General features: G+C 36.9%; 52 protein-coding genes, 1 riboswitch and 1 other annotated feature (1 of these 54 cut by a window edge). Of the genes, 43 read left to right on the forward strand and 9 right to left on the reverse strand.

What is annotated here, in order from left to right:
- The 4 genes in view from spoVAD to T323_RS0110185 are tightly spaced (at most 25 nt apart) and all read left to right on the forward strand, a layout consistent with a single transcriptional unit that may run on beyond the window.
- Positions 1-536, forward strand: the 3' portion of a protein-coding gene (gene spoVAD / locus T323_RS0110170; protein ID WP_026673185.1) for a stage V sporulation protein AD. The gene continues 478 nt to the left of window position 1, outside the view; the window shows 536 of its 1,014 coding nt (coding positions 479-1,014); its start codon lies beyond the left edge, outside the window; its stop codon occupies positions 534-536.
- On the forward strand, positions 536-886 hold the full coding sequence (spoVAE, locus tag T323_RS0110175; RefSeq protein WP_026673186.1) for a stage V sporulation protein AE: 351 nt from the start codon (positions 536-538) through the stop codon (positions 884-886). Before spoVAD ends, spoVAE begins: the two co-directional genes overlap by 1 nt.
- Positions 887-897: 11 nt before the next feature.
- Positions 898-1,104 carry a DUF1657 domain-containing protein gene (locus T323_RS0110180; RefSeq protein ID WP_026673187.1) on the forward strand — a complete coding sequence of 69 codons (207 nt, stop codon included), beginning with the start codon at positions 898-900 and terminating at the stop codon, positions 1,102-1,104.
- Positions 1,105-1,129: 25 nt separating this feature from the next.
- Positions 1,130-1,987, forward strand: a complete 858-nt coding sequence (locus T323_RS0110185) for a DUF421 domain-containing protein (RefSeq protein ID WP_026673188.1) — start codon at positions 1,130-1,132, stop codon at positions 1,985-1,987.
- A gap of 256 nt (positions 1,988-2,243) precedes the next feature.
- Here T323_RS0110185 and T323_RS0110190 read toward each other — a convergent pair whose 3' ends face one another.
- Complete coding sequence (locus T323_RS0110190; RefSeq protein WP_026673189.1) at positions 2,244-2,969, reverse strand: DUF421 domain-containing protein; 726 nt, start codon at positions 2,967-2,969, stop codon at positions 2,244-2,246.
- A gap of 125 nt (positions 2,970-3,094) precedes the next feature.
- Between T323_RS0110190 and T323_RS0110195 the strand changes: the two genes are divergently transcribed.
- The 25 genes from T323_RS0110195 to T323_RS27940 all read left to right on the forward strand — a co-directional run bounded on the left by T323_RS0110195 (position 3,095) and on the right by T323_RS27940 (position 28,182).
- Positions 3,095-4,261, forward strand: coding sequence for a D-alanyl-D-alanine carboxypeptidase family protein (locus T323_RS0110195; RefSeq protein WP_026673190.1), 1,167 nt, complete (start codon positions 3,095-3,097; stop codon positions 4,259-4,261).
- Positions 4,254-4,847 carry a nucleoside recognition domain-containing protein gene (locus T323_RS0110200; RefSeq protein WP_026673191.1) on the forward strand — a complete coding sequence of 198 codons (594 nt, stop codon included), beginning with the start codon at positions 4,254-4,256 and terminating at the stop codon, positions 4,845-4,847. Before T323_RS0110195 ends, T323_RS0110200 begins: the two co-directional genes overlap by 8 nt.
- A 1-nt stretch (position 4,848) precedes the next feature.
- Positions 4,849-5,379, forward strand: coding sequence for a spore maturation protein (locus T323_RS0110205; protein ID WP_026673192.1), 531 nt, complete (start codon positions 4,849-4,851; stop codon positions 5,377-5,379).
- A 113-nt stretch (positions 5,380-5,492) separates the two neighbouring features.
- Entirely contained in the window at positions 5,493-6,212 is a 720-nt protein-coding gene (locus T323_RS0110210) for a pseudouridine synthase (RefSeq protein WP_026673193.1), read from the forward strand.
- 92 nt (positions 6,213-6,304) lie between these two features.
- Positions 6,305-6,832 carry a thiol-disulfide oxidoreductase ResA gene (gene resA / locus T323_RS0110215; RefSeq protein ID WP_026673194.1) on the forward strand — a complete coding sequence of 176 codons (528 nt, stop codon included), beginning with the start codon at positions 6,305-6,307 and terminating at the stop codon, positions 6,830-6,832.
- 12 nt (positions 6,833-6,844) lie between these two features.
- Positions 6,845-8,488, forward strand: a complete 1,644-nt coding sequence (gene resB / locus T323_RS0110220; RefSeq protein ID WP_026673195.1) for a cytochrome c biogenesis protein ResB — start codon at positions 6,845-6,847, stop codon at positions 8,486-8,488.
- Positions 8,488-9,672 (forward strand): c-type cytochrome biogenesis protein CcsB, encoded by a 1,185-nt coding sequence (gene ccsB, locus T323_RS0110225; RefSeq protein ID WP_026673196.1) that lies wholly within the window; start codon positions 8,488-8,490, stop codon positions 9,670-9,672. The genes resB and ccsB overlap by 1 nt, the downstream gene beginning before the upstream one ends.
- A 69-nt stretch (positions 9,673-9,741) precedes the next feature.
- Positions 9,742-10,458 carry a response regulator transcription factor gene (locus tag T323_RS0110230; RefSeq protein ID WP_026673197.1) on the forward strand — a complete coding sequence of 239 codons (717 nt, stop codon included), beginning with the start codon at positions 9,742-9,744 and terminating at the stop codon, positions 10,456-10,458.
- Entirely contained in the window at positions 10,458-12,260 is a 1,803-nt protein-coding gene (locus tag T323_RS0110235) for an ATP-binding protein (protein ID WP_026673198.1), read from the forward strand. The genes T323_RS0110230 and T323_RS0110235 overlap by 1 nt, the downstream gene beginning before the upstream one ends.
- Positions 12,261-12,417: 157 nt before the next feature.
- On the forward strand, positions 12,418-12,882 hold the full coding sequence (locus T323_RS0110240) for a flavodoxin (RefSeq protein WP_026673199.1): 465 nt from the start codon (positions 12,418-12,420) through the stop codon (positions 12,880-12,882).
- 54 nt (positions 12,883-12,936) lie between these two features.
- A riboswitch (cobalamin riboswitch) is annotated at positions 12,937-13,118 on the forward strand.
- 159 nt (positions 13,119-13,277) lie between these two features.
- Positions 13,278-14,189: an ABC transporter substrate-binding protein gene (locus T323_RS0110245; protein WP_026673200.1), complete on the forward strand. Its 912-nt coding sequence runs from the start codon at positions 13,278-13,280 to the stop codon at positions 14,187-14,189.
- Positions 14,155-15,210 carry a FecCD family ABC transporter permease gene (locus T323_RS0110250; RefSeq protein ID WP_026673201.1) on the forward strand — a complete coding sequence of 352 codons (1,056 nt, stop codon included), beginning with the start codon at positions 14,155-14,157 and terminating at the stop codon, positions 15,208-15,210. The genes T323_RS0110245 and T323_RS0110250 overlap by 35 nt, the downstream gene beginning before the upstream one ends.
- Before the next feature lie 10 nt (positions 15,211-15,220).
- Positions 15,221-16,681 carry a heme ABC transporter ATP-binding protein gene (locus T323_RS0110255; RefSeq protein WP_026673202.1) on the forward strand — a complete coding sequence of 487 codons (1,461 nt, stop codon included), beginning with the start codon at positions 15,221-15,223 and terminating at the stop codon, positions 16,679-16,681.
- On the forward strand, positions 16,678-17,646 hold the full coding sequence (cbiB, locus tag T323_RS0110260) for an adenosylcobinamide-phosphate synthase CbiB (RefSeq protein WP_026673203.1): 969 nt from the start codon (positions 16,678-16,680) through the stop codon (positions 17,644-17,646). The genes T323_RS0110255 and cbiB overlap by 4 nt, the downstream gene beginning before the upstream one ends.
- Positions 17,621-18,703, forward strand: coding sequence for a threonine-phosphate decarboxylase CobD (cobD, locus tag T323_RS0110265; RefSeq protein ID WP_026673204.1), 1,083 nt, complete (start codon positions 17,621-17,623; stop codon positions 18,701-18,703). The genes cbiB and cobD overlap by 26 nt, the downstream gene beginning before the upstream one ends.
- Entirely contained in the window at positions 18,697-19,257 is a 561-nt protein-coding gene (locus tag T323_RS0110270; RefSeq protein WP_026673205.1) for a bifunctional adenosylcobinamide kinase/adenosylcobinamide-phosphate guanylyltransferase, read from the forward strand. Before cobD ends, T323_RS0110270 begins: the two co-directional genes overlap by 7 nt.
- Positions 19,254-20,750: a cobyric acid synthase gene (locus T323_RS0110275; protein ID WP_026673206.1), complete on the forward strand. Its 1,497-nt coding sequence runs from the start codon at positions 19,254-19,256 to the stop codon at positions 20,748-20,750. The genes T323_RS0110270 and T323_RS0110275 overlap by 4 nt, the downstream gene beginning before the upstream one ends.
- 4 nt (positions 20,751-20,754) lie before the next feature.
- The gene (gene cobS / locus T323_RS0110280; RefSeq protein WP_026673207.1) at positions 20,755-21,552 is read left to right on the forward strand and encodes an adenosylcobinamide-GDP ribazoletransferase; all 798 of its coding nucleotides are present in this window, start codon (positions 20,755-20,757) and stop codon (positions 21,550-21,552) included.
- Positions 21,510-22,157 carry a histidine phosphatase family protein gene (locus T323_RS0110285; RefSeq protein ID WP_026673208.1) on the forward strand — a complete coding sequence of 216 codons (648 nt, stop codon included), beginning with the start codon at positions 21,510-21,512 and terminating at the stop codon, positions 22,155-22,157. Before cobS ends, T323_RS0110285 begins: the two co-directional genes overlap by 43 nt.
- Positions 22,091-22,519, forward strand: coding sequence for a bifunctional adenosylcobinamide kinase/adenosylcobinamide-phosphate guanylyltransferase (locus T323_RS0110290; RefSeq protein ID WP_026673209.1), 429 nt, complete (start codon positions 22,091-22,093; stop codon positions 22,517-22,519). Before T323_RS0110285 ends, T323_RS0110290 begins: the two co-directional genes overlap by 67 nt.
- An 11-nt stretch (positions 22,520-22,530) precedes the next feature.
- A complete protein-coding gene (locus tag T323_RS0110295; RefSeq protein ID WP_026673210.1) occupies positions 22,531-23,124 on the forward strand; it encodes a cob(I)yrinic acid a,c-diamide adenosyltransferase in 594 nt (197 codons plus the stop codon).
- 275 nt (positions 23,125-23,399) lie between these two features.
- Positions 23,400-24,350 (forward strand): VanW family protein, encoded by a 951-nt coding sequence (locus tag T323_RS0110300; protein WP_035178386.1) that lies wholly within the window; start codon positions 23,400-23,402, stop codon positions 24,348-24,350.
- A 135-nt stretch (positions 24,351-24,485) separates the two neighbouring features.
- Positions 24,486-25,982, forward strand: a complete 1,497-nt coding sequence (locus T323_RS0110305) for a spore germination protein (RefSeq protein ID WP_026673212.1) — start codon at positions 24,486-24,488, stop codon at positions 25,980-25,982.
- An 18-nt stretch (positions 25,983-26,000) separates the two neighbouring features.
- Entirely contained in the window at positions 26,001-27,110 is a 1,110-nt protein-coding gene (locus T323_RS0110310; protein ID WP_026673213.1) for a GerAB/ArcD/ProY family transporter, read from the forward strand.
- Entirely contained in the window at positions 27,088-28,182 is a 1,095-nt protein-coding gene (locus T323_RS27940; protein ID WP_051556474.1) for a Ger(x)C family spore germination protein, read from the forward strand. The genes T323_RS0110310 and T323_RS27940 overlap by 23 nt, the downstream gene beginning before the upstream one ends.
- Before the next feature lie 249 nt (positions 28,183-28,431).
- On the opposite strand, the gene serA is transcribed toward T323_RS27940, so the two are convergent.
- Positions 28,432-30,054 (reverse strand): phosphoglycerate dehydrogenase, encoded by a 1,623-nt coding sequence (gene serA, locus T323_RS0110325; RefSeq protein ID WP_180320845.1) that lies wholly within the window; start codon positions 30,052-30,054, stop codon positions 28,432-28,434.
- 163 nt (positions 30,055-30,217) lie between these two features.
- Positions 30,218-30,448, reverse strand: a binding site (T-box leader).
- Between the two features lie 112 nt (positions 30,449-30,560).
- Between serA and T323_RS0110330 the strand changes: the two genes are divergently transcribed.
- Positions 30,561-31,625 (forward strand): M14 family metallopeptidase, encoded by a 1,065-nt coding sequence (locus T323_RS0110330; RefSeq protein ID WP_026673215.1) that lies wholly within the window; start codon positions 30,561-30,563, stop codon positions 31,623-31,625.
- A gap of 42 nt (positions 31,626-31,667) precedes the next feature.
- Here the strand turns inward: T323_RS0110330 and T323_RS0110335 are convergent, their stop codons facing one another.
- Positions 31,668-31,916: a ferredoxin gene (locus tag T323_RS0110335; protein ID WP_026673216.1), complete on the reverse strand. Its 249-nt coding sequence runs from the start codon at positions 31,914-31,916 to the stop codon at positions 31,668-31,670.
- A gap of 299 nt (positions 31,917-32,215) precedes the next feature.
- Here T323_RS0110335 and T323_RS0110340 point away from each other — a divergent pair, with 299 nt between their 5' ends.
- The 5 genes from T323_RS0110340 to T323_RS0110360 all read left to right on the forward strand — a co-directional run bounded on the left by T323_RS0110340 (position 32,216) and on the right by T323_RS0110360 (position 36,313).
- Positions 32,216-33,271, forward strand: a complete 1,056-nt coding sequence (locus tag T323_RS0110340) for a YpbB family protein (protein WP_026673217.1) — start codon at positions 32,216-32,218, stop codon at positions 33,269-33,271.
- Positions 33,268-34,776: a RecQ family ATP-dependent DNA helicase gene (locus T323_RS0110345; protein ID WP_156942430.1), complete on the forward strand. Its 1,509-nt coding sequence runs from the start codon at positions 33,268-33,270 to the stop codon at positions 34,774-34,776. The genes T323_RS0110340 and T323_RS0110345 overlap by 4 nt, the downstream gene beginning before the upstream one ends.
- A 9-nt stretch (positions 34,777-34,785) precedes the next feature.
- Positions 34,786-35,364 (forward strand): CPBP family intramembrane glutamic endopeptidase, encoded by a 579-nt coding sequence (locus tag T323_RS0110350; protein WP_026673219.1) that lies wholly within the window; start codon positions 34,786-34,788, stop codon positions 35,362-35,364.
- A gap of 43 nt (positions 35,365-35,407) precedes the next feature.
- A complete protein-coding gene (locus T323_RS0110355) occupies positions 35,408-35,656 on the forward strand; it encodes a hypothetical protein (protein WP_026673220.1) in 249 nt (82 codons plus the stop codon).
- A 210-nt stretch (positions 35,657-35,866) separates the two neighbouring features.
- Positions 35,867-36,313, forward strand: coding sequence for a DUF2663 family protein (locus tag T323_RS0110360; RefSeq protein WP_026673221.1), 447 nt, complete (start codon positions 35,867-35,869; stop codon positions 36,311-36,313).
- Positions 36,314-36,338: 25 nt separating this feature from the next.
- On the opposite strand, the gene T323_RS0110365 is transcribed toward T323_RS0110360, so the two are convergent.
- Together T323_RS0110365 and T323_RS0110370 are read right to left on the reverse strand one after the other, a co-directional pair.
- Positions 36,339-36,557, reverse strand: a complete 219-nt coding sequence (locus tag T323_RS0110365) for a hypothetical protein (RefSeq protein ID WP_035178388.1) — start codon at positions 36,555-36,557, stop codon at positions 36,339-36,341.
- Positions 36,558-36,716: 159 nt separating this feature from the next.
- Positions 36,717-37,433, reverse strand: a complete 717-nt coding sequence (locus tag T323_RS0110370; protein WP_026673223.1) for a 5-formyltetrahydrofolate cyclo-ligase — start codon at positions 37,431-37,433, stop codon at positions 36,717-36,719.
- A gap of 495 nt (positions 37,434-37,928) precedes the next feature.
- On the opposite strand from T323_RS0110370, the gene T323_RS0110375 reads away from it, so the two are divergent.
- Complete coding sequence (locus tag T323_RS0110375; RefSeq protein WP_026673224.1) at positions 37,929-40,319, forward strand: S8 family serine peptidase; 2,391 nt, start codon at positions 37,929-37,931, stop codon at positions 40,317-40,319.
- Positions 40,320-40,847: 528 nt separating this feature from the next.
- Here the strand turns inward: T323_RS0110375 and T323_RS0110385 are convergent.
- A complete protein-coding gene (locus tag T323_RS0110385) occupies positions 40,848-42,128 on the reverse strand; it encodes an MFS transporter (protein ID WP_026673225.1) in 1,281 nt (426 codons plus the stop codon).
- 234 nt (positions 42,129-42,362) lie between these two features.
- On the opposite strand from T323_RS0110385, the gene yhfH reads away from it, so the two are divergent.
- Entirely contained in the window at positions 42,363-42,491 is a 129-nt protein-coding gene (gene yhfH / locus T323_RS28380; protein WP_084309235.1) for a protein YhfH, read from the forward strand.
- A 66-nt stretch (positions 42,492-42,557) separates the two neighbouring features.
- On the opposite strand, the gene T323_RS0110395 is transcribed toward yhfH, so the two are convergent.
- Genes T323_RS0110395 through T323_RS0110405 form a run of 3 tightly spaced genes read right to left on the reverse strand, consistent with a single transcriptional unit; the run spans position 42,558 to position 45,529 of the window.
- Entirely contained in the window at positions 42,558-43,442 is an 885-nt protein-coding gene (locus T323_RS0110395) for a glycine betaine ABC transporter substrate-binding protein (protein WP_026673226.1), read from the reverse strand.
- Positions 43,443-43,500: 58 nt separating this feature from the next.
- On the reverse strand, positions 43,501-44,343 hold the full coding sequence (locus T323_RS0110400) for an ABC transporter permease (protein ID WP_026673227.1): 843 nt from the start codon (positions 44,341-44,343) through the stop codon (positions 43,501-43,503).
- Positions 44,312-45,529 (reverse strand): quaternary amine ABC transporter ATP-binding protein, encoded by a 1,218-nt coding sequence (locus T323_RS0110405; protein ID WP_026673228.1) that lies wholly within the window; start codon positions 45,527-45,529, stop codon positions 44,312-44,314. The genes T323_RS0110400 and T323_RS0110405 overlap by 32 nt, the downstream gene beginning before the upstream one ends.
- 254 nt (positions 45,530-45,783) lie before the next feature.
- Between T323_RS0110405 and T323_RS0110415 the strand changes: the two genes are divergently transcribed.
- The 6 genes from T323_RS0110415 (at position 45,784) to T323_RS0110440 (ending at position 50,570) form a co-directional block, all read left to right on the forward strand.
- Positions 45,784-46,323 (forward strand): GbsR/MarR family transcriptional regulator, encoded by a 540-nt coding sequence (locus T323_RS0110415; RefSeq protein ID WP_026673229.1) that lies wholly within the window; start codon positions 45,784-45,786, stop codon positions 46,321-46,323.
- A gap of 21 nt (positions 46,324-46,344) precedes the next feature.
- Positions 46,345-47,226, forward strand: a complete 882-nt coding sequence (locus T323_RS0110420) for a 50S ribosomal protein L11 methyltransferase (RefSeq protein ID WP_026673230.1) — start codon at positions 46,345-46,347, stop codon at positions 47,224-47,226.
- A gap of 381 nt (positions 47,227-47,607) precedes the next feature.
- Positions 47,608-48,378, forward strand: a complete 771-nt coding sequence (pxpB, locus tag T323_RS26500) for a 5-oxoprolinase subunit PxpB (protein WP_245613711.1) — start codon at positions 47,608-47,610, stop codon at positions 48,376-48,378.
- Positions 48,350-49,120 carry a 5-oxoprolinase subunit PxpA gene (locus T323_RS0110430; protein WP_026673231.1) on the forward strand — a complete coding sequence of 257 codons (771 nt, stop codon included), beginning with the start codon at positions 48,350-48,352 and terminating at the stop codon, positions 49,118-49,120. Before pxpB ends, T323_RS0110430 begins: the two co-directional genes overlap by 29 nt.
- Positions 49,117-50,067, forward strand: a complete 951-nt coding sequence (locus tag T323_RS0110435) for a 5-oxoprolinase subunit C family protein (RefSeq protein WP_035178391.1) — start codon at positions 49,117-49,119, stop codon at positions 50,065-50,067. The genes T323_RS0110430 and T323_RS0110435 overlap by 4 nt, the downstream gene beginning before the upstream one ends.
- A 23-nt stretch (positions 50,068-50,090) precedes the next feature.
- On the forward strand, positions 50,091-50,570 hold the full coding sequence (locus T323_RS0110440) for a GNAT family N-acetyltransferase (RefSeq protein ID WP_281175735.1): 480 nt from the start codon (positions 50,091-50,093) through the stop codon (positions 50,568-50,570).
- Positions 50,571-50,822 lie beyond the last annotated feature (252 nt).

Genomic DNA, 50,822 nt, shown 5'->3' on the forward strand with positions numbered 1-50,822 from the left:
CACAGTGGACTGTAACGGCAGCCGGTGTGGGTATTCTAGCACAACAAGGGGAAGGACCAGTCATTACTTCTGCTACGATTGGTCGAGTGGTGGATATGGGCTTAAGTGACCCATTTAATATGGGGGCGGCTATGGCTCCAGCAGCTGTAGATACAATTGAAGCCCATTTTCGTGATTTACAAATTGATCCTTCTCATTATGATTTAATTGCTACGGGAGACTTAGGTAAAATTGGGCATTCTATTGCCGAAGATTTATTTGAAAAGCATGGGCTCACCTTTGAAAAAGGACAATTTGATGATTGTGGCTTAATGATTTATAAAGATGACCAGCCGGTAATGTCTGGAGCTAGTGGTTCAGGTTGCTCCGCGGCTGTTACGTATGGTCATCTCATTAATCGAATGAAAAAAGGTGAAATTAAACGAATGCTTATTGTGGCAACAGGAGCTCTTCTTTCTCCTTTATCGTTTCAACAAAAAGAATCGATACCTTGTATTGCGCATGCTGTATCGATTGAAGCGGGAGGGATTCATTGATGATTTTCTTTTGGGCGTTTGTTGTTGGAGGACTAATATGTGTAATTGGTCAAATTCTTATGGATGTTGTGAAATTAACGCCTGCACATACAATGAGTACACTTGTTGTGTCTGGTGCAGTATTAGACGGGATTGGGGTGTATGAACCACTAATTGATTTCGCCGGTGCTGGGGCGACTGTACCGATTACTAGTTTCGGGAATGCCCTTGTTCATGGGGCGCTAGCAGAAGCAGAGCGCAACGGGATTGTTGGTGTCATTACAGGGATTTTCGAAGTAACGAGTGCAGGGATTTCAGCAGCGATTATATTCGGATTTATTGCTGCGCTAATTTTTAAACCAAAAGGGTAGGAGGTGAAACAATGACAGTTGCATCTCAAGTGAAGCAATGTTTATCCACGTTAAAAGGAATTGAATCACAACTAAATACATTTTCAATAAAAGCACAAGACGAGGAATCAAGACAGGCGTTTCATGAATCTTGTTTAATCACAAGAAAAGTCATTGTCGACATCGAAAACCGTGTAGGTGAACTAGAGCGGGAAGAGCCACAGTATAAAGGGTTTTAGTTTGCCTTAGAAAGGAGTGTTACGTATGCCAGGCTGGTTAGAGGTTGCCTTGCGCGCAACAATTGGACTATTTTTCGTTTTGTTTGCCTCGAAATTGTTTGTACGCAAGCCTGTTGCCCATTTAACCTATTTTGAATGGATTGCGATGGCCGCCGTTGCGATTATTGTTGCGGTCGGTTCGATCGGACTTGCTATTCCTCCAATGTATGTCATTATTGCTTTGTTTATATGGACATTTGTGCCGTATCTTCTCGGTCTTTTGTCAATGAAAAGTAAAACTGTAAGAAATGTAGTTGGAGGAAAAGGAATTCCTTTTATTAAAGACGGGAAAGTATTAGAAGATAATTTAAAAAAACAGCGCTATTCTACCGATGAATTATTAACTCAATTACGTTCAAAGCAAGTATTTAAGGTGGCAGATGTTGAATTTGCCGTGCTTGAGCCAACAGGAGATTTAAATGTCCTGTTAAAGAAAGAATATCAACCTTTAACGGCAAATGATATGAAAATGCCTGTTGCTCCAATCAAACAACCTGAAACGGTTATTATGGACGGAAAAATATTAGATGAACCTTTATCGACACTCGGGTTTAATCGAAAATGGCTAGAAATAGAACTTGATAAAATCGGTGTTGCGATTGAAAATGTGTATGTTGGTCAGGTGGATTCATATGGAGAATTAACGGTAGATTTATTTGATGATAAGCTTCAAGTACCTAAACCACAAGAAAAGCCATTATTGTTAGCCTCTATTAAAAAATGCCAAGCCGACCTCGAAGCCTTTGCACTGCAAACTGAATCACAACAAGCGAAGAAAATGTATGAAAACAGCTCAAAAGATATGGAGCGAGTGTTAACGCAAATGAAAAAGTATTTGAAATAAATACGTATGAACCGCACTGTTTTTATCTATTACAGTGCGGTTTTTATTAACGGACATTTTTTCCACTATTTAAAGGAAAAGGTAGGTTTGTTGAGGGCTATCGGACCGCTGTTCCGCTAAAGCTGAAAATTGTGCTGCTTTCTTCCTTTAAAATGGGTGAATAGCGGAACGTATGTCCATTAAAAAAGTGTAAAACTCGGCTTTTTGATGGAATAGCGGAATAGATGTCCGAAAGATAAAGGTATGGGGTGAATTCCTAGTGAAACAACATCGAATTATCTTCGGTGTTTTCTTTTGTTCGTAAAGAAATATGTACATCTTTCTCTTTTGAGATGGAAGCGAAAAAAACATCATGAATATTTTGAACGCCATGTTGATGTAACTGCTCATCAACCCACACATGATCGAGTTGAAACTTGGAAAGAACGCCTTCATACACTTGACCTTCGATAATAAATGGAAAAGCAATTCCGCTTTTCTTTTTTTGTAAGCGTAAATCTTCAAGTGTAACTTCAGACTTGTTGTTTGTCTTCACAACGCTTAGTTGTCCGTTTGCTTCAATAATCGCTAATTCAACATCTTCAAGCGAGAAAATATTTTTTTCCCTTAACATTTGTAATACATTATCAATGGAATATTGAATTCGTTGTAAGTTTTGAACTTGAAACACACCATGGCTAATTACAATCGTAGGTTCGAATGTGAGCCACTTTCCTATTTTTCTATGTTTAATAATGAGAGTGGCCACTCCTTTTTGCAATAGGCTAATCATGACAATCGCAAATGCAGTATAAATATGGCTGACATTTGGATCTGCGATATCTGCGCCTGCCACTGATGCTAACGTGACAATGACTAAAAAATCAAAAATCGGAAGTTGTCCAATTGAGCGCTTCCCCATATATAAAGCAAGGATGAGCAGGAGAGGGAAAATGGTGATTATTCTACCGAGCACGGTTAATAATTCAAAAAACGTTTGCATGTGATCACCTTTTATTCGCTATATTCGTTTATTTAGCTTTCCGCAAATTCTTTTCTTAATTCATACATATGAGACAAGGATGAGCATACACTTGTACAAATAAAAAAAATTGGGACGGGGATAGTATGACCAAAAAGGCTAACAAATCTATTATTATTTCAATAATCTTTGTTTTACTATTTAGTACGTTAACTGTATCAGGGAATCGAGCAAAGGCTGTTGGAGGGGTTTCTGCTCAAGCCGCCATTTTAATTGAACAATCGTCTGGGCGAGTGTTATATGCAAAAGATGAACATGCGCAATTACGAATTGCTAGTATTACTAAAATTATGACGGCGATTTTGGCTATTGAATCAGGAATGTTAGAGGAAACTGTGACAGTGTCAAATAATGCTGCTGGAACAGAAGGGTCTTCGCTGTATTTAAAACCAGGGGAAAAAATTAAATTAAAAGATTTAGTATATGGGTTAATGCTTCGATCTGGTAATGATTCTGCAGTGGCGATAGCCGAACATGTAGGTGGAAGTTTAGATGGGTTTATTTATATGATGAATGAAAAAGCGAGAGAAATTGGAATGACTCGTACCGTGTTTAATAACCCACACGGCTTAGATGATCATGAAGAGCATTATTCTACGGCCTATGACATGGCTTTGTTAACAAAATACGCGATGGAAAATGAAACATACCGTGAAGTTTCTTCAACAAAATCATATCGTGCTCCTCAAGAAGGAGAAAAATGGGACCGAATCTGGCAAAATAAAAATAGGTTGTTAACGCAACTCTATAAATATAGCACTGGGGGGAAAACGGGATATACGAAAAGAGCAAATCGTACATTGGTGTCAACCGCTACAAAAGACGATTTGGATTTAATTGCCGTTACATTAAACGCACCTAGTGATTGGCATGACCATATGAATATGTTTAATTGGGCTTTTGATTCTTATGAACTTCAACTTTTAGTGAAAGAAGGATTTGTGAAAGGAATTGAGGAGGAGTTTTATAAAGACAGAGTGTATGCTCCTTTCACATTTACATATCCTTTAACGAAAAAAGAGCAAAAAGGGATGAAAAAGAAAGTGACGTTATACAACCCACCAACGGACAATAAGTGGGAAGAAGGACATATTACAGAACCCGTCGGGAAAATTATGCTAACGATAAAAGACGAAACAATTGGGGAAGTTCCTCTCTATTATGAAGCACCAGAAATTGAAGAAAAACAAAGCTTCTGGTCTAAAGTGAAGGAAATGTTTTTTATTACAATTGGAGTGAAACCATATGATTAATTACATATGGGTAGGCATGATTGTAATTGGAATTGTGTTTGCTGCAATCAATGGGACAATGGAAGAATTAAATGAAGCGATTTTTGCTGGTGCAAAAGATGCGGTTACGATTTGTTTTGGTTTAATTAGTATTCTCGTTTTTTGGTTAGGTATGATGAGAATTGCTCAAAACTCAGGTTTGCTAGATGGATTAGCAAAATTAATGAGTCCAATTGCGAAGAGAATTTTTCCAGAGGTCCCACCAAACCATCCTGCTATGGGATATATTCTTTCAAACATGTCTGCTAATATGTTTGGATTAGGAAATGCCGCAACGCCAATGGGGATAAAGGCGATGCAAGAATTAAAGCAGTTGAATGGGGATTCTGACCAAGCGAGTCGTTCTATGATTACACTATTGGCGATAAATACAGCGAGTATAACATTAATTCCAACAACAGTTATCTCAATTCGTATGAGCTATGATTCGGTGGCGCCAACAGAAATTGTAGGAACAACGATTATGGCGACGGCTTGCTCAACATTAGGAGCTTTACTAATTGACCGCTTTTTTTATTATCGACGAATAAGAAAAGGGAGGAAATAGCATGAGTTGGATAACTGTCATCTCCATGTGGATGATTCCGATGCTCATCGGTTTTATCCTTCTCTATGGAACATATAAAAAAGTGCCTACATATGAGACATTTGTAGATGGTGCAAAAGAAGGTTTCTCGATGGCTGTTTCCATAATCCCTTACTTAGTTGGTATGATGGTCGGCATTTCTGTTTTTCGGGCTTCAGGCGCAATGGATTTTTTTATTGGTCTTTTTCAGCCTGTGTTGCAAGCGATTGGTGTTCCGAGTGAAATCGTGCCACTAGCATTAATTAGGCCGATTTCTGGGACAGGGGCACTCGGGATGACATCTGATTTAATTGCCACATATGGACCAGATTCATTTATTGGTAGACTAGCCTCGACAATGCAAGGAAGTACAGATACAACATTATATGTTCTTACCGTTTATTTTGGAGCAGTCGGAATAAAGAAAATGGGGGATGCTCTAAAAGTTGGATTACTAGCAGACATTGTTGGAATTATTGCAGCAATTGTGATTGTTACATTAGTTTTTGGATAAACTAGGAAAAGAGGAAGCCATACATAGGCTTCTTCTTTTTTTCATAAAAGCGAAAATTGTCATTACTTGAGTATTACTTGTGACAGAGGTATGATGAAATGTGAGGTGAAATGATGGAACGTTTACAAAAAGTAATTGCACATGCAGGTGTAGCTTCAAGGCGAAAAGCAGAAGAATTAATATTAGAAGGAAAAGTAAAAGTAAATGGAGTTGTCGTTAAGGAACTTGGGATGAAAGTAACTCCTAGAAAAGATGAAATTGAAGTGAATGGTGTCCCAATAGATAAAGAAGAACCAGTGTATTTTTTATTGTATAAACCAACTGGTGTCATATCAGCGGTTAAAGATGATAGAGGGAGAAAAGTCGTTACGGATTTCTTAGAAGTTGAACAGCGTGTTTTTCCTGTAGGTCGACTTGATTATGATACGTCAGGAGCCCTATTGTTAACGAATGACGGTGAACTGACTAATATACTCACTCATCCGAAACATAAAGTCGATAAAACATATATTGCGAAAGTAAAAGGGTATCCAACAAAAGAAGTTATTGAGAAGCTTAGAAGAGGGATTATGTTGGAAGATGGAAAAACAGCGCCCGCTCGTGTCAAAATTGTGTCTGGAGATAAGAAAAAAGGAACGTCAATTATTGAAATGACGATCCATGAAGGAAGAAACCGTCAAGTAAGACGGATGTTTGATGCGGTTGGACACCCCGTGTTGAAGTTAAAAAGAGAGCGATTTGCCTTTTTAGAAGTAGGAAGTATGACCCCAGGAGAAACAAGGCCACTTAAGCCGTTTGAAGTAAAGCAGTTAAAAGAAATAGCTGTCACATAAACGTCAAAAACAATTCACGTATTTGTTTCATTTCAAATGTATAATAGGGTGAATGAAACAGAGATAAGATCAAAGTTCAAGGGGAGAGCGGTATGATACGGAAAAGATTGCTACTACGGACTTCGATACTTGTCGTGATTACGATAGCATTAGTATACACGTTTTATACTAATTTTTTTGCTGATAAAGCAAGTGTCCGTGTAGGTGAAGAGCCTATTAATTTCGTGTTAACAACATTAGAAGGAGAGCGAATTGAATTAGCTGACTATAAAGGTCAGGGTGTCTTTTTAAACTTTTGGGGAACGTATTGTAAACCATGTGAAGAAGAAATGCCAATTATGGACGATTTCTATCAAATTTACAAAGACCAAGGGGTAGAGATTATCGCTGTTAATGTAAATGAAGCTGACCTTCGAGTCCAACGCTTTGTTGAACGGTATAACCTCTCATTTCCTGTTGCGATTGATAAAGGAATGTTAGTCAGTGACGCATATGGCATTCGCCCATTGCCAATTACGTTTCTCATTAATGAACATGGAATAGTAGAAAAAATTCATACAGGAATGATGGACGAGGCACTAGTTGAAGAATTTATGGAATTAATCAAACCGAAAACGTAATGGGGTGTTGTTATGGATAAAGTGAAGTGTGAATGTGGTCACGCCAATCCATATGGCACTGTCATATGTGAGTCATGTGGGAAGCCGTTAGAGGGAGATTCAACGGGGCTCCTGAATATGCGCTATGAAGGTGTCGCAAGACGATCACAAACTTATAATCGAACGATTATTGATAAAATATGGAACTTTTTTTCGTCGGTAAAAGTAGGCGTTTGGATTATTATTCTTACATTAGTTGCATCATCATTAGGAACAATATTTCCACAGCAAATGTATATTCCACCTACAGCAAATCCGGCAGTGTACTATCAGGAAACACATGGGTTCCTTGGGCAAATGTATTACCAGTTAGGCTTTCATAACTTATATAGCTCATGGTGGTACATGATTTTAATTGCTTCATTAGGGATTTCATTATTAATTGCTAGTATTGATAGAGTCGTTCCGTTGTATCGTGCGTTGAAAAAACAACGTGTGACACGTCATGAGTCTTTTATGAAACGTCAGCGCTTATATGGTGTTTCTGATGTCCAAAATGAAGAAGAAACAATGGAAAAAGCAAAGCAATTATTAAAAGAAAAAAAATATAATGTTTCCGAAGAAAATGGAAACGTAGTAGCGGAAAAAGGTAGATTTTCAAGGTGGGGGCCTTATGTCAATCATCTTGGCTTAATTATTTTTCTCATCGGCTGTATGTTGCGGTTTTTCCCTGGTATGTACGTGGATGAATTTGTGTGGGTTCGCGAAGGAGACACGGTTGTCATCCCAGGTACGGATGGACAATATTTTATTGAAAATGAAGAATTCATTCTCGAAGTGTATGATGAAGAGGATGAAGTATTTGGAGAAGCTCTTCAACGTTCTGGGGTACCTGTTGCACAAACATTTAAAACTCGGGCTGTCGTCTATGAACGTATGGAACCAACCGTTGTTGGGGAAGAAGCAGAGTTAAAAGAAATAGCAAGACATAATATCATTGTAAATGACCCGATGAAGTTTTCTGATTTTGCTCTATATCAAGTTGATTTTAAATTAAATGAATTAAATCAAATGGCATTTACATTAGATCATAAAGAGTCTGGAGACACATTTGGGCAATTTACAGTTGATTTGTATAATCCATTAGATGAATATGATTTAGGTGATGGGTATAAAGTGCGTGTTCTTGATTATTTCCAAGACTATTTCTTTGATGACGCAGGAAATCCGGCGACTCGTTCTAAAATCCCAAATAATCCAGCTTTTATTTTTGAAATGATTACACCTGATAAACCTGACGGGGAAATAAGTTTTATCGCGATTCAAAGAAATCTGGAACCTTTTGGTGAAAATGATTACCGTATATCATTTGCTGGTATTGATACAAAAAATGTCACGGCCCTAACTGTTCGGAAAGATCACACACTTGGATTTTTAATGGTAGGTGGAGCTATCTTTATGATTGGACTAGTCCAAGGTTCTTATTGGTCACATCGAAGAATTTGGATTCAACAAGTGAACGGTCAAATCATGATGGCAGGACATGCGAATAAAATGTGGGCGTCGTTAAAAAAAGACATAGAAGCTGTTGTGGAGCAAACAGATTTAACTATGCCAATTGACCAAGTAGAAGAAAAGGAAAAAGAAGAAACAGCTCCTAAGGAGGAAACAATGTAATGTTAGCTTTAAGTAGCAATTTATTACTTACTGCCTTTTTCTTATATTTAGCTGCTACAATTACGTTTACTGTTTCGATTACAGGGAAGAAGTGGCGAAATAAAAAAGGTGTAGAAGGAAATCGGTGGGGAACGTTTGGGTTTATCATCTCGATTTTTGCATTTTTGTTTGCAATGGGTTATTTTATTACACGCTGGACGGTTTCAGGACATGCTCCAGTTAGTAACATGTTTGAATATACAACATTTTTAGGAATTATGATCGGTTTCGCGTTTATCATTTTATATGCGATTTACCGTTCGAATATATTAGGTCTATTTACGATGCCAATTGTCATGCTTATTATTTCGTATGCATCATTGTTCCCGCGTGAAGTTGCGCCATTAATTCCAGCTTTACAAAGTAATTGGTTAAAAATTCACGTTATTACTGTAGCCTTAGCTCAAGGGGTATTAGCGATTGGGTTTGTTGCTGGATTAATATATTTAATTCGAACTCTTGATTTTACAACAAAAAATAAAAAAGCGCGCTGGCTTGAATTTATTTTATATGTGTTATTGTGTATGGTAGGGTACAATATTTTAGGTACTGGGTTTAATCTTGTGGGTTATGAATCAACATTCTCATATGTGAATGAAAATGGTGAGGAAGCTCAAATGCAATACAATCTTCCTGCCATTGTAGGTCCGAATGAAGGAACATTGCTAACCGAAGGAAGAATGGATGCTTTGTTTCATGTTCCAGCAAACATTATCGCGAATGATTTAAACTCAGTAATATGGGCGTTTACGATTGGAATCGCGATTTATTGGTTGCTGCGATTAGTATTACGAAAACCAATCGGTGGAGCGATTCAACCATTGTTGAAAAATATTAGTCCACAATCGGTTGATGAATTAAGCTATCGAGCCATTGCGATTGGATTCCCATTATTTGCATTAGGCGGCTTGATTTTTGCGATGATTTGGGCACAAATTGCATGGACAAGATTTTGGGGCTGGGATCCAAAAGAAGTGTGGGCCCTTATTACGTTCTTATTTTATGCGGCGTATTTGCATTTGCGACTTTCAAGAGGCTGGCATGGTGAACGTTCAGCATGGCTATGTGTAATAGGGTTTGCTATTATTATGTTTAATCTGATTTTTGTTAACTTAGTTATTGCAGGGCTTCATTCCTATGCATAATATAAAAGCACGATCCTAATTGGGCAGTGCAAAAAAATATAGTGGTGTTTAGTACGAGGAGGGTTATCGATGGAACAAGAAGGAAAAATTTTAGTAGTTGATGATGAAGAGCGCATTCGCCGCTTATTAAAGATGTATTTAGAAAGAGAAGATTATATTGTAGAAGATGCTGAAAATGGAGAAGTCGCTTTAGAAATGGCTCTTGAAAATGACTATGACCTTATCCTTCTTGATATCATGATGCCTGGTATTGATGGAATCGAAGTATGTCAAGAGCTTAGAAAAACAAAAGCAACTCCGATCATCATGTTAACAGCAAAAGGGGAAGAAGCAAATCGTGTACAAGGGTTTGAAGTCGGTACAGACGATTACATTGTAAAACCATTTAGCCCAAGAGAAGTCGTTTTGCGTGTTAAAGCACTTTTACGTCGTTCATCTAGTACACGTTTTCTTCAAACAGAAACAGCAGCAAAAGATGTTCTTGTCTTTTCTCATTTAACGATTGATAATGATGCACATCGAGTAACAGTAGATGGGAATGAAATCAGTTTAACTCCTAAAGAATATGAACTTCTCTATTATTTAGCGCAAACTCCTGATAAAGTTTTTTCAAGAGAACAACTGTTAAAAGATGTGTGGAATTATGACTTTTTTGGAGATTTGCGTACTGTTGATACTCATATTAAACGATTACGCGAAAAATTAAATCGAATTTCACCAGAGGCAGCTAGCATGATATCTACCGTATGGGGTGTCGGATATAAATTTGAGGCTGTGAAAGAGTAATGTTTTGGCGAAGTGTTGTTGGAAAACTATGGTTTACGATTTTATTACTCGTGTCCGTAGTTTTATCCATTTTAATGGCACTCATGCTCCAATTTTTTGAACGGTTTCATGTTAGTGAGGCCGAGTCACAATTGATGAATCATGCAGATATGATTGCGACCATTTTAGAAGTGTATGATGACAAAGAGATGGCGTTAGTAACGATATCTAAAATTGCAGAAACTTACGATATAAAAGCAGTAATTTTGGATAATGAAGAGCATTGGTATTCTTCTAATCCAAGTGAAACTGTAAACTTACCGATCTCGATTTTTTATGAAGATCCGGTTTTGTCGAAAGTGTTTCAAGGAGACGAATCAGTTGTCAGTCAAGGTGATTTTCCCTTTGTAGAAGATGGGGTTGAGGTTCATACGGAAATAATGGTCGTTGGACGTCCAGTTGAATTGAATGATATTCAAAGTGCGGTTTTCCTTTATCAGTCCCTTCTAGCGATAGAACAAACAACAGCACAAACAAAAAGAATCATCATATTCTCTGCTGGAATCGCGATTGTATTAACAACGATTTTTGCATTTTTCTTGTCAACGAGAATTACAGCTCCATTACGAAAAATGCGGCAAGCAGCAGTTGAAGTCGCAGAAGGAAACTTTGATACGAAAATTCCGATTCTTACGATTGATGAGATTGGGAAGCTCGCTATTGCTTTTAATCGAATGGGACGAGAATTAAATCGAAATATTACCGCGTTAAATCAAGAAAAAGAACAACTTTCTCGAATACTAAGTAGTATGGCTGATGGAGTCATTACGCTTGATCGTAAAGGCCGGATTGTTGTTACGAATCCTCTTGCCGAACGATTCATTCAAGCTTGGTATTATGAACAAGGCTTGAATATTGATGCTGTGGAAGATCTACCTAATGCAGTTAAAAAGCTGTTTCATCAAGTTGTTGTTTTAGAAAGTGAACAATTTGACGAAATTGACATCCAAGGTCGTAGTTGGTTTATCTTAATGACACCGTTATATGACCAAAAATTCGTCCGTGGTGCTGTAGCAGTTATTCGAGATGTGACCGAGGAACGAAGGCACGATAAACTACGAAAAGATTTCATTGCCAATGTATCTCATGAGTTAAGAACACCGATTTCCATGTTACAAGGGTATAGTGAAGCGATAGTAGATGATATTGCTCAAACGGACGAAGAGAAAAAAGAAATTGCCCAAATCATTTATGAAGAATCGCTTCGCATGGGTAGGCTCGTCAATGAACTTCTTGATTTAGCAAGAATGGAATCAGGCCATATTGAATTAAATATGGAAGAAGTGAATATAAAAGACTTTACAGACCGAATTATTCGTAAATTCCAAGGATTAGCGAAAGAACAAGGCATTCACCTAATGTGTGACGTCAAAAACAATGAAAATATCATTTTTTTTGACTCAGACCGAATTGAGCAAGTATTAACAAATTTAATTCATAATGCGATTCGACATACACATGAAGGTGGAAAAGTTCGTCTTTTGGTCCAATCGACAACCGTAGAGGCTCGTTTTGATGTTGTTGATACAGGTTCCGGCATACCAGAGGAAGATTTTCCGTTTGTGTTTGAACGGTTTTATAAAGCGGATAAAGCACGAACAAGAGGGACTGCTGGTACGGGACTTGGACTAGCGATTGCGAAGAATATTGTCGAAGCACATACAGGACACATTTCCGTGCATAGTAAAGTTAATGAAGGAACAACATTTAGTTTTTCGATTCCTCGAAAAAACGAAGAAAATAGAGAAAATGAGCGAAAATAATTGTTTCATGAGAAACACTGTTCGTATACGGTAAAAAGATTGCTGAATGAAAAGATTCAGTAGTCTTTTTTTTATACGTTGACAATGATTATCATTCTTAGTATGATTTATTGAGAATGATAATCATTAATGTTGCCATATAAAGGAGAGAGTTCAGATGGAAAATGTTTTATTGTTGTTTTGCAGTATGTCGGGCAATACAGAAGCGATTGCTGATGTTTTAGAAGAAGGTTTAGCTGCTGAGGGTGTTGTGGTAACAAAAAAAGACGTGTTAGATGTTGATGCTAGCATTCTATTAGAATATGATGCGGTTGTCATTGGAGCGTATACATGGGGGGATGGAGAACTTCCTGATGAGTTTTTAGATTTTTATGAGGAAATGGAAAACATGGATTTATCGGATAAAACGTTCGGTGTTTTTGGATCGGGTGATACAGCTTATGAAATTTTTTGTGGGGCTGTAGATATCATTGAAGAGCGGATTAAAGAGCAAGGAGGACAAATTGTTGTAGATGGATTGAAAATTGAGTATGAGCCAATTGGCGAAGATATCGACTTATGCAAAGAGTTTGCAAAGGAATTTGTAGTAGAAAGCAAAAATAAAAATACAATAACGAAGTGAAAAACATGTCAAACAAATAAATATTGTGTATAATAAGGTCGTACATCATAGAAGCAAATAATAAAATGATAAGGTCACTTATAATCATAAGTGTGAAAAGGGAAGTTGGTGAAATTCCAATACGGTCCCGCCACTGTAATAGTATCAAGTCCTTTTACATAGCCACTGTGCAAACGGGAAGGCAAAAGGAATAAGGATACTTAAGTCAGGAGACCTGCCTTATCGTTGTATGTGGATGCCTTCGAGGAAAGGTGAAGCAGTATTATTAGTAGCGACCTTACTATAATATTGTCTACTTTTGCTCTCCATCGACAGGGGAGCTTTTTGTTTGTCTACATAAAAGCACCTATGACGTACATCATAATGACAAATATTATAAAAGGGGATGTCAAAACATGAAAAAATGGCTAAGCCAACTTATGTTCGTTTTGCTTGCAATTGGATTATTAGCAGGTTGCGGAGCGGATACGCAACAAGAAGATGCTGTCAATGTAACAGATGCAGTCGACAATGAAATTGTGCTAGAAGAAGAACCAGAACGGATTGTTTCGCTGATTCCAAGCAATACAGAAATTTTATATGCGCTTGGAGCAGGTGATAAATTAGTCGGTCGAAGTGACCACGACAATTATCCTCCGGAAGTAGTAGATGTGGAGCCGATTGGCGGTTTTGAATTTGATGTTGAAAAAATCATTTCGTTACAACCAGACATTGTGCTTGCTCATGGTTCAAATGCAACAGCAGAAGGGTTAGACCAAATAAGAGGAGCAGATATCCAAGTTGCCGTTGTAAACGATGCGAACAGTTTTGAAGATATGTATCGTGCGATTAACTTTATTGCTGAAATTACAAACACACAAGAACAAGCAGAGCAATTGATTTCTGATATGGAAGCTCGTTTTGCTGAATTGCGTGAGCAAGCAGCAGCGATTCCAGAAGAAGAAAGACAAACAGTATGGATTGAAATTTCAAATGATTTATATACAACTGGAAAAGATACGTTTATGCACGAAATGTTAGAAACGATTCATGCTGAAAATGCAGCAGGAGACACAAGCGGTTGGCCGCAATTTTCAGAAGAACAAGTCATTGCTGAAAACCCAGACGTTATAATTGGAACATACAGTAGCTGGGTTCCTGATATGGTTGAACAAATTTTAAATCGTCCAGGTTGGCAAGATGTAACAGCGGTACAAGAAGAAAGAGTACATGCTATTGATGAAGATATCGTGTCTCGACCAGGACCGCGCGTTGTTGAAGGAGTCGAACAACTTGCAAAGTATATCTATCCAGAGGTTTTTAACTAAACATAAATTTATCGCCTATATGATAGCTAGTTTATTTTTGTGCTTTAGCTTATTACTTGGTATTTCAAAAGGGAGTCTTTCGATTCCCTTTTCTACTATCATTGCAGTGCTTTTAACGGAGTGGTTACGACTCCCTTTACATATTGATATTGATCCGATGTACACAAATATAATTATGAGCATTCGCTTTCCAAGAGTTGTGTTAGCTATGCTTGTTGGAGCTTGTTTATCATTAGCTGGAGCTGCCTTTCAAGGATTACTAAAAAACCCTTTAGCAGACCCTTATACACTCGGTGTGTCCTCAGGCGCTGCGGTTGGAGCTGTCTTTGTATTATTTTTAGGCATTAGTCTTCCTATTGTAGGGGCGTTTACTTTACCTTTTATTAGTATATTATGTGGTTTTTTAACGCTTTTTCTAGTTATCGGATTTGCTCGGGCATTACATAAATCAATGGCAGCGGAAACCATTATTTTAGTTGGGATTATTACAAGCTCTTTTTTAGGGTCGCTTATTTCATTGATGATCGCATTGACCGGTGATGAGCTGCGGCAAATAATTAGTTGGTTATTAGGCAGTGTAGCAATGAGAGGCTGGAATTACGTTTATTTGATTTTACCTTTTTTTCTTATTGGCTTTCTCCTTTTAATGTGTAACACGAGGGAATTAAATGCACTTGCTTTCGGAGAAGAAACAGCAAAAAATTTAGGTGTTAATATTCAAAAGAGAAAATTGATGATTTTACTTGGGGCTTCACTTGTTACAGGAGCAGCAGTCGCTGTTTCTGGAACGATAGGATTTGTTGGGTTGGTTGTCCCTCATATTACAAGATTATTATGGGGACCTGATCATCGTCATTTATTACCGCTTTCCATGATTATGGGTGGTGGATTTTTAGTCTTAACAGATTTAATTGCAAGAACAATAATTGCACCAACCGAATTACCGATAGGAGTTATTACAGCCTTAATTGGTGGCCCAGTGTTTGCAATTATATTAATTCGTCAACGTCATCGGTTATAGGAGGTTTCACATGTTACATGTATATGGTGTGTCAGGAGGATATAACGACAAACCCATCATAAAAAATGTTTCCTTTGAAGTAGAAAAAGGAGAAATATTTGGGGTGATTGGACCAAATGGGAGTGGGAAAACAACATTATTAAAAATGTTGACAGGAACAGTTCCGATGACAAAAGGAGAAATCTCGTTACACGAAAAACCAATAGAGTCCTATTCCACAAAAGAAAAAGCTAAAATTATTGCGGTTTTGCCCCAAGACACAACAACTTCTTTTTCCTATACGGTGGAGGAAGTTGTACGTTTAGGGAGATATCCTTATCAAAAAGGGTTATTCCAGATGACAACGAAAGTGGATGACCAAATTGTTGTCGAATCACTAAAACAAACTGATGTCTATCAGTTTAAAGACAAAACATTGCTTTCTTTAAGTGGAGGAGAGCGTCAGCGTGTGATGTTAGCCAGAGCTTTAGCTCAACAACCAGATTTATTATTACTTGATGAGCCGACAAATCATTTAGATATTTCTCACCAATTACACTTACTTGATACATTAAAGAAATGGACAGAAGAAAAAGGGCTCACCGTTATCGCCATTTTACATGATTTAAACATTGCTGCTCTTTATTGTAATCGTGTGATGCTGCTAGATAGTGGTGAAGTAAGCACGATTGACCGTCCATATCAAGCGCTTAATGAACAACGATTAAAAGATATATACAACACATCGCTTCGTCGAAATGAGCATCCAACGATTCCGACACCATTAATTACATTGCTTCCGAATCAAATGAGAGCTTCCTCTCCTTTTCGAGAATTGGATATGGTATGTACAGATGAATGGATTAAAATTGAGAGCAAAACAGCCTTTAAAACATTAGCCTCCTCTGTAATTGGTTCAGGCTTCGGTTGGAAAAAAACATTTGTCAATCGCCATGTTAATAAAAACTATAATTGTGATGATGCCGAAAAAGAGTTTATTTCCTTTTTAGAGCAAAGAGGGATAAATCATGAAGAAACAAATGGAATGATGACAGCGGCGATTCTTGATGATGTATGTGTTGAAAAAGTTGAAGATGAGGATGTCTCCCTCCTCGTTGTTGTTACTGCTGGTTTATCAAATGCAGTTGATGTCACGGCGGGAGTGGCTAGGAACAATCTATCAGTTGGAACGATTAATACGTGGGTGTTGGTAGAAGGAGAGTTTACAGAAGCTGCATTTGTCCAAGCTTTAGTTGTAGCAACAGAAGCGAAAACGAGAGCGTTGCATGATGAAAATGTGCTTGATGGAACAACAAATACAGTAGCAACAGGGACGTCAACAGACAGCATTGTTATTGCCTCAACACAAACGAAAACATCTTATAAGTATGCAGGATCTATTACAACGATAGGGAGTGCGATTGGGCGAAGTGTATATGCTACTACGGTAAAAGCGATCCGAAAAAATAAAGAAAGAAGGTCTACATTATGATCGCTAACCATCTCCTTGCTTTATCGTTAGCATTTTTGTTAGACCGCCTAATCGGGGATCCAAGATGGTTGCCACATCCAGTGATTTGGATTGGGAAGCTTATTTCTTTTCTTGAGAAGAAATTAAATAAAGGTGAACATCAAAAAGTTAGAGGTGTTATTTTTCTTATTTTTGTTCTTGTTGTCGTTTGTATCATAACAGCAACAATGGTCATAGGAGCCTATCTCATCCATCCACTTGTCGGTATTGTAATCGAAGCAGTAATTATCTTTTATGCCATTGCTCAAAAAAGTTTAAAAGATGCAGCAATGGAAGTGTACGAGCCTTTACAAAGTGGAGATGTAACAAAAGCTAGATTGAAATTATCTTATATTGTTGGCCGAGATACAGCGTCTTTACAAGAAGGAGAAATTGTTCGAGGTACGGTTGAAACCGTTGCTGAAAATACGAGCGATGGAATTACAGCCCCTTTGTTTTATGCACTTATAGGCGGAGCGCCATTAGCGTTTTTATACCGTGCCATTAATACGTGTGATTCTATGGTTGGGTATAAAAATGAAAGATATGAACACTTTGGATGGGCTTCTGCAAAATGTGATGATCTTGTCAATTGGATACCGAGTCGAATCACGGGTCTGTTAATGGTCGTTGTCAATCGTTCTTCGATTCATTCAAAAAAAGAAAGTGTGAAAATCCTGTTGACAGACGCGAAAAAGCATCCAAGCCCAAATAGTGGTTGGGGAGAAGCCGCTGTGGCGGCACTATTAGGTGTTCAGCTAGGTGGAAGAAATTTTTATCAGGGCATGGTATCCAACCGTGCTCTTATGGGGAGAAAACGGGTTGAACTTAAAAAAGAGCACATTACACAAACCGTGAATATTATGAATCAAACTTGTTTTGCATTTTTGTTGTTTTTATGGGGAATAGGAGGTGTCACTTATGCAATTACCAGACCATGGGGCTAACCCGACATATTTTGTTGAAGCACTTGGGTTACAGATGAAAGAAAATTCGATTGACTTTAGTGTGAACACAAATCCGCTTGGACCCCCTTCTTTTATAAAAGAAAACTGGCTTTCTTACTTTAGTGAAATCGAAAAGTATCCCGATCCAAAAGCAATGGTGTTAAAAGAAATCATCGCCAAACAAAACGATGTCGACCTTAACCAAGTCGTTGTGGGCAACGGTGCCGCTGAAATTATTTTTTTACTAGCACATGTATTCCGAGAAAAACATGTGCTTATTGTAGAACCAACGTTCAGTGAGTACCGTCAAGCTTGTGAAAATCATTTTTGTAGAGTTGACTCGATTACACTTTCACCTGAAACGAATTGGGCGTTACAACCTGACATGATTAGTAAGAAGCTTCAATCTAGTGATCTTGTTTTCATTTGTAATCCGAATAATCCAACAGGGGTTCAATATCGAAAAGAATTATTAGAAAAGATTATAAAAGAAGCAAAGCTCGCAAATGTTGTTGTTGTTATTGATGAAGCTTTTTTTGACTTTAGCTTACATCAGGAATCGGTCGTACCATTACTACATCAATATGATAATCTAGTAGTGCTTCGTTCAGTCACAAAAATGTATGCGATTGCGGGGATAAGGTTAGGGTATGCCTTAAGTTCAGAGAAACTAGTTTCCTCGATAACGAGGTGGCAACATCCGTGGAATACGAACCAATTAGCGCAACAAATTGGCAGTCGTTGTTTGCTTGATTTACAATTTGCTAAAAACACTGCACGATATATTGCAGAAGAAAGAAACCGACTGAAAAGAAAATTGGTAGAACTTGAGTATTCAATTTCGCCTTCTAGTGTGAATTACTATTTACTAAAAGAAAAAAGTGAGGATCGAGATTTGTTGGGTTTGCTTACGTATTTAATTGAACATCAAATCATTCCTAGACATACATATAATTTTCAAGGATTAGAAGGAAAATATATTCGCCTAGCGATAAAAGAACAAGATGAAAATGATAAACTTCTAAAAGTGTTAGAAAGCTGGAAGGCAAAATGTTAGTTTTTATAACGGGTGGGGTTAGAAGTGGGAAAAGTCAATTTGCTGAAAGGTATGCAAATGACCTTGCTGGAAATGAAATTGTTCATTATATCGCGACTAGCCATGTGTTTGATGAAGAAATGGAATGGCGAAAACAACTTCATATTGCACAAAGAGAAAAACAGTTTCGATTTTGCTTAACCCATGAGGTTCCATATAATATAGGACAAGTATTTACACAATTTCAACGTGGTCATATCGTGTTGTTGGATTGTATCACTACATGGGTTGCCAACGAATTGTTTATCGATGCTACATCATGGCAGCATCCATTCTTTCAAACATCTGTTTATGAGAAAGTGACAACAACAATTCAACAACTCAAGCAACTCCCGATTCATAGTCTTATTGTTTCGAACGAATTATTACATGACATCCCGTATGAAGATGAGGGGACATTTTATTACAAGCAAATGTTAGGTCGGATACATCAAGCGATTGTTGAGCAATGTGATGAAGCGATTGTCATTGAAAATGGATTGCCAATCTGGAAAAAAGGAGGTAAGGAAACATGAAAGGTGTGATGATTCAAGGAACAGCTTCTGACGTCGGAAAAAGTGTCATTTGTACAGCCATTTGTCGCATTCTTGCAAGACAAGGAAAAAAAGTGACCCCATTTAAATCACAAAACATGTCAAATAATTCATATGTGACGATAGATGGGAAGGAAATTGGGAGAGCACAAGGTATTCAAGCAGAAGCAGCAATGGTGACAGCCTCGGTGAATATGAATCCTATTTTATTAAAACCTAGAAGTGATCAAGTATCAGAAATCGTTCGTTTCGGAGTACGATATCAAACATTATCAGGGAGAGATTATCGTTCTCAATTTTATGAAACGGGGCTTGAGACGATTAAAATGGCTCTAGCTGAATTAGAAAAAAACTATCAAATATGTGTCATTGAAGGAGCGGGAAGCCCTGCTGAAGTAAATTTAAACGACCGTGAGCTTGTCAATATGAAGGTAGCTGAAATCGCAAATGTTCCTGTCATCCTTGTAGCAGATATCGATCGTGGAGGAGTCTTTGCAAGCATTGTAGGGACATTGACGTTATTACCTGAGATTCAACGTCGACGGGTACAGGGCATTATTATTAATAAATTCCGTGGTGATGAACGTTTATTTGAATCTGGTAGGCAATGGATAGAAGAGTATACCGGGGTCAAAGTTCTTGGTGTCCTTCCCCATATGAAAAATATGAAAATCGAAGGAGAAGATTCACTTTCGATGAAAAACCAGTTTACAAGCGTTTGTGCAAAGGAAAAAGAAGTGGACCTTGCTGTAATCGATTTACCTTACGTTTCGAATTATACAGATTTAGAACCATTCCGTTATGAAGATGATGTTCACATCCGTTTTGTTTCTACCCCAGAAGCATTAGGTAAGCCTGATGCAATTATTATTCCAGGAACAAAAAGTACAATCAATGATTTACATTTTTTAAAGCAATCAAATTTATCTAAGCAAATAATTGACTATGTAGCTGATGGGGGAACAATTGTTGGAATATGTGGTGGCTATCAAATGTTAGGAGAACAATTAATTGATGAATTAGGAACAGACACAGGGCTTGTAGGAAAAACAATTGCTGGCCTTGGCATTGCCCCATTACAAACATATTTTTTAGATAAGAAAAAAACAGTACAAACTGAAGGTGTATTGACACATCCTGTTCAAGGAATCTCAAATGTCATTGCAGGCTATGAAATTCATTTAGGAACAACCGTACATACATGTGATTCATTTTTACATACAAAAGAAGGGCAACAAGATGGGGTTTACATTGATAATGGTAGAATTATAGGAACGTATTTTCATAATGTTTTTCATAATGATGAGTGGAGAAACGAATGGTTAAATCGAATTCGCGAGAAAAAAGGAAAAGCACGAAAGTCGGTTCACTGGAGTATGAGTGAAAGAGAGAAAGCGTATGATGAATTAGCGAACCGAGTGGAATCGGCCCTAGATATGACAGCGTTTTATAAAATGATAGAGGAATGGGAATAAGTCGATGAAAAAAGTTTCATTGTTTGATGGTTTTTTATTAGCATTACAGTTTCTAACAATATTTCCTATTAAAAAACAAGTTCCTTGGGATGAATCCCGAGCAAGAGGTTCGATTATCGTGTACCCTCTTGTTGGACTTTTTCTTGGAATGATTTTAGCGTTACTTTACTATACGATTGAAACATGGACAGGAACATCTGTGTTATTTTTAACGATTTTACTTTTTACGATTTCTATTGTTTTTACAGGTGGTCTTCATTTAGATGGATGGATGGACGTTAGTGATGCAATAGGGTCTCATCGAGATATCGAGAAAAAACATGCTATATTAAAAGATTCTAGAGTAGGTGCGTATGCTGTCTTATCTGTAATCTTTTTGCTAGGTTGGCGCATTTTCTTTATGTATGAAGTGTTTGAAGCAACTTCAAATGGATGGTTGTATGTGTTGTCGATTCCTTTTTTTGTGAAACTTTTAATGGGGTTGCAGTTATTTTATGGGAAGCCGGCGAAACAAGAAGGTCTTGCTTATTCGTTTCAATGCTTTTTAACGAAGAAACATTCGCTTGTCTATTTTTTGTATATTTTTATATTTGGCGTTGTTTTACTTTTTATTGATTCTCATACTCTCATCATTTGGTTTGTACTGTTCGTGATGACGATTGTGCTAACATGGGTTAGCCTTGGAATTGCGACAGCGCAATTTAATGGAATAACAGGAGATACGGTTGGAGCGAGTGCCGAAGGAGGAGAAACATTGTTATGGATGACCGTGTGGCTATTACACTTCTTCGTCATGGTATGACGGAACTAAATGAGCAAAAAAGATACTCTGGTTGGAACGATGACATGTTAAGTGAAAAAGGGAGAACACAATTATCTTTACAAGCTCAGTCGGTTAAAGTGAAACCTGATGTTGTTATAACAAGTGACTTGCTTCGAGCTAAGCAAACCGCTGCGATTCTTTTTCCATCAAGCCCGACTACTTCATTGTCCTCTCTACGGGAGTATCACTTTGGACAATGGGACAAAAAAAGCTATGATGAGTTAAAACAGGAAACTTTATATCGCCAATGGCTTGATAATCCACTCAAAGTTGCACCACCTGGGGGAGAAAGCTATGGTCAATTTATTCAACGATTGAAAATGAGTTGGACAGTGATTAGTTCATGGTGTCAGGAAAAGTCCGTATCGACGATAGTTGTTGTTTGTCATGGAGGGACGATACGAGGATTATTAGAGTTGTATGCTCCAATACAACAAGGATTTTGGAATTGGTCGGTTCCATACGGATCTGGGTATTCATTAATTGATTCAAGGCATAACATAAAGGAGGGGAAAAGGTGCACTTTATTACAGGAGGTGCCTTTAACGGAAAAAGCAAATGGGCAAAAAAACACTATCAATTGACAAAACGTAAAGATGTTTATTGGTATAATGGTTATGAACAGATATTCTTTTCAACTATCGTCCTACCAGATCATGGTGTTGTCATTGTAAATGGCGTAGAATATGTTATTCGATCTTGTATACAGTCAACAACACGGCAACAGCTTCAAGAAGAACTGAAGCGTTGGAAAGCTTGGGAAGAGCTTGAAAAGTCACGAAAATTCATTATTATTGGGTCAGACGTAGGAAAAGGAGTCGTACCGATCGAAGCAGAGAATCGAAAATGGCGTGACTATGTAGGTTGGTTTTATCAAGATCTTGTTAACGTTTGTGACAGAGTTGATGTCATTTGGTATGGATTATCGCAAACGATTAAATCGTAGGGGGAATGAAAATGAGGTTGTATACGAGAACAGGGGATGAAGGCAAAACAAGCGTAATTGGTGGTCGTTTGGATAAAGATGATACGAGAGTAATTGCCTATGGTACAACAGATGAACTCAATTCATTTGTAGGTGTCGTTATTGCACAGTTAGATGAGTCTCTTTTTCCTGATGTCCGTCAAGAGTTAGTAAAAATACAACATGAATTATTTGATTGTGGTGGCGATTTAGCAATGATAAAAGAAACTGAAAAACGGCAATACAAAGCAAAAGAAGACATTGTGACATTTCTGGAAACGAGAATTGATGAGTACATTAAAGAAGCTCCAGAGCTTGAGCGCTTTATTTTACCGGGAGGGTCATTAGCGGCAGCCAATATTCATGTTTGTCGGACGATTACGAGACGAGCAGAGCGATATGCAACAAGACTGCAACGAGAGGGTGATACAAATCCGGTTGTGTTAAAATATTTAAACCGACTTTCAGACTACTTTTTTGCCATTGCTCGTGTAGTCAATTTTCGTTTAGGTGTACAAGATGTGGAATATGAGCGAAGTGCAATCGTATTCCGAGAAGGAAAAAGAAAAGAAGAAAAAAATAAATGAAAGAAAGAGATACCGATTTCAAACATGTTTTGAAGCGGTATTTTTTTTCGGTGTTATTGCAAAAAATCCGCTTTTTTCAGAATTTTATTCTAATATAGGTAATATTTGTAACCTTTTTACGTAAAAAGCGATAAATATGTTGAGGAGACTTTATTCAAAATGTAAATAATCCAGTCCAAAAAAAATTTGACTTTGTCCTTTAAAATTTCGCTCATTCTTTTTTATTATTCTCATAAATTTACAATTAGGAATGGATTCAAAAGAGGAGGATGGAAATGAGAGGGTGGCTGATTTCATTCAGCGTTTGTTTCATCATGATAGGCTGTAGCACAGGAGGCGATGTGGAGTCTAAAACAGCAGAACTTCATTCACCCGTTAGTAGTTTAATTGAAAGTGTTGGAAAAAAACCGATGAAGTGGGAAATTACATTAATTGATGAAAGAGATGGTTCGATCGAATCGCTTTTACTTAATGATTATGGTTATTTTTCTTCAGTTGATCAATTAGACAAACAACAGCTTGCCAGCTATGCGGCACAGTTAGCAAGTGGAATTGATGAGCCAATGATTAATCCAACCGTGGACTTGGAAGGAAACATTATCGAAGGGAGAAATCGGACAATATTGTCTGAAGCTGAACTAGTTGAAAAGTTAATGAATTTACATTATTTTGACAATGAAGTAACGCTACCGATTTACGAAACAGAACCTACATTAACAACAGCTGATTTAAAAGGAATTACAGATGTCGTTATAGGTAGCTATCAAACTACTTTTAATCAATATGTGACAGGAAGATCAAAGAATATTAAACTTTCATCGGATGCGATTCAACATTATGTATTAGCCCCTGGTGACGTTTTTTCCTTCAATAAGGTGGTTGGTGAACGAACGGTCGAAAGAGGTTATCAGGAAGCGAAAGAAATTGTTAATGAACAATTTGTTATGGGCATTGGTGGTGGCATTTGCCAGACATCTTCGACTTTGTTTAATGCGGTCGATAAAGCAGGGTTAGAAATTGTGGAACGATATACCCATTCTCGTGAAATTGGATATGTTCCTGCAAACCGTGATGCGACAGTATCATGGGGGGGACCTGACTTTAAGTTTAAAAACTCATATTCTTTTCCCGTGCTAATTAAAACGGATGTCTCTCTTGAACAAGGAGTTATTGTTGTTGAAGTATTAGCATCAAAACCAGTAGAAGAACTCGTTGTATCACATTAAAATAAGCAGGTGAGGTTGTGCCAAATGAAGCTTTACTTCTCTGGCACGACCTCTATTTGTGTTTGGTGCATAATGGGACCTTTGTTCCTTCATACTAAGAAAGGAGATATACACCAATGTAAAGGAGGTTCTGTGATGTTAATGAAGTGGTTAAAACAGTTTCAAGCCAAAGCCATACAGCAAAATGATACAGTAGAATCTGTATTAACCGACTTTAAACAATCGAATGATTTTGCATTCTTTACACATCAGGAACCTATCCATTATACGATTTGTTATTTAACAACGATGGTCGATTCAAATCGATTACATCGTGATTGCTTACCATATATAAATAAATATATTCAAAATGGGTTATCGGTCATTAAAGCAAATATCCCAGTCGAAGATGTGACAATCACGACAGATGTGGGAACAGTCAAACAAAAAATACTAGAAGGTTGTATTGGAGTCAAACTGGCCTCATCTCCAAATGAATTGTTGTTAATTAAAGCTAGGGCTAGTTTCGATCGTGAAGTCGCTCCTCCTGAAATTGAATTTACAGTGACGGGACCACAAGAAGCCTTTGTAGAATCGTTAGAAACGAACTTAAACTTAATTCGGAAACGATTACCGTTAGCCCAACTTAAAGTGAAGCAAATAGAAGTGGGAAAATTATCAAAAACAAAAGTTGCCGTCCTCTATTTGGATGGGGTTGCTGATCCATCAAATGTCCAAACAATGGTGCAACGATTAAGCCATATTGAGTTTGACCAGGTTTTAGATAGTACGACACTAAGCCAAATGATTGCTGATGACTCGATGACACTGTTTCCACAGCTTGTTAATACAGAAAGACCTGACCGAGTAGCAGCTGTGTTAGCGGAAGGAAAAGTGGCCTTTTTTTGTGATGGTTCTCCTGAAGCCATCTTTGGTCCGGCGACGTTAATTGAGTTTTTCTCATCATTAGAAGATTATTATTTACCATGGCATGTGTCTTCTGCCGTTCGCATTTTGCGTTTTTTTGCGGTAGCATTTTCGGTCTTAGCGACACCAATTTATGTCGCAGTGTTGACGTTTCATTATGAATTAATTCCAAGAGATTTGTTAGCTACCATTGTTGCCTCTAGAAGTAATATTCCATTTCCTCCAATTGTGGAAGCGATATTTTTAGAGTTAACGATTGAATTGTTAAGAGAAGCGGGTGCTAGGTTACCAACCAAAGTTGGACAAACAATAGGAATTGTAGGAGGAATTGTTATCGGACAAGCCTCTGTAGAAGCAGGGTTAACAAGCAATATCTTATTAATTATTGTTGCATTAAGTGCTTTGGCTTCTTTTACAACACCTGTATATCAAATGAGCAATACGATTCGAATGATACGGTTTCCGTTTATTTTATTTGCTGCTTGGCTTGGTGGAATTGGCATTATGTTATGTATGTTGTTCATTGTGACACATTTACTGAAAATGACTTCATTAGGAAGACCTTATTTAGAACCACTTTACCCATTACGATTAAAAGATTGGAAAGATGCATTTATTCGTTTACCATACAATTTGTTAAATACAAGGCCTGTCTTTCTTCGTCCCCAAAATAAAAAAAGACTGCCGTTGATGCGGATGTTTCAACAAAAAGACATTGATGAGTGAACATAGAGGGTGAATAACGTGAATAAGCCAATAAAAGAGCAATTTTTAGTTTCAGATTTTATGGTGTTTTTTTTAATTCATTCCATGCAAATTGGGGTCGGTATTCTAGGCTTTCAACGAATGGTCGTGAAGTCAGCTGGTTATGATGGTTGGATTTCTGTACTCATCGCTGGTATTTGTGTTCATGTCTTCATTTGGATGATATATAAAGTGCTATCAAAAGAAAAAGGAGATGTCATTTCGATTCATAAAGGTTTGTTCGGGAAGTGGTTCGGGAATTTTTTAAGTTCGCTATTACTTTTTTATTTCCTTTTATTAGCACTTACTGTTTTGAGATCATATATTGAAGTTGTGCAAGTATGGGTATTCCCTGAATTACCAACGGTTGTGATGAGTTTGTTTATTGTGATTGTTATGTATTTTATCGTAAGCGGAGGATTTCGTGCTGTTACTGGGTTTTGTGTCATTAGTTTTTTTCTGACGTTGCCTTTATTTGTCCTGCTTTTATTTCCGTTAGAGTTTGCGAATTGGATTAATTTACTTCCAGTGTGGAAGCATACGATTTTAGAGTTAGTTGTAGGAGCAAAAGAAACGGTCATTAGTTTTCTAGGATTTGAATTATTGTTATTGTATTACCCGTTTATCAAAACAGCAAAACATTCACAAAGGTGGGCTCAATTAGGAGCTTTTGTTACAACGGTTGTTTATACAGGGATTATGTTCGTAAGCTTGTCTTTTTTCAGTGAGGAACAGCTAAACCGAACGATTTGGGCAACGTTGACAATGTTTAAAGTCGTAGAGTTGCCTTTTATTGAAAGAGTAGAATATATCGGAATTTCAATGTGGTTAGTGCTAGTTGCACCGAATATTGCACTTGCGATATGGGGAGCGACTCGCGCAGGAAAACAAATTTCTGGAGTGAATCAAAAAATACTCTTACTGTTGATGTTAGCTCTTGTTTTTATTCTTTCTTTATTCTTTGAAGACCGACATAGTATTCTTCAATTACAACAAGTTTTAGCTTATTGTGGTCTTGTTGTCCTTCTAGGCTATCTCCCCTTTCTTTTTTTGAGTCAGTTACTTATTACTAAAGTGAGGAAAAACAATGAATCTTCTCAAACTATGTAACACTGTATTATTATTGTTCCTTTTAGCTGGCTGTGTGCAACAAAATATTATTGATGAAATTGGGCTCATTTATGCAGTTGGATTTGACCGGGAAGAAGATAAAATAAGAATGACAGTCTCATTCCCTTCATTTGTTGAACATGGGGAAGAAAGTGCTCTTCAGTCTCAAGTTATGTATGCGGATGGGAATACATCTAGAGCCGCAAGAGACTTATTAAATACAAAGTCACAAAAGCCACTTCGGATTGGGCAAGTTAGGGTATTGTTATTTAGTGATGAATTAGCAAAAGAAGGATTAGAGATGTTTGTCGATACGATGTACCGTGATCCACAAGTGGGAAACAGGGTTCTTCTTGCTGTGGTAGAAGGCAAAACAAACGAATTGTTTCTGACAGTGGCAGAAGGGGAAGAAGACCGAGTTGGAGAATTTTTACCCGATTTATTAGAACAAAATATTGCGATGCAAGTACTACCACCAACAAATTTGCATTTATTTCTATTTAGTATGTACAACGATGGGAGAGATGCATTACTGCCTCTCATTTCTCTCGAAGGAGATTCGGTCAAAATCATTGGGACTGCGTTATTTGACCAAGACCAATATGTAGATACATTAAATTTGGATGAGTCGTTTATTCTTATGATGTTAAAGCAAAGTGGTGAAGGTGGGTCAAAAGAATTTAAGCTCGAAACAGAAGGAGGGAGAGAATATTTCGTAGTAGAAAAAATTAGGTCAACAATGAAACGGCAAGTCCATTCAGGTGCGACACCTTCTTTTACATTACAGTTGGAATTTAAGGGGGAGATTACTGATTATACCGGAAATCTAAATTTACAAGAACATACCCATCTTGAAACATTAGAGCAAGCGGTAGAACAACATATCCTTCAAACGGCTACAAATCTTGTATCGAGGTTTCAAGAACTAAACATTGACCCGATAGGACTAGGGGAAAAGTACCGTAGTACGACGAGACAGTGGGATGAAGAACAATGGAAAGAGATGTATCCCAACATGCAAATTCAAATACAAGTTGATGTTTCAATTGTACAATCAGGTTCAATCGAATAGTTTTTAATAAATGTATGGAAATATTTGTTTTCATATAGAATATGAGCGGTCAAGCCCTCATAAAATTAGGTGAAAGTAAAGTTTTTGGAGGGGGATAGCATGGTTGATTATGGAAAAAGATTGTTAATTGTCGCTTGTTTTGCTTTAGTTCTCAGTATTTTGTTTATTAGTACATCAATGTCATTAGCCACTTGACCTCTAAGTGATACATCATAGAAAAAACCGGGCTTTGCTGCCCGGTTTTTTACTTTACAATTCGATTTTATCAGCGAATAAAATGTCATCGATGTTTGTTAATGCTTGAATGAGCTCATCACTAATTTCTTTATCGACGGTGACCATCATAATCGCTTCTCCGCCTTCTTCTTTACGTCCTACTTGCATTGTTGCTATATTGACGTTATGTTCAGCTAACAATTGTCCGAAACGGCCGATAACCCCTGGTCGGTCTGTATGTTGAACGTAAATCAGGTGGCCCGCTGGGAAAAAGTCTACATTAAAGCCATTAATGGAAACGATACGTGGTCCGTATTCTTTAATATACGTCCCTTTAATGTCAAACGTACGATTTTCACCGTGAACAATCGCATGGATAATGTTTGCATAACCGTATGAGCGAGTTAAATGTTTTTCCCCAAACTGAATGCCGCGTTCTTTGGCGATTAATGCTGCGTTAACGTCATTCACTCCAGCATCAACACGTGGTTGTAAAAAGCCTGCCATTAAACTGCGCGTTGTAATAGATGTTTCAAGCTCCGTCACAGTCCCACCATAAAATACTTCAATTTCCTGAACTGGTGTTTTCATACATTGAGATAAAATATTCCCCATCGTTTTTGTTAACTCATAATAAGGTTTAACTTTTTCATATACTTCTTTTGAGAGCGTCGGTAAATTGATTGAATTACTAACTGGATTTCCTTCTAAAAATAACAATACTTCTTCTGATACTTGAGCTGCCACATTGAGTTGTGCTTCAACCGTAGAAGCAGCAATATGAGGTGTAGCAATGACATTATCATAAGATAATAACTCACGGTCAGTAGCGGGCTCTTCTTCAAACACATCTAGTGCTGCCCCAGCTATATGCCCAGTAGCTAAATAATGCTTTAACGCCGTTTCATCTATAATTCCACCACGCGCACAGTTAATTAAGAAAACCCCTTTTTTCGTTTTCCCGATATTGACCATTCCAAGAAGACCTTTTGTCTCTTTTGTTAATGGAGTGTGAACGGTGATAATATCAGAACTTGCTAACACTTCGTCAAGAGAAGCCGAAACAACCCCAATTTTTGCTGCTCGCTCTTGAGTTAAAAATGGGTCGAATACGATTGGTTGCATTTCAAATGCTTTTGCACGTTTGGCAAGTTGTGTACCAATACGGCCAAAACCAACAATTCCTAATGTTTTTCCACGAAGTTCAATACCTTGGAATCCTTTACGGTTCCATTCACCAGATTTGATGGACATGTTCGCTTGAGGGATTTTTCTTGCTAATGAAGCGATCATAGCAAACGTATGTTCAGCCGTTGAAATTGTATTTCCATCAGGAGCATTAACGACAACAATGCCATTTTTAGTTGCCGCATCAATATCAATATTATCGACACCAACCCCAGCACGCGCGATAATTTTTAAGTTCGGCATTTTTTCCATTACTTCTGCTGTAACGGTTGTCCCACTGCGTACAAGTAATGCATCAAATGAAGAAGCATCGTCGATTTCATTGACATTTTGTTCGACAATCCGAACATTATCACTTTCAAGTAAAGGTAATAAACCTTCTTTGCTCATTGGGTCAGATACTAAAATATTGTACATGTTTTGACTTCCTTTCTTTACAGTTGGATCAGCGATTAGTTGTTGACTCATTCTCTCCACTCTCCTTATTTTCATGTAATCTGTAAAAGTTATACTTTTTTTCTCTCTTGTTTGTATGTGTTATTTTATTTTTCATATCCAATTAACGGGGCAGTCACTTCCTTTCATGTAAGCGCTAAAATAAAAAAACCTTCACCCACCACGACACTAGGTCGTGAGGGGCGGAAGGTTTTCATTCCGCGGTACCACCCTCGTTCACATGCGCATTGCTTTGCATGCCTTAAGGAGAAATCCAAGTCTCCAAGATAACGGATTATCCGTATATTCCTACTTCGTTTCAGAATATAAACTCCGAAGTGCTTTCCAATTTGCCCCATACTAGTTCACAGCACCCACTAGCTCTCTTAAATGGAACGAAATTTTCATTCTTCATCATAGTTTTTCATATTTTCTAATTGTTTGATAATTTATCATATTGATTACATTCTGTCAATTGGATTCTTCTTTTTTCACGATTTCAACATAAAATATAAAAGAGGAAGAGGAGGGAGTATAATATGAAAACATATGTTGTTAAACAAGGAGATACAGTAGCAAAAGTTTCTCTTCAACATGGTGTTCGTCCTATTGATTTACTTTTATTTAATCCTAATATTGAAAATGAATCAAGTTATATTACACCGAATGACATTTTGTACATTCCAGAACGAAAAGGGGAAAGAGTTAAGGAACATCGTTTTTTATGTAAAGCTGAATATGGTCCAACGGATGTTGAACGTGATGTAGAAATTATAACGTCATCGTATCACGATATCATTATACCTTCTGTTATTGGAAATTCTGTCATGGGGAAACCGTTATATCAATTCCAAATTGGCAATGGTCCTAAGAAAATATTTTACTCAGGTGGTTGGCATGCCAATGAGTGGCTTACTTCAAAGTTTTTAATGGCTTTTTTATTTGAGTTGGCTGACCATTTCAATAGAGATGAGAACTGTGAAGGATACAATGTTAAAGATATTCTTAACGAGGTAACACTTATTGTTGTTCCAATGGTAAATCCGGATGGGATTGAACTCGTCCATCAAGGAATTTATAAAACTCATCCATTTTACGAAGATGTGTTACACATAAATAAAGGAGCATTACGGTTTGAACATTGGTCAAGTAATATTCGCGGAGTTGATTTAAATCATCAATGGCCAGCAGGTTGGGAAATCGAAGCGGAAGAAAGTCCGCAACAGCCGTGGCCACGACACTATAGTGGTACAGCTCCTTTAACAGAACCAGAAGCTTTAGCGATTTATGACCTAACAAAAAAACATGAGTTTGCACACGTATTAGCTTTCCATTCACAAGGTCAAGTGATTTATTGGGGATATCGTGGCTTAGAACCGAAGGAAAGTAAAGACATGGTAACAAAACTCTCGTTAGCAAGCTCATATGTCCCTGTTCATACTGCGGATAGTGATGGGGGCTATAAAGATTGGTTTATCCAAGAAACTGGCCGTGCTGGCTTCACAATTGAAGTTGGAGTTGGCACAAATCCATTGCCATTTTCAGCTTTTTCAGAGATTTGGGCAAATAATGTTTGTTTGGCATTAGAAGGATTACAATTATAAAAAGAAACGACCACAAGAATTTTGTGGTCGTTTCTTTTTGGTCTATTCAAATTTTAAAGCGTCACCATCAAATGGCTCGTCTGCAACTTTAATTGAATCCGTAGGACAGCCTTCTTGTGCATCGTTCATATCTTCAAGTAAGACATCTGGAATTTCAACGATACCTTGATTGTCATCAAGCGTGACGAAAGCAATACCTTCATCATCATAATCATAAATGTCTGGTGCTGCTGCTCCACATGCTCCACATGCAATACAAGTATCTTTGTCTACAATTGTGTATTTTGCCATGGTTTTAAAAACCTCCTCTGGAATTTTAAAAAAATTGTAACTTCCTTATTTTAAACCTATGTATGATAAGATAGTTTTGTAACAAAAAACAGTAAAAATGTTACAGGGGGAAGTAGTACAATTTCTAATACTTATTGTATAGTTGTTTTATAAACTTTTCAATAGAAAATGTACTGAGAATTCTTATCATACAAGGCTTCCTTGCCATTTGTATACCCTTCCTCCTTATTATTAAACAACACGAGCACTAACATTTTGTTAAAATAATGGAAGAACGATTCCTTGAAGGGGTGGATTAGATGGTACCAGTCATGAGTCAATTAATTTTATATATCCTTTATCAGTTTAACGGAAATCGTTCCATTTATGGTGTGTATCATTTACTGAAAGGCAAACGTTCATCGCAAACAATTCAAGATGGACATTTATTCCGTTGTTTATTTTTATTTGGAATTATTCCTACTCTAACAAGAGAACAAACAGACAAGTGCATTCAACATTTAGAAAGTATTCGTGCCGTTACTCGGGTTCGTGAAGAACGATTTGTCGTTACAAAGTTAGGGGAGAATATCGTCCAACAATTTCAAGAAGAGGCACCCTTTTTTCACCATATTGACGGATGGAAATATAAAGAAGTTGATATGAGATTTTGGTATCGTCTTACGTTATACATCCAGTGTTTATCTTATATGGTAAAAAAAGAGTCGCGATTTATTCCGGTTACAAATGAAAGAAACATTTTGCAATGGGTTAGACAAGCTTTTCCACAAAATCAAGAAGAACGAAAAAAACAATTAAATGATTTATATAAAGAATTATTGTCTTATCTTGTGAAAATAGAAGAAATAAATGCAACAATCGTTGTGAAAAAACTTACAGGTGCCACTCAGATTGGGCTGACTAATGAGCAACTTGCTTTAAAGTACAAGCTAGATAAAGGTTGGATAAATCTCCTTTTTCTTGCGACAGTGCATCAGTTACTTAAAGAAATCGAAACAGAACCGAATCAATACCCTATGCTAAGTCGCTTTTATGAAAAAAATAGGAAAATTAATGTAACGAGCTCAACAAAACAAACGTATGAATTATTACAGCAAGGGAAATCCATTCAACAAATAGCCCAAATTCGTCAATTAAAGGAAAACACAATTGAAGACCATATTGTTGAAATCGCAATTGAAGATCCATCATTTACAATTTCTTCCTATGTAGGACAAAAACAGCAAGTCGAAATTGAACAGCTTTCTCGGAAGGAACAAACAAAACGTTTACGTGACTTAAAAGATAAACTAGGTGACGACATTAGCTATTTTCAAATAAGACTTGTTCTATCAAGAATGGATGTGGAATCATGAGTTTAGAAACGCAATTGCAATTATATTTCGGCTATCCGTCATTTAGGGAAGGACAAAAGGAAATTATTGAAACCATTATGGGTCAGCAAGATCTGCTTGCAGTTCTTCCAACAGGTACAGGAAAGTCGATTTGTTATCAATTGCCCGCATTACTTCTAGATGGTACAGCTATTGTTGTTTCGCCGTTATTATCGTTAATGGAAGACCAAGTTCAGCAATTGCATAGTATCGGAATCAAAAAAGTAGCAGCTCTCAACAGTTTTTTATCATGGGAAGAACGACAATTTGTAATAAGTCGTGTACATCAATTTAAATTATTGTATGTATCACCAGAAGTTCTTCAATCAACATTTATTCTAGAAAAATTAAAATCGATACCAATTTCGATGTTTGTAGTAGATGAAGCTCATTGTATTTCGCAATGGGGCCATGAGTTTCGAACGGATTATTTAAAATTAAAAGAAGTCCGTAAACAAGTCGGACAACCCCCATGTTTAGCTTTAACAGCTACGGCGACAAAGGAAATTCAACAAGATATTATCGCGCATTTAGGGCTTTATAATGAAAAAAAAATTATTCACTCCGTTGACCGAAAAAATATAGCATTACTTGTTGAACAGTGCAGTTCTCCTATCGAAAAAATAGAACGGTTAACGAAGTATGTCAATGATCTACAAGGACCTGGCATGGTTTATTTTTCAAGTAGACAGCTTGCTGAGAATATGGCCGAACATCTTCAACAAAAAGGAAATCAGCGGATTGCCTATTATCACGGTGGATTACGTTCTGAGGATCGAATTTTAATACAACAGCAATTTATGAATGGGCAGCTCGATATTGTTTGTTGTACAAGTGCATTCGGGATGGGGATTAATAAGCAAGACGTGCGCTATGTCATTCACTTTCATTTTCCAGGGCAAATGGAAGCTTATTTACAAGAAATAGGAAGAGCTGGTCGCGATCAAAAGCAAAGCTTAGCCATTTTATTATATACAAATGATGATTGGCATGTCCCTGTATCGTTAATTGAACAAGAGCTACCTAATGATAAGCAAATTCAACAAGTCATAAAGCTTTTATCAAAAACGAAATTGCTCACTCCTGATATAGAATTGTATATCCAACAAACAGTTAATATTCAGGAAACGATGTGGAGATACTTAAAGTTTCAGTTCGAAAAAAATCAAATTTTATTGCAAGATGGAAATGTCCGTGAACAAATAAATGTTGGTTCGATAATAGAAAAGCTAAAAACAAATGTTGAAGAAAGAAAAACGGCAAAACTAAAGAAAATTAAAGAAATGGAACGATGGGTTCTGCAACAAGATTGTAGACGAAAGGCATATCTTCAATATTTTCATGAAATATTAGTTGAGAAACCAGTACAATGTTGTGATAAATGCGGTTTGTCCCTTACTTTATATGAGAAAATAAGAAAAGAAGAGAACATAAAAGAAAATACATGGCGGCAAGACTTAATGGAGATATTTCACCAAACGGAATAGGATGATGTCATGAACAGGCAAGCGAAATTAATACAGCAAATGACGGACAAAGATATTTTAATCAACCTTTATGTTACTCAACTTATCATGTTAAGCATTGCCTTTGTTTTAGGGTGGATATTTTTTGATTCATGGGAGTCATTTTCGAGTCTATTTCAATGGAATTTTCGAGAAATTTTCATTATTGGTGGGGGAATCGCTTTTATTGTCATTTTAATCGATATTGTCTTATACCGATTTTTACCTTCAAAGTGGTTAGATGATGGAGGGATTAATGAACGAGTATTTCGCAACAGACATCCTTTCCATATTTTAATATTAGCTTTATTTATCGCCATTTCGGAAGAAGTGTTGTTTCGAGGAATTTTACAAACCCATTTAGGCTTTATTCCTGCGAGCCTTTTATTTGCAGTCGTACATGTCCGGTATATTTCTAAAATTGTTTTGTTTACAATGACAGTGAGTGTGAGTTTTGTGTTAGGATGGGCTTTTTTGTTTACTGGGAATTTACTTGTTCCCATTTTTGCTCATTTCCTCATAGACTTTGTCCTTGGACTGTTTATTCAAAAAGGGAAAGCAAAAGTGTAAACGAGAAATGGAAAATAGCCGATATTAGTAAGGGGTGATGTAGATGAGATCAAAGAAAAATCATGACCAGGCAGAAGAACTGAGAAAACAAGTAGATGAATGGAATCAAACAAATCATGAACCCGACATCGATGTTTCAACACTCCCTCCTCGAAGCGAGGTCCATAAACGTAAATCAAAAAATCAATCCAATAAAAAAGCGGTACGTTTTCCACTTATTGAATTATTGTTATTTTTATTTTTGCTCATCATCATATTTATATTAGTAGGACCACATCTGTTTACAAGGTAACCTATCTGATTTAGGTAAAAAAATAGCCTCGATTCAAGAAAATGTTGTTACAATGAGAGCATTTCTAAAAGAGGTGTTTTGTCTTCGGTAATAGTAACTCTAAATAGAGTTGCTATTTTTTTATGTCGAAAATAGAGCTAAAGGTGCTATTTGAAACAGGCTCGTCATACACATAGTAATGAAAAATAGCTCTAAGAATGGAGGAGCTTGATGATGAAGACAAAAAAGTATCATCAGTATGTTTCAAGTGTTGGTAAGGTGTTATTAGATACGCTAATTGAAAGAAAAGAAGAAGAAGAAAAAACAGAGAAGTTATTAAAAAGATGGGCAGTAACGACAATTATTTGCTTACTTATTGGATTAATATATTGTTATTTACTTTTTACAGAAGCTAGATTTATTCAGGTTTCGCAATTACAAGTTGTTTCTTCAAATGTAACAATCTTTATGCTTGTTGGCTTATTTATGTTTTGTCTACTCCAAGTAAAGTATCGAAAGAAAAAGTTTGATAAAGCAGAAGAGGAGTATGATGCACTCCGACATGAAATCATTGAGAGGTCTGAAGAACTATGGGATACAACAGAGCGGTGGGAACATCGTTACGATGTTTTTGATGAGCTTAAATCGACGTACGATGTAAATTTATTCCATAAATAAAAAGTTAGGACAAATAGTCCTAACTTTATGCGCTAATTGAAGGGTGTCCAAAAAAGGCATTGTTTTTCCGACAATAAGGATGACCGTTTATAAGAATTTCTTCATTGCAAAATGATTGAATTCGTCCAAATGCTAATGTTTTATATTCACGTGGGCAAAAAACTTCAACGGGGAGTCCCATCTTTTTATTGAATTCAATGTCTTCATTTGTTACAAGTGATTTATTTATTAACTTTACATACATCAAACTTCAATTCACTCCTTCAATGTTGAATCTTTAATGCCATTTTTGTAAGCGTTTTCTCACCTTGAATTATAAAAGCTTAAGACAGAAATTTCAATCTTTTTAAATAAAATGATTCATTTGACTTGTTTTTATCCTATGCAAAACCGTCTAGTTTTGTTATTTTTCGTTTAAAAGTTTCCATACTTCTTCAAGGACAGGCATTTCATGTTTTTCTTCTTCTGTTACTTCATCCCATTCGATTCCTTTTGGTTTAAGGTATTGACCAGTTGACTTGAACAATCCTTCTTCTGTTACATACCAATCAACGGTCACATCATAAGTTTGATGTGGAATATCATCTGAAACAAGCTGTTTACTATTAATTGTTGTTACGACAGGGATATCTTTGTTTCCAAGCTCTTTTAATATTCCATATTCCCGATCGGCAAAGCCTTCTCCTTTCCCTAAACGTCTCCCATCTGGATGGATCGCCACTGACCCCATAACCATTAAATCAATAGGGGGGATTTCATGTAATGGAATTTCCTTCCCGTAAGAAAGGATATGTTTTAAACTAGCCGCCTTTTTTTCTTCACCACTAGGAACCCATTCTGGTTTTACTTGGATAAATCCAGCTTTTAACCGAGGAGTTGGGACTAGTAATATTTTGTTATCTTTTAAAATTTGAGCGCGTAAGGGAAGTTGCGGAGAATCAGGATTTACTTTTATGACTTTTGCTTGTTTATATAAGTCATGTTGAATAAGGTGAGCTGTCGCCTTTTCAGCACCTTTGAAATTTGGAATTCTACCTTTTATCGGAAAGGGGAATCTTGCAACCTTTTCTTTCATCATCTTTTCCCAAACCTCTTCACGAACTATAGCTTTCGTTTTCATCTTCATCTTCCTTTCTTATTATTCTATAATATTATCTTTTATTTCGGTTGAAGGAAAGAGAAGGTAACAAGCTTGAAAAATAAAAAAATATTTTAATTTAATTAGAAATATTGTAAGTTTTCTGACAATGTTAAGACGATAATACTAGGTCTTTAATACTGGCATCTTGCACATATTAATTGATAATACAATACCTAAATTTCAATATACTGAATATTTTTATAATGAAAACTTTCCTCTATTTCCTATTTTGTACAAAAAAGATATTTTTTATAGGAGTGATGTATAAGGCTTTTTACCTTTAAAAAAATATCTTGATTTAAAGACTTTCGTGTTTAGGAGCATATTCTCATTTTTAAAAGATAACTAGGATTATGTTATGAGAATATAGAATTTTCTAAAATATTGTGGAGAACTATGGCTGAAAAAGGAGGGTTGGAGAATAAAAAGCATCCACGAAAATAATTAGAATAGAATCAAGGGAGATGTTAATGAATGGGGCAAGCATTTAAAAAAGTAAGCATTTATTTGTTAATTTTATTACTGGCGCTTTCGAGCTTTGGCACGATGGCATCAGCGAAAAATGATGCAACAGTTGCAAATGTATTTTTAGAGTTTGATGGTAATTCAAAAGAAACGATATCCGTTATTGTTGAATTAGAAGAAGAGTCAATTGTAGAAGCAAAACATAAAGGGAAAAAACAAACAAAACAAAAATTAAAGGCTGAACGCCAAAAAGTAATATCAAAGATTAATCAAGTAACATCATCAACTGAAGTAAATGAAGAATATGATTATGTATTTTCTGGTTTTTCAGTTGAAATTGCTCAAAATGAATTAAACAACTTAGTAGCAGTACCTGGGGTTAAAGCCGTTTATCCGAATGCAACATATGAAGTGCAAACAGTTGACAAAGGAGCTATTCTTGACCCAGAAACGTATAGTCCTGCGATGATGGATAGTGCACCATTTATCGGGTCAGATGAAGCTTGGGCAGCAGGATATACAGGAAAAGGTGTTACGGTTGCGATTATAGATACAGGTGTTGATTATACACACCCTGATTTAGTTCATGCTTTTGGAGATTATAAAGGCTGGGATTTTGTTGACAATAATGCTGATCCACAAGAAACGCCTGCTGGGGACCCGCGTGGTGCTTCTACAAATCATGGAACACACGTTGCTGGTACAGTAGCTGCAAATGGTGCGATTAAAGGTGTAGCTCCAGATGCAACATTATTAGCGTACCGTGTTCTTGGACCAGGTGGAAGAGGAACAACAGAACATGTTATCGGTGGAATTGAGCGTGCTGTTCAAGATGGCGCCGACATTATGAATCTATCTTTAGGTGCTTCTGTAAATGATCCTGACTATGCAACAAGTATTGCATTAGACTGGGCTATGGCTGAAGGTGTTGTAGCCGTCACTTCTAACGGAAACAGTGGTCCGAATAACTGGACAGTTGGTTCTCCAGGAACATCTCGTGAAGCGATTTCTGTTGGGGCAACTCAACTTCCATATGATTTATATAGTGCGTCAATCTTTACATCTGAAGGTGTAGATTACCCTTCTGCAAAAGTAATGGGTTTTCCAAATGTGGATGAGTTATTAGCATTAGATGGACAAGAGTTTGAATTTGTTGATGTTGGCTTAGGGGCAGCAGCTGATTTTGCTGGAAAAGATGTTGAAGGGAAAATTGCGTTAATTAGTCGTGGTGAGTTTGCGTTTGTAGATAAAGCAACAAATGCAAGAAATGCAGGAGCAGTCGGTGCGATTCTTTATAATAATGTTGCAGGAGAGCAACCAGATATTCCTGGAATGGCCGTTCCAACAATTAAAACGACATTAGCAGATGGACAAAAATTACTAGCTGAATTAGAAGCAGGAAACAATACGGTTACATTTAATATTGCTTTTGATAAAGCAGTTGGTGAAACAATGGCTACTTTCTCTTCGCGTGGTCCAGTTATGAATACATGGATGATTAAACCAGATGTTTCTGCACCAGGTGTAGCGATCGTTAGTACAATCCCAACACATAACCCAGCAAATCCACATGGTTATGCATCTTTACAAGGAACAAGTATGTCTGCACCACACGTAGCTGGAGCAGCAGCCCTTGTTTTACAAGCACATCCGGACTGGAGTGTTGAGTTTGTTAAAGCAGCATTAATGAATACAGCAGAGAACTTATATGATGCAGATGGCAACCTTTACCCTCATAATAGCCAAGGGGCAGGTAGCATTCGTGTATTAGATGCAATTAACACAAAAACACTAGTCACACCAGGTAGCCACTCGTTTGGTGTATTCTCAAAAGAGAAAGGGAAAGAAGTTAGAAATCAGAAGTTTACAATTCACAATTTATCAAACGAGCGTAAACGTTATTCCATTGAGTTTACTGGACATGAAGGAATTAGAGTGAAAACGAGTAAAAACCTTCAAGTTCAACCAGGACGCACGCAAAACTTAAATATGAATGTCCAAGTTGATTCAAAGCTTCCTCCTGGATATTATGAAGGAACATTTATTTTAAGTGATGGAAAACAAACAGTAGAAGTACCAACAATTTTATTCGTTCAAGAGCCTGACTATCCAATGCTAGGCGGATTATCTTTAGCCCTTGAGGGAGGTAATCTTGTTGGAACTGTAAATGTTCCTGGTGGTGCTGATGTATTCAATCTTCGTATTCGGAATGCAGATACAGGTGAATTGTTAACAGAGCCTGCAAAAGCGACTAATATTCCAGTTGGTGTTCATAGTTTTTCGTGGAATATGACAATTAATGGAGAAGAATTAACGCCAGGTCGTTACCAAATTAATGCATTTGCAAAAAAAGGTATAAATGAATTTGAGCTTGAAGGCGGAGTATTAACTATCCAGTAAAAACAAAAGAGTGGATAATCGTGAAACTCTCAGCCTGTCGACAAAGTCTCGCAAACGCGAGATGGTCGACAGGCTTTTTTCTTATATAGAAAATTGAAAAAAAAAGAAAGCCAGTGAACTGGCTTTCATCAAGAGAGAAAAATAAGAGGTCATTTACATTTAATACTTTACCACGTATCTGTAATAAAGTAAACACTTTATTGAGAATTTTCAAAAAATACATAAACACTATTAAAACAGTGGTTATGTTGTAAAATATTTACAATATAACAAATTTGTAACAATTGAAACCGCGTACTCTTGTTTTCTTTTGCTACAATGAATGTAGAAAAAGAGAAAGAGGGGGAACAACGATGACTGGAGGCGCTGTAGCGGTAGTATTAGCGATTACGTTTTCAATTTTATTTCTTAGTATTGCGATGGCTTATACGTTGTTTACACATTTTGCAAAGCATTAAACATAAAAAGGATTCTTGGATGTTTCCCAAGAATCCTTTTTATGTTTTCGGGTGAAATCAATGAAGATATTTACCCAACTTTTCCTATAGCTGCAGGTTGAGCATACTCTTTTTGTTCAGGAACAAAAATGAGTATAATCATTCCAATAATAAATAAACCAATTAAACTAAAAACGGCACTACTAGAATTACCAGTAATCTGTGCAGTAATGGCAACTAATAACGGCCCCATAATCGATGCGAATTTACCAAAAATATTGTAAAACCCAAAAAATTCATTTGCTTTATGTTTCGGAACAAGCTTGGCAAAATATGAGCGACTTAACGCTTGAATACCACCTTGAGATGTTGCTACAAGCATCGCTAAAATCCAAAAATCGAGTGTTGTTTTTAAAAAGTAAGCGTAAATACAAACGATAATATAAACAATAATTCCAACGTACAGCATTTTTTTACCTGTAAATTTTTCTGCTAATCTACCGTAAACAATGGCAAAAGGGGCTGCAACGACTTGGGTAACAAATAAAATGATTAAAAGATTTGTGGCGCTAATTCCAAGATCTGATCCGTAAGCTGTTGACATTGTTATAATCGTTCCAACACCATCAATGTAAAAAAAGTAAGCAAGTAAAAATAAAAATAAGGCTCGGTATTGTTTAATTTCTTTTAATGTATGTCCAAGACGTCTAAAGCTGCTTTGAATAATTTTTGGTTCACGTTCAACATAATAATGTTGCTTTACATGTTTTAGCATTGGTATCGTAAAAAGCCCCCACCAAACAGCGGTAATAAGAAAAGCCAATTGACTGGCAAGGGTCACAGAGACCGGAATAAGCTCATTTTGGGCTAACACAATAATAGCAATACTTATTAGAAAAGGAATCGTACTACCGATATATCCGATCCCATATCCTCTCGCAGAAATGTAATTCATCCGCTCTTCTTTTGTGACATCTACTAAAAATGCATCGTAAAATACGTTGGCCCCCGCAAACCCAATCACTGTTATAGTATAGAGTAACAGTAGGAGGAACCAATGTTCTGATGGAATAAAGGCTAGTAGTGCTGTCGAAGTAACCCCGATGCAAAAGAAAAATAGAAAGAAACGTTTTTTCAGCCCTTTATAATCAGCAATTGACCCTAATATTGGACCAAGCATAGCTAATATAAATGTGGAAATCGCAATTGTATAGCCTAAATAAGCAGTTGAATTGGCTGGGCTAACACCCGCTTCTGTTGCGGCAGCTTTAAAAAATAAGGGGAATACTGCCGTTGTAATAATAATCGAGTAAGCTGAATTTGCCCAGTCATACATCATCCAACTATTTTCTTCTTTTGTAAACCGACCCATAACGAGCCTCCTTCATAAATTTTCCTTTATTGTACAAGAAGTAAGAAATAGAAGATTGAAATATACAAAAACTTTATGAATGTTTTACAAGATTAATAATTGAACTGACATATAACAGTGTTAGGAAAAATAATAATGAAATTAGAAAAAAGTTATATTTGTATTAAAACAACTATTGATCTTTATTATCTGTTATAATACAATGGAAATAACAAAAAACGAGGGGGAATTACAATGACGCCTAGCACTGAATTTTTTAGGAATTTACCACCAAAACAATGTACTGACTGTGGAGAAGTAATTGAGGAACAACATGAATCGTATATGCACCAATGTGAGAAATGCTTGAGAAACGCAGATTAATAGGGGAATAAGAAAAAGAAGAGGAATGATTCCTCTTCTTTTTCTTATTGTAATTAACATCCGATATTATTCAAGTAAGTCTTCAATGGAGTCGATGTCCATATAAGCTGGAACAACTAACCCAATTTTAGCTCCTTCTAAGTTCACGCCCAAATCAACAATTTCACCTTCATAGTCTTCTAAATACGCAGCGTGTGTTCCTGGAAGCCAAGCAGAAACCATGGCATCAGCCGCTCCTGTTGCAATAGAAGCCCATAATGGTCCTGGCTCTAATGGTGTAAGTGTTACATCATATCCTACATCTTCAAGTACTTTTCCAATCATATGTGTAGAGGCAATTTCAGAATCCCAAGCGACAAATGAAAGTGTAATGGAATCGCCATCAACAGGTTGAATGCCATCTGTCCATGTAGAGACGATATCTTGGTTATTTTCAACCCATTCAGCCGCTGCGATTTCTGGTGCTTTTCCTTCATTCACTTCAATCATAATCGCACCCATATGTTCTTGCTCCCAATGGAAGTTAGATAAAATTTCATATGCTTCGGGTAAATCTGTATCTAAACCAATACGAGCAAATGTGTGGATTTGTTCAGCTTCCCCAAAGACGCCTTTCGGATCTTCTAAATATTTCACATCATATTTTGCGAATTTCCAATGTGGAGTCCATCCCGTAACGACGATCGCTTCTTCGTTTCGAATCGCGTTATCAAGTGCACTTGTCATAGCAGCATCTGAACTTGGTTGAAGTGTATACTCATCTAGTCCATATTGTTCAATCGCTTCTTCTGCTGCAGCCATGATACCTGCACCTGCATCAATACCAGTAATCGTAAAATCCAATTGTTCTCCTATTGATCCTGTTCCTGCTTCTCCACCTGTTTCGTCTGAACTACAACCAGCCGCGAAAAGTGCTAGTGATAGCGCTGCAACTAAACTCAATTTCTTCATGTCTTGACCCTCTCCTTATTTTTTTATTTATGTCAACTCAAAAAGAGTGACTAACAGTTTAGTAGTTTCCTTTTTGTTTGTTAAAGCTTTGAGTTAAACGGTCTAAAATGATAGCTAATATAACAATGGCAAGTCCAGCTTCAAAACCGCCTCCAGCGTCATTTCGACCAACAGCATAATACACTTTTGTGCCAAGCCCCATTGCCCCAATCATGGAAGCGATAACGACCATTGATAAGGCAAGCATAATGCTTTGGTTTACTCCTGCCATAATTGTACTTTTTGCCATTGGTAATTGTACTTTCACTAATTTTTGCCATCCTGTAGAACCGAATGCGTCTGCTGCTTCGATTAATTCAGGTGAGACTTGACGAATCCCTAAATTTGTTAACCGTACGGTAGGAGGCATCGCAAAGATAACCGATGCGACAACACCAGGTACCATCCCAATCCCGAAAAAGGCAACAGCTGGGATTAAATAGACGAAGGCAGGCATTGTTTGCATAAAATCAAGAATCGGTTTGACGATATTTTCAACGGTCTTACTTTTTGCCATCCAAATTCCTGTTGGGATTCCGAATAGAACAGAAATAATCCCACTCGTTAAAACTAAAGACAAAGTTAATATCATGTCATTCCAATAGCCTAAATTATCGATAAAAAATAATCCGATAAAAACAAAAATCGTTAATCCCCATTTTCGTTTCGTAACAAAATAAGTTGCTGCTGTGATGAGAAGAATAAATAGCCATACAGGAAATATCGTTAACACAAGTTCAATCGAATCGACTAAAAATCGAATAGTAGAAGTGATAAAACTGAAAAACCAGTCGGCATTTCGCAACCATTCTACAAATGAGTCAATCCAATCAGCTAATGGAAGTTTCGGAAATAGATTCATGTTCATTCACCTCATTTCCAGAAAGAGCGGCTAATACAGCACCTTTGACAACAATACCCTTTAATTTATTTTCTGAGACAACGGCAACAGGAATTTTACTTGTTGCTAATATATCCATTAACTCGAACACGGAAGTTTCTAATGTGACTTGAGGTACTTCTTTTTCAATGACAGATTCTAGCTGGTTGTCATTCTTTTTTACTAGATTTGAAACATCATCGGCATGAACAATGCCTAATAACTCTTTTTGACGATTAGTAACATAAATACTTGAAATTCCCGCTTCCTGCATTCTTTTAAGAGCAACACGTGGACCTTCCTTTTCAACAGTGACGGTTTCAGGGCGTCTCATTACGTTTTGCGCTGTTAATACTTTTGACCGGTCTACATCTTCGACAAAGCGCTCAACATATGTATTTTGAGGATTTGTTAGGATTTCTTCTGGTGTTCCGATTTGAACGATGGCACCGTCTTTCATAATCATAATTCGATCGCCGATTCGCAATGCTTCATCTAAATCATGGGTAATGAATATAATTGTTTTTTTCATCGTTTGCTGCAGTTCTAGTAATTCGTCTTGCATATCCTTTCGAATGAGCGGATCTAAAGCGGAAAAGGCTTCGTCCATAAGCAAAACATCTGGATCATTGGCTAGTGCTCTTGCTAACCCAACACGTTGTTGCATGCCACCAGATAACTCACTAGGGTATTTTTCTTCATAGCCTTGTAACCCTACAAGGGTAAGAGATTCCATTGCTGTTTTATGACGTGAATCTTTTGGTACACCTTGGATTTCCAAGCCGTATTCAACATTTTCTACGATGGTACGGTATGGAAATAGCGCGAATTTTTGAAACACCATCGACATTTTTTTACGGCGAACGTCTCGTAATGTTGTATCATCCATCGATGCTAAATCAACACCATCAATGAGAATTTTCCCAGCTGTCGGTTCAATGAGGCGATTGAGTAAACGGACAAGTGTGGATTTACCACTTCCAGATAAACCCATAATGACGAAGATTTCACCTTCATTGATTTCAAAGCTTGCTTGATTAACACCGACCGTTAACCCAGTTTCTCTTAATATTTCTTCTTTTGATTTTTTTTGTTGTAAGAGTTCGAGAGCTTTCTTTGTTTTTTTACCAAAGATTTTCGTTAGTCCCTCAACTTTAATTTTTGACACGTGCTCCACCTCTTTTTGGTTTCTTGCTACCTAAATAACTATACCTTTCCTTTATTTTCATATCAAACTGTGAATTCTTTATAAATAGTATGAAAAATATGTACAGTTTATTCTGTACAAACGTAACGTTCATATTTCGTAATAATGCTTCATAATCCTCCGTATATGAGTATGATATGGTGGCTTTATTGTCTGTTCAAGTTTTGCTACACTTTACAAGTGTAGGTACGTTCAGATGGAGGGAGCGACATCCAATGGTAAAGGAACAGAATGAATGGAGTCAATTGGAGAAAGCTAGAAATCGTTTTATTCAAGATATTTCAAAAAACATGGAACTGTATGGAATAAATCAATCGATCGGACGTCTTTATGGAACGGTTCTTTTTGCGGAAGAACCAATGACACTTGATGAAATGAGTCAAGCGCTTGGAATGAGCAAGACGAGTATGAGTACAGGGATTCGTGCGTTATCAGAAGCAAATATGGTCGAGCGAGTGTGGCAAAAAGGAGTAAGAAAAGACCTATATCAAACAGAAGAAGATTGGTATAAGTCATTTTCAGCTGTCTTTGTAAACAGGTGGCGATCGGCAGTCGATGAAAACCGGAAAGCGGTCACCGAAATGAGAAGTTCACTACAAAAGCTACTAGAACAAACAGAAGATGAAAAAATGAAAGAAAGTATTCAAATGGACTTAGAAAAACTAGAAAAAGCAGAAAACTATTATGAGTGGTTAGGCGATGTTATTAATTTATTTGAAAAAGGAGACATTTATAATATTGTCCCAAAGAAATAGTGAGATGAAGGAAGAGCGATTATGTTACATGAATATAAAATAAAAGTGAATGTTAATGATATTGAATTGATTCAAAATGAACTTCTCCTTGTCGGCATCTATAATTTTTACTATGAAGAGCCGTTTGAAGTTGAAGTGAATGAAAATGGATACGGTGTTAAAACGGAAGTAGAAAATGCGACAGTGGAGTTTTTTATCTACGGGGACCCAAATGAAGTGCCCAATTTACCGGAAAGCTATTTTCGTCAAATTACAAGTGCATTGAAAATAACGAAAGAAGATATCACATACAACGTCGTCAAAGATGAATGGGAGACTGAATTTCCTACTGTTGATTTAAAAGATGGTTGGAAAATTGTATACCCACCTTTTTCACATATAACAGGTGAAAAAGAAATATTATTTGACCCACAAGGTGCTTTTGGGACAGGTATTCACGGAACGACACAGCATTGTTTAAATGCTATAGTCAAACGAGATTTCCATGGTGAAGAGGTCCTTGATTTAGGAACTGGTTCTGGAATTTTAGCGATTGCTGCTGCAATAAAAGGAGCAAAACATATTGACGCGATTGATATTCAACCAGTTCAACGCGAAATTGAACATCAATGTAAGCTGAATGATGTTAATCAAATTTCTGTTCATGAAGCAGACTTACAAAAAGAATTACCTGTTGCCAAACAGCAATATGATTGGGTTTTCATTAATATTGGCACTGATGAAACCATTGCCTTATGTCAATTGCATCAATTATTAAAACAAAGAAGTAAGTTTTTAATTTCAGGTATTGTTGAGTGGAGCGAAGGAAAGGTAACCCAGTTTTTCCATGAAGGTGGATATAGCGTTATAGATCGGTTACAACAAGATGAGTGGGTTACATTTGTTTTTGAAAAAAAGCGATGAGTTTATTGGCGGACATCTGTTCCGCTATTTTATTAAAAAGAGTCATGTTGTAAGGTCTACTGGACACATGTTCCGTTACATTAGACAAAACGAGCGTTTTATCACTTCTTTCTGTTCATTAACGGAACGGATGTCCATAAGCAATGAGGAATGGTGATTTTTTTATGAAATAGCGGAATACACGTCCGAAAGGATTATTTTGATGAGAAAAAGTTGGTCCTATTGTGCCAACTTTTTTCATTGCTTTTTTATATATTATTTAGAAAAGAAGCAAAGCTCATCTCGTAGTTATCATTAATAATCTTTATAAAAATAGCTGAAAAGAGATTGATTGTTAGAATGAGATTTCGCTATCATAAAGGTAGGTTGTATTGAAAGAAGGTGGAGAGTATCGGAACTCATTGTGTGCCTCTGGGTGATTGTGCTATTCGTTTTTCATTTGGTGATAACATATCATTCTCTGTGCACAAGTATATTCGTTACTTTTGTAACGAACTAGAAAAAAGGCAGATAAAAGGAATTATTGAGTGGGTACCATCCTATCATACTGTGACTATTTATTATGATCCGGTTGTTTATTCATATGAAGAAATCCGTACTATCCTTGAAAGATTGTATGAAAAATCGAAAACAACCACTTTAACGAAAGCGAGATTAGTTACCATTCCCGTTTTGTACGATAAAGAGGTAGGACCAGATTTGCATAAAGTTGCTCAGTTTCATCAATTCTCAATTGACAAAGTTATTGAGATTCATTCGTCCCCTCTTTATTTAGTGTTTATGATTGGTTTTACTCCGGGCTTTCCTTACTTAGGAGGTATGGATGAGGCTATTGCGATTCGCCGTCTAGAAAATCCACGTGTACGTGTACACGCTGGTTCTGTTGGAATTGCTGGGAATCAAACAGGCATTTATTCTGTCGATAGCCCTGGAGGTTGGCATATTATAGGAAGGACACCTGTTCCGTTATTTGAAATGAAAAAAAATCCTCCTGTATTGTTGCAAGCAGGGGATTTCTTAACGTTTACTCCTATTTCAAAACAAGAGTTCGATTCTATCGAAGAACAAGTGAAACAAAAGAAGTATAAACCTATAATAAAAACTATACACGAGGGTGAAATCGATGAAATATCAAGTAGACTTAAATTGTGATATAGGAGAAAGTTTTGGCGCTTACAAGATTGGAAATGACGATGCGCTCTTATCGTTTGTCTCGTCTGCTAATATCGCATGTGGCTATCATGCTGGTGACCATAATATTATGAATGAAACGGTTAGTCTCGCAGCAAAAAGAAATGTGGCCATAGGTGCACATCCAGGGTTCCAAGACTTACAAGGATTTGGGAGACGTCTCATTGATGTGCAGCCAAATGAAGTGTACCATTTAATGATCTATCAGCTTGGTGCGCTCTCTGGATTTGTGACGATTCACGGGGAAAAGCTACGACATGTGAAACCACATGGGGCATTATATAATCTTGCAGCAACAAATAGAAATATTGCAAATGCAATAGCTCAGTCCGTCTTTGATTTTCGTCGTGACTTGATTTTAGTTGGACTATCAGGAAGTGTTTTAATAGAAGAAGGTAGAAAGATAGGATTACAAGTAGCGGAAGAAGTGTTTGCTGACCGTACATATCAAAGCGATGGAACGTTAACAAGTAGGACAAAGGAAAATGCGCTTATTCATGACGTTGATGAGGCTGTGAAGCAGGTCATTCAAATGATTACGACAAACACGGTGACGGCTGTTGATGGTTCTATTATTCCAATAAAAGCAGATACGATTTGTGTTCACGGTGATGGTGAGACTGCATTCTCTTTGCTTCAAACATTAAAATTCCACTTTTTAAAACATAATATTCAAATTGCACGATTGGGAGAACAAACATGACAAGAGAAGTATTTTTCGTTGAAAAGCCTGGCTTGCAAACGACGATACAAGATCGTGGCCGGTTTGGTTATCAGCAATATGGTATCGTAACGGCAGGAGTGATGGACGAATACTCTTATACGGTTAGTAATTTACTAGTTGGAAATGACCGCTCTGCCGCCGTATTAGAAATCCATGTAGTCGGACCAACGCTTTATGCTTTAGAAGACATTGAATTAGCGATATGTGGAGCTAATTTAAGTCCAATGGTAGATGGTAAACCAATTCCGTTATGGGCTGTAGTGAAGGTGAAAAAAAATCAGCGTCTTTCTTTTGGAAAGCCAAAAGAAGGGAGAATTGCTTATGTCGCCATTCATGGTGGGTTTAATGTTCCCTCTGTTTTAGGGAGTAAATCAACGTATACAAAAGGTCGATTTGGAGGAATAGAAGGAAGAGCATTGCAAAAAGGAGACCGTCTTTTTACTGAAAAACGAAAAGGTTTGTGTAGGCGGGTACACTTAGGAGCAGAGTTAATCCCGAATTTTACCGAGAGAAAAACGATACGCGTTATTAAAGGGCCTGACGAACATTTGTTTTCAGACAATGGCTTTGTTACATTTTTTCAATCGAAGTATACGATTTCGGCAAAGTCAGACCGTATGGGATATCGCTTAGACGGTCCAATTGTTGAACATAAATCATCTAGCAATATATTATCTGATGCTGTTACATTTGGAACGATTCAAATTCCGGACAATGGAAAGCCGATAATTATGCTAGCTGACCATCAAACAACTGGAGGATATAGTCGGATTGGAACAGTAATTTCAGTTGATTTGCCTTATATCGTGCAAAAAAGACAAGGAGATGTGGTTACATTTTCTCCTATTGATATTAAGACAGCTCAGCGCGAACGAATTCAACTAGAAAAACAGTTCCGTATGCTGTCAGCATTTCTGCATCACTAAAGGTAGAAAGAAGGATATGAAAAGTGGAAATTAACATAAGATCGATGAATAAAGAAGATTGGCCTGATGTGAAAAAGATTTATGAACAAGGAATCGCTACGGGAAAGGCAACATTTGAAACGAAAGCACCAACATGGGAATATTGGGATGAAAACCATTTGAATTCATGTCGCCTTATTGCTCTTGTAAAAGGGGATGTTGTAGGTTGGGCTTCTTTAAGTGCTGTTTCAAAGCGGAGTGTTTATCATGGTGTAGCTGAAAATAGTGTGTATGTGTCAAGTGAAGCTGCAGGCTTAGGCATAGGTCAGAAACTATTACAACAGCTATTACACCAAGCAAAAAAAGAAAAATTTTGGACAATCCAAGCGTCAGTTTTTCCAGAAAATGAGGCGAGTTTACATTTGCATCAAAAATTTGGATTTCGCATTGTAGGACGGCGAGAAAAAATTGCTCAATTACACGGACTATGGCGAGATACGATTTTGCTTGAAAAGAAATTATAAATCAAGCTAACTCTTTAGTGATTTGGAATGAAAGCTTTGAAAGCTTATTCCAGAAGAGCGAAGGCTACGCACTTCGCTTGAAAGAAAAGACGCTCTCGCGTTTTTCTTAAGCTTTTTATAATTATTATGAAACGAACACGTCAAACTTCGTTAAATACAAATATAGCCGTTGTTATTAATACAGTGGTGAAGGACAAAACAAGGAGAAAATGAAGCAAAAGTGTCCTTCATAAAGGCGATGAAGGACAAAAC

This window comes from Alkalihalobacillus bogoriensis ATCC BAA-922 (assembly GCF_000621445.1).
GTDB lineage: Bacteria > Bacillota > Bacilli > Bacillales > Bacillaceae_F > Bacillus_AO > Bacillus_AO bogoriense.

Coding starts and splice junctions, on each gene's coding strand:
- spoVAE (WP_026673186.1), top strand. CDS start 536: ATGATTTTCTTTTGGGCGTTTGTTGTTGGAGGACTAATATGTGTAATT.
- T323_RS0110180 (WP_026673187.1), top strand. CDS start 898: ATGACAGTTGCATCTCAAGTGAAGCAATGTTTATCCACGTTAAAAGGA.
- T323_RS0110185 (WP_026673188.1), top strand. CDS start 1,130: ATGCCAGGCTGGTTAGAGGTTGCCTTGCGCGCAACAATTGGACTATTT.
- T323_RS0110190 (WP_026673189.1), bottom strand. CDS start 2,969: ATGCAAACGTTTTTTGAATTATTAACCGTGCTCGGTAGAATAATCACC.
- T323_RS0110195 (WP_026673190.1), top strand. CDS start 3,095: ATGACCAAAAAGGCTAACAAATCTATTATTATTTCAATAATCTTTGTT.
- T323_RS0110200 (WP_026673191.1), top strand. CDS start 4,254: ATGATTAATTACATATGGGTAGGCATGATTGTAATTGGAATTGTGTTT.
- T323_RS0110205 (WP_026673192.1), top strand. CDS start 4,849: ATGAGTTGGATAACTGTCATCTCCATGTGGATGATTCCGATGCTCATC.
- T323_RS0110210 (WP_026673193.1), top strand. CDS start 5,493: ATGGAACGTTTACAAAAAGTAATTGCACATGCAGGTGTAGCTTCAAGG.
- resA (WP_026673194.1), top strand. CDS start 6,305: ATGATACGGAAAAGATTGCTACTACGGACTTCGATACTTGTCGTGATT.
- resB (WP_026673195.1), top strand. CDS start 6,845: ATGGATAAAGTGAAGTGTGAATGTGGTCACGCCAATCCATATGGCACT.
- ccsB (WP_026673196.1), top strand. CDS start 8,488: ATGTTAGCTTTAAGTAGCAATTTATTACTTACTGCCTTTTTCTTATAT.
- T323_RS0110230 (WP_026673197.1), top strand. CDS start 9,742: ATGGAACAAGAAGGAAAAATTTTAGTAGTTGATGATGAAGAGCGCATT.
- T323_RS0110235 (WP_026673198.1), top strand. CDS start 10,458: ATGTTTTGGCGAAGTGTTGTTGGAAAACTATGGTTTACGATTTTATTA.
- T323_RS0110240 (WP_026673199.1), top strand. CDS start 12,418: ATGGAAAATGTTTTATTGTTGTTTTGCAGTATGTCGGGCAATACAGAA.
- T323_RS0110245 (WP_026673200.1), top strand. CDS start 13,278: ATGAAAAAATGGCTAAGCCAACTTATGTTCGTTTTGCTTGCAATTGGA.
- T323_RS0110255 (WP_026673202.1), top strand. CDS start 15,221: ATGTTACATGTATATGGTGTGTCAGGAGGATATAACGACAAACCCATC.
- cbiB (WP_026673203.1), top strand. CDS start 16,678: ATGATCGCTAACCATCTCCTTGCTTTATCGTTAGCATTTTTGTTAGAC.
- cobD (WP_026673204.1), top strand. CDS start 17,621: ATGCAATTACCAGACCATGGGGCTAACCCGACATATTTTGTTGAAGCA.
- T323_RS0110270 (WP_026673205.1), top strand. CDS start 18,697: ATGTTAGTTTTTATAACGGGTGGGGTTAGAAGTGGGAAAAGTCAATTT.
- T323_RS0110275 (WP_026673206.1), top strand. CDS start 19,254: ATGAAAGGTGTGATGATTCAAGGAACAGCTTCTGACGTCGGAAAAAGT.
- cobS (WP_026673207.1), top strand. CDS start 20,755: ATGAAAAAAGTTTCATTGTTTGATGGTTTTTTATTAGCATTACAGTTT.
- T323_RS0110285 (WP_026673208.1), top strand. CDS start 21,510: ATGGATGACCGTGTGGCTATTACACTTCTTCGTCATGGTATGACGGAA.
- T323_RS0110295 (WP_026673210.1), top strand. CDS start 22,531: ATGAGGTTGTATACGAGAACAGGGGATGAAGGCAAAACAAGCGTAATT.
- T323_RS0110300 (WP_035178386.1), top strand. CDS start 23,400: ATGAGAGGGTGGCTGATTTCATTCAGCGTTTGTTTCATCATGATAGGC.
- T323_RS0110305 (WP_026673212.1), top strand. CDS start 24,486: ATGTTAATGAAGTGGTTAAAACAGTTTCAAGCCAAAGCCATACAGCAA.
- T323_RS27940 (WP_051556474.1), top strand. CDS start 27,088: ATGAATCTTCTCAAACTATGTAACACTGTATTATTATTGTTCCTTTTA.
- serA (WP_180320845.1), bottom strand. CDS start 30,054: ATGAGTCAACAACTAATCGCTGATCCAACTGTAAAGAAAGGAAGTCAA.
- T323_RS0110330 (WP_026673215.1), top strand. CDS start 30,561: ATGAAAACATATGTTGTTAAACAAGGAGATACAGTAGCAAAAGTTTCT.
- T323_RS0110335 (WP_026673216.1), bottom strand. CDS start 31,916: ATGGCAAAATACACAATTGTAGACAAAGATACTTGTATTGCATGTGGA.
- T323_RS0110340 (WP_026673217.1), top strand. CDS start 32,216: ATGGTACCAGTCATGAGTCAATTAATTTTATATATCCTTTATCAGTTT.
- T323_RS0110345 (WP_156942430.1), top strand. CDS start 33,268: ATGAGTTTAGAAACGCAATTGCAATTATATTTCGGCTATCCGTCATTT.
- T323_RS0110350 (WP_026673219.1), top strand. CDS start 34,786: ATGAACAGGCAAGCGAAATTAATACAGCAAATGACGGACAAAGATATT.
- T323_RS0110355 (WP_026673220.1), top strand. CDS start 35,408: ATGAGATCAAAGAAAAATCATGACCAGGCAGAAGAACTGAGAAAACAA.
- T323_RS0110360 (WP_026673221.1), top strand. CDS start 35,867: ATGATGAAGACAAAAAAGTATCATCAGTATGTTTCAAGTGTTGGTAAG.
- T323_RS0110365 (WP_035178388.1), bottom strand. CDS start 36,557: ATGTATGTAAAGTTAATAAATAAATCACTTGTAACAAATGAAGACATT.
- T323_RS0110370 (WP_026673223.1), bottom strand. CDS start 37,433: ATGAAAACGAAAGCTATAGTTCGTGAAGAGGTTTGGGAAAAGATGATG.
- T323_RS0110375 (WP_026673224.1), top strand. CDS start 37,929: ATGGGGCAAGCATTTAAAAAAGTAAGCATTTATTTGTTAATTTTATTA.
- T323_RS0110385 (WP_026673225.1), bottom strand. CDS start 42,128: ATGGGTCGGTTTACAAAAGAAGAAAATAGTTGGATGATGTATGACTGG.
- yhfH (WP_084309235.1), top strand. CDS start 42,363: ATGACGCCTAGCACTGAATTTTTTAGGAATTTACCACCAAAACAATGT.
- T323_RS0110395 (WP_026673226.1), bottom strand. CDS start 43,442: ATGAAGAAATTGAGTTTAGTTGCAGCGCTATCACTAGCACTTTTCGCG.
- T323_RS0110400 (WP_026673227.1), bottom strand. CDS start 44,343: ATGAATCTATTTCCGAAACTTCCATTAGCTGATTGGATTGACTCATTT.
- T323_RS0110415 (WP_026673229.1), top strand. CDS start 45,784: ATGGTAAAGGAACAGAATGAATGGAGTCAATTGGAGAAAGCTAGAAAT.
- T323_RS0110420 (WP_026673230.1), top strand. CDS start 46,345: ATGTTACATGAATATAAAATAAAAGTGAATGTTAATGATATTGAATTG.
- T323_RS0110430 (WP_026673231.1), top strand. CDS start 48,350: ATGAAATATCAAGTAGACTTAAATTGTGATATAGGAGAAAGTTTTGGC.
- T323_RS0110435 (WP_035178391.1), top strand. CDS start 49,117: ATGACAAGAGAAGTATTTTTCGTTGAAAAGCCTGGCTTGCAAACGACG.